Below are 56,190 nucleotides of genomic sequence, written 5' to 3' on the forward strand. Positions count from 1 at the left end.
GACGACAAGCGACATGGACAGAAACGACGGCCATCCTTTTTCCGAGATCTCCGAGACCACGCTGGTCTTGATGACCTCGGACGCGTCCCCGAAGCCCTCGCCTCCGTCGACGATGACTGATCCTTCCGTGTCCGGCCAACGCCCGGCGCCGGGTGAGCCCTTCGTGCTGCTGGTCGAGGACAACCCGATCAACCAGGTCGTCGCGCTGGAGTTCCTGGCGCTGATGGGACTGAAGACGCAGCTCGCGCGCAACGGCCAGGAAGCGCTGGACCTGTGCGAGCAGGCGGCGCCCAGCCTGGTGCTGATGGACATCCAGATGCCGGGCATGGACGGCCTGGAATGCGCGCGCCGGCTGCGGGAGCAGCAGGCGCAGGGACGGCTTCCCCGTTTCCCGATCCTGGCGCTCACGGCGCATGCGCTGGACAGCGACGTCGCCGACAGCCTGAAGGCCGGCATGGACGAGCACCTGACCAAGCCGCTCGACTTCCTGACGCTGCGCCGCCGGCTGGCGCGCTGGCTGGATCTGCCGCAACTCAACGACTGACCCCCGAGGGCACCCCGACGAGGGATGAGGCGTCCCCACAACGGGTGGACGCTCCTTATTTCGAGGGTCGTTGACCGCGCGCAAAGCTTCCAGGAATCCCCCATCGCAACACTGGCGTTGAGCGCAGGACGCGTGCTCCACTTTCGATCCGCGCCCGATGTCCGGGTGCGCCGTCAGGAGTTGCGCATGTATCCGATTCCCTCCTATCACCCATCCGAGATCCTTCAGGCAAAGATCCGCCTCGCGGCGCTTGAAGATCGCCAGACCGACGCCGAAATCCTGTCCAAGGCCGCTCAGCTGTATTTCCGGATCCGCCAGGAGTTGCGATCGGGTCGGGTCATCGGTTTCGTCGAACCGGATCGCAAGGATCAACTGGCCGAAGAGATCGTGGGGATCTGAATGGACTCGCGGGACAGCAAGCTCGCGGAGCCCATTTTCAGGGCGTCGATAGAGCCGCCAGAACCCCTGGCAGATGGCAAGGTCCGGCGTATCAAAGACCTCACCCTCTTCTTCGTCAGCACATTCATTCTTCTGACCTTGGTCGGCTTCAGTGTGTTTGTGCTGACCGACGCCTGCGTGACAGAGGAAGAGCGAAAGTGGGCCACGTCAACACTGACGATGGCTTTCGGTGGCGTGCTGGGCTGGCTCATCAAGCGATGAGTCCTCGCATGTCGCACGCTCACCCGTTCTCAAGAAATCGCTGCACGACGGCGAAGTGCTCAGGCACGTTCAGTGCGGGCGCGTGGCCGCAGCCCGGGATCGTCACGACCTCCGCTCGGGGGCCGCGCACACGCATCGCGTCGGCCGTCTCGGGCAGCAGAAGATCGGACGACTCCCCACGCAGGCAGAGCACCGGCAGGCTCAGCGAGTCCCACTCGGTCCAGCGCTTGTAGTCGTCCGGATGGACGAAGAACTGACGCACCATCGCCGGGTCGTAGTGGGGCGTCACGCGGCCGTCGGGCAAGCGCCGCACCGAGCTCTCCGTCAAGCGCCGCCATTGCGCGTCGCTCATCCAGCCGTAGGGCTGGTAGATCTGGCGGAAGTACTGCTCCAGCTCCGACACCGTGTCGAATGCCCACGGCGACCCCGCGTAGCTGCGGATGCGCTGGATCGCAGGCTCCGCGAGCTCCGGCCCGATGTCGTTGAGCACCAGCCGCCGGATGCGACCGCGTAGCGAGGTCGCCGCCGCGAGCAGCCCGATCGCGCCGCCCATCGAGGTGCCGACCCAGTGGAATTCCTTCAGCCCCAACTGATCGACGAGCGCCACCGCCAGCTTCACGTAGAACGCGAGGCAGTACTCGTTGTCGGGATCGGGGCTCCACTGCGACAACCCTCTTCCGAGGGTGTCCGGACACACCACGAAGTAGCGGCCCGTCCCCGCCAGGTGGGTGGCCAACTCGTCCATGTCCCGCCCGGTGCGTGCCAGGCCATGCCACGCGATCACCGGCTCGGCGCCCGGGTCGCCCCAGGCCTGGTAATGGATTTCGCGGCCTTCGCAGCGCAGATAGTTCGACGTCGACTTCACGATCCCCTCCTCGCCTGTCGCAGGCGCCCGACCAGCCCGTTCGGGAAGTGGTACACGGCCAGCACGAACAGCACCCCCAGCCACAACAGCCAGCGTTCCGGCGCGATCAGCTGCGAGAGCACCGGCACGCCTTCGACGGCGGAAGCGCCGACGCGCATCAGGTCCTGCAGGTAGCTCTGCGCCAGCACGAACAGCGCGCTGCCGATCACCGCGCCGTAGATCGTGCCCATGCCGCCGATCACGACGATCAGCAGGATGTCCAGCATGATCTCGAAGGACAGCGAGGTGTCCGGCCCGTTGTAGCGCAGCCAGATCGCCAGCAAGGCACCGGCCAGCGTCGCGAAGACCGCCGCCAGCAGCGTCGACAGCGTGCGGTAGGTCACCAGCCGGTAGCCGATCGCCTCCGCGCGGAAGTCGTTGTCGCGGATGGCCTGCAGCACGCGGCCGAACGGGGAGTTGACGATGCGCAGCAGCGCGAGCACGAGTCCCACGGCGACGACGAACAACAGGTAGTAGCTCAGCAGCCGGCCGTCGATCGAGACGCCGAGCACGGGCTCCTCGAGGAATTCAGTCGACGGCGACAGCAGCTCGGGCAGCCGGAAGTTCAGGCCGTCCTCGCCGCCGGTGAAGTCGGACAGCTGCGAGGCCAGCCCCTGGAACGCCGCCGCGACGGCCAGCGTGATCATGGCGAAGAAGATCGCCTTCACGCGCAGCGAGAACAGCCCGATGACGAGCGCCAGCAGCAGCGACACGCCCAGCGCGCCGACTATGCCGACGGCGAGCGCCGTGAAGCCCGGATCCATGCGCGAACTCGCGATGGCGACCCCGTAGGCGCCGATGCCGAAGAACATCGTGTGCGCGAAGCTGACGATGCCGGTGTAGCCGAGCAGCAGGTCGTAACTGCCCACGAGCACGATGAACACGAGGATCTTGGCCGCGACGTTCAGCGCCTTGGTCCCCGGAAATACGAAGGGCGCGAGCGCCAGTCCGAACACGGTGAGCAGCAGCAGTGCCGTGAGCATGCGGCTGCGAGGGAGGTCGTGCGACAGCAGGGAGCGGATGAGCGTCATGAAGGCATCGCCCCTTTCAACGGCGCCCGACCGCATAGAGGCCTTGCGGCCGCCACAGCAGCACGGCCACCATCAGCCCGATGTTGGAGAACAGCGCCGCCTTCGGCGCGAGGAAACCGCAGTAGTTGGCCATCAGGCCGACCAGCAGCGCGCCCACGAAGCAGCCCAGCGTCGAGCCCAGTCCGCCGATGATGATCACGATGAAGATCAGCGTGTTGACCTGGGCGCCGATCTGCGGGATCACGCTCTGCTGGTAGAGCCCCCACAGCACGCCACCCAGTCCCGCCAGGCCGGAGCCGGCGACGAACACGGCCACGAAGAGGCGCCGGATGCGGTAGCCGAGGCTCTCGACCATCTCGCGGTCCTGAACCCCGGCGCGGATCAGCAGGCCGAGCTTGGTCCGGTTGAGCAGCCACAGCAGTCCCGCGAAGACGATCAGGCCCACGACGACGGCCAGCAGCCGGAATTTCTCCACCGCCACGTCGCCGACCACGAGCGCGCCGCGCAGCGACTCCGGCGGCTGCAGCGGGATCATCTGCGCGCCCCAGACCAGCTTGATCAGTTCCTCGCCGATGATCATCCCGCCCATCGTGATCAGGATCTGCTTCAGGTGCATGCCGTAGACGGGCCGGACCAGCACGCGCTCGAAGACCAGCCCCAGCGCCGCGGCGCTGACGATGCCGGCCAATGCGGCCATGGCGACCGCGAACAGGTTGGCCGCCAACGATGGGCTCGCGACGAATCCGCCGTACGTGTTCATCGCCCCCATCACCGTCGTCGCGACGAAGGCGCCGAGCGCGATGAACACGCCGTGCCCGAAGTTCAGCACGTCCATCAGGCCGAAGATCAGCGTCAGCCCGGAGGCGATGACGAAGACGATCAGGCCCATCGCGAGGCCGGCAATCGTCAGCGTCGCCCAGCTCGACATCGAGCCGATCAGCGGCATCGCCGCCAGCGCCAGCGCGACGACCAGCAGCAGCGGGATCGCGTCGAATCGTGCCTGCGGCACCGGAGAGCTCTCGTTCATTGATGGGCCGCCAGGGACAGTCCGAGCAGCCGCTGCTGCAACGCCTCATCGGCGGCCAGATCGGCCATGCGGCCGGCATGCACGACACGGCCGTCGTCCATCACGGCGACGCCGTCGCCCAGCGCCTGCGCGACCATGAAGTTCTGCTCCACCAGCAGCACCGTCGTGCGCGCGCCGTCGCGTCCGCGCTGGATCTCCCGCAGCGCCTCGATGAGGTTGCGGATGATCGCGGGCGCCAGCCCCTTGGTGGGCTCGTCGATCAGCAGCAGCCGGCGCGGCTCGACCATTGCGCGCGCGATCGCCAGCATCTGCTTCTGCCCACCGCTCAGCTTGCCGGCCGGATACAGCCAGAACTTGCGCAGCGCCGGGAACAGCCCGAACAGCCAGTCCAGCCGCGTGGTGTCGAGATCGTCGAGCGAGCGCGCCTGTCGCGCCGCCAGCAGCAGGTTCTCGCGCACCGTCAGGTCGCCGAAGATCCCCATGTTCTCGGGCACGTAGGCGATGTCCAGCCGCGCGATCTCCGGCGTCGGCGCGGCCTGGATCTCGCGGCCGTCGAGCAGCACTCGACCCGCGCTCGCGCGCCACAGCCCCATCACCGTGCGCAGGGTCGTCGTCTTGCCGGCGCCGTTGCGGCCCAGCAGCATCGTCACTTCGCCTTCGACCACGGCCAGATCGACGCCGTGCAGGATGTGATACGCCCCGATGTGCGTGTGCACGCCGTCGAGCCGCAGGAGCGTCCTGGCCATCGTCGCGTTCATGCGGCCTCCGGTATTGCGAGCCCCAGGTAGGCGTTCTGCACGACCGGCGAAGCGATCACCGCTTCGGGTTCGCCGTCCGCGACCAGTTGCCCGTTGTGCAGCACGACGATGCGATCGGCCAGTTCCCGCACCACGTCCATCTTGTGCTCGACCAGCAGGATCGTGTGCGTGCCCTCCGTCTTCAGCGCACGGATCAGGTCGAGGATCACCGGCACCTCGTCGACGCTCATGCCTGCGGTCGGTTCGTCGAACAGGTAGACCTTGGGCTTGAGCGCCATCAGCATCGCGACCTCCAGCTTGCGCTGATCACCGTGCGGCAGGCTCGCGGCCGGCGCGTCGACGCGATGACCGAGCCGCACGCGCTCGACGATCGCGCGCGCCTCCTCGAGCAGCTCGCGATGGTTCAGCCACACGGAGAGCATCCGCAGCCCCTCCCCCCGCCGCGATTGCACGGCCAGTCGCACGTTCTCCAGCACGCTCAGGCTTGGGAACAGCTGCGTCAGCTGGAAGGCGCGTCCCAGTCCGCGCCGCGTGCGCAGCGGCGCGGCCAGACGCGTCAGGTCTTCGCCGTCGAGCAGCACCCGACCCGCGCTCGCGCCGAGCTGTCCGGAGATCAGGTTGAAGTAGGTCGTCTTGCCGGCGCCGTTGGGCCCGACGATGGCCGTCAGCGTGCCCGGATGGAAGCTGCAGCTGACGCGGTCGACGGCCGTGTGGCCGCCGAACCGGATGGTGAGGTCGCGGGTCTCGAGCATCAGGGACAGGTGCCGATCACGTAGTAGTTGGGCGCGGTCTGCTTCAGCGTCGTGGTGACGAAGATGTTCCACAGTCCCATCGACTGGTTGGAGCCGTTGGCATAGGTGATGCCGTACAGCGCGTAGGCGCGGCCGGAGACCGAGTGGGTGTAGTTGGACGCGGTGAAGCAGGTCGCGGGCGTGCCCGGATCACCAGGGTTGCCGGGGTCGCCCGGGTTGCCCGTCGTTCCGCCGGAAACCTTGTCCACCATCGCCTTGAGCGCCGCGATCTGCGTGCCAGCCTTCTGCGCGAAGTTCGAGCCGTACCAGCCGACCCAGTCCCAGCAGCCGTTCGGGTTGGGGAGCAGGCCGCTGGCCGCGGTCGAGCGCGAGGTGCTGTCGACCTTCGTCTGCGGGAACAGCACGACGATGTTGTTGGTGTCGGCCCAGCGCGAGAAGCCGGTGTTCCGCACGAACTTGTCGCCGATGGTCGCGTAGTTCTGCTGGCAGCCGTGCAGCGCGACATGCAGCTTGCAGACCTGTCCGGCCGCGCAGTTGGCCGGCACGTAGGCCCAGCCGGTCGCCGCGAGTCCGGGGTTGGTGCTGAACGCGGTCTGGTCGAACTCGATGTAGTTGGCCGCGGCGGGGCTGTTGTTGCGCGCGCTCAAGCTGCCGTAGAGCTTGGTGAGCACCGCCTTCGCGCCGTCGTAGCCGCAGTTGGCGATGTAGGGCGACGCGCTGCTGCCGCAGCTGTTGTTGCCGGTGGCGTCGAAGTCGGTGGGCAGCACGTGGGCGGTGCCGCTGCGCTGGACGTATTCCAGGTTGGCGGCCGTGACGCCGTTGTTGAGGTACTGCGTCTGTACCGCGTTCATCGGGTTGGGACCGACGGTCGTATCGCTCAGGCCGACGAACAGGAACACCTTCTGCGACGCGACATTGCTCTTGGCGTCGATCGCCGTGCCGCTCCAGTTGTTGAGGTCGGCCTGCATCGTGTTCAGCGCGGACGACGAGATCGTCGCGTTGTACATGCAGGCGGTGTAGTTGCTGTGGCCGGCGCAGTTGTAAGGCCCAGCGGCGAAGACGCCGACGCCCTTGAACGTCGATGAATGCGCGTATCCGAGCTGGTTGGCCATGAAGCCCCCCGACGACAGGCCCGAGACCGTGATCTGGGTCTTGTCGATGTTGAGCGAGGGCAATGGCACCGCGGCGTGGGCCAAGCCCATCGACAGCAACGACGCCGCAGTCGCGGCGGCGGCAACGAAACGATGGATCGCGGAACTTCTGACAACGGATGACTTCATGGGAAACCTCCTTGATGTCGACGGACCTTCAACGCGTGACGCTCGGCGCTCAGCGCTCAGCGCTCAGCGCTCAGTGCTCAGCGCTTGTTGCGGATCGGAATGTTCATTTCCTCGGGCTTGATCTCGCGCACCAGCTCGGGCACGCCCCAGGCGAAGGCCGGATCCACCTTGATCTTGAAGTGGTACATCGACTGCATCGCCTGGTGGTCCTCGGGCCGGAAGGTCATGCGGCCCTTGGGCGTCTCGAAGCTCATGCCTTCCATGGCCTTGATGAGCTTGTTGGTGTTCGTGTCGCCGCTGGTCTTCTTGAGCGCCTCGACGACCGCGATCGCCGCGCTCATGCCGCCGGCGGTGAAGAAGTCGGGCGGCGCCTTGAACTGCTTGTAGTGGTTGGCGACCAGCCACTCGTTGACCGGATTCTTCGGGATGCCGAAGTAGTAGTAGGTCGCGCCCTCCATGCCGGGCAGCGCCTTGTACGCGGCCATCGCGGGCAGGATGTTCCCGCCGGTGGCGATCTCGATGCCGTAGCGCTTGAGGTCGAGGTCGGCGATCTTGAACGGGTTCCCCGCACCGGCCCAGATGATGAAGATCACCTTTCGGCCAGGTTGGTCCTTGAGCCGGTCGATGAGCCGCTGCGCGCCAGCGGTGAAGTCGGTCGTGGTCGTCGGCAGGTACTCCTCATGCACGACCTTGGCCTTCTTGATCGCGTCCTTGAAGGCCTTCACGCCGTCGCGGCCGAAGGCGTAGTCCTGCGCCAGCGTCGCGATCACCGTGCCCGGCTTGTCGAGCGCCACCGCGTTGGAGATCGCATCCTGCGAGCTGTTGCGCCCGGTCCGGAAGATATACCTGTTCCACTTGTCGCCCGTGATCGAATCAGCGACGGCGGGCTCGACGAGCAGGATCTTCTTGTATTCCTCGGCCACCGGCAGCAACGCGAGCGCGACCCCCGACGAGGACGGGCCCACGGCGATGTCCGCCTTGTCGTCGCCGTAGGCTGCGGCCAGCAGGCTCTTGCCGACGTCGGGCTTGCCCTGGTCGTCCTTCTCGATGACGACGAGCTTGCGGCCCGCCACGGTCATCGTGCCGCCGGTCGCGTAGTCCAGGCCCATCAGGAAACCGGTCTGCGTCTGCTTGCCGTAGGCCTCGAGCGGGCCGGTGCGGCTGTAGACGTGGGCAATGCGGATCTCCTTGCCTTGGGCGAGCGCCGGAGTGCTCGTGCTCAAGACGGCGGACAGCGCCAGCACCGCGCCGGTCGCGGCGCGGAAGAAGCCATGGGTCATGGAACTTGTCTCCTGTGGGCGGACCGGTCGTGTGCCGGCCTCGGCCCGTTCAGTCGCAAGGTCCGTGCCGATGGCGTCCCGCCCTGAAAGCGACAACGCCGCTGTCCGGAATCCGGGCAGCGGCGTGTGATTGCCGAGGAAACAGTGTCTGGAAACCGGTCAGTGTCCGGAGTCCAGACAGCGGCGTCTCAGGTGCGGAAGGTCGCCACGTGTTCGTTGAGCAGGCGGGCCTGCTGCTGCAGCGACTCGGCGGCGGCGGCCGTCTCCTCGACCAGCGCCGCGTTCTGCTGCGTCATGTCGTCCAGATGCTTCACGGCCTGGTTGATCTGCGCGAGTCCGTCGGACTGGCCCGCGCTCGACTGGCTGATCTCCGCGACCGTGCCGCTGACCTGCTGCACCGATTGCAGGATCTGACCCATCGCCTCGCCGGCGCGGCCGACCTGAGCGCCGCCCGCATCCACACGCGTGACCGAGTCGTTGATCAGCGCCTTGATCTCCTTGGCCGCGTTGGCGCTGCGTTGCGCGAGCGCGCGCACCTCCGAGGCGACGACCGCGAAGCCGCGTCCCTGCTCGCCCGCGCGCGCCGCCTCGACGGCCGCATTCAGCGCGAGGATGTTGGTCTGGAAGGCCACGCCGTCGATGACCGAGATGATGTCGGCGATCTTGCGGCTGGCGCCGGCGATGCCGTCCATGGTCTGCACGACCTCGCCCATCACGTCGGCGCCGAGCTTGGCGCGGTCGGCGGCGCCGATGGCCAGCTGATTCGTCTGGTGCGCGGCCTGCGCGGAGTGCGTGACCTGCTGCGTGAGCTCATGCATCGACGCCGCCGTCTGCTGCAGGCTGGAGGCCGCCTGCTCGCTGCGTTGCGACAGGTCCTGGCTGCCCATCGCGACCTCGCGTGACGCATGCTGGATGGAGTCCGTGGCGTCGCGGATCGCGCGCACCAGATCGCTGAGGCGTCCCTGCATCGCGGCGACCTGCGTCAGCACCTGGCCGATCTCGTCGTTGCCCACGCTCTCCGTGCCGAGCGCCTGCGCGCGCAGATCGCCGTTGGCCACGGCCTCGACGACTTCGCGCATCTGGTTCAGGCGGCGCTTCAGGCCGCGCGCGAACCATTCGACCGCGATCAGCGCGGCGATGCCGAAGACGATCACCAGCGCCAGCGCGACGGTCGCGTCGCGGCGGGCGATTCCGGACACGTCATCGATGTAGACCCCCGAGCCGATCACCCAGCCCCACGGCTTGAAGCCGGCGACGTAGGAACGCTTCGGCTCCGGATCCTTGGCGCCGGGCTTGGGCCACAGGTAGTCGACGAAACCGCTGCCCTGCGCCTTGACCGTGTCGACGAAGGCGACGAACAGCTTCAGGCCGTTCGGATCCTTGTTGCCGGACAGGTCCTTGTCGTTGAGCTCCGGCTTGATCGGGTGCATGACCATCTTGGGCGTCATGTCGTTGATCCAGATGTACTCGTTGCCCGAGTACCGGATCTTGCCGATCTCGGCGGCGGCCTGCTTCTTCGCGTCGGCCTCGGTGAGACCACCCGCGCCGATGCGGTCGAAATGGCGCTTGGCGATCTGCTCGGCGTTCTTCACCTGCTCGACCGTCGTGATCATCTTGACGTCCAGCAGGCTCGTCGCGGAGCGGTGGCTCAGCCACATCACCAGCACGACGAAACCGACCACCGCGGCCAGCACCGCGACGCGCAGCTTGGTGGCCAGTGTCCAGGCGCGAGGGGCCGCGCCCTTCGCTGTCGTCCTGGCGCCGGAAGGCGCGTCCGCGTGAAAGCCGGTCGCAGTCGTGGTGAGCGTGTTCATGAAGTCTCCTGGGCGGGCCGGTCCATCCGGTCCTCGTCGTCTGCCCTTGACCTCGAATATGCGCATGTCGCACGGGGCACGACAAGCCCCCCGAACCCTCGAAGAAGCCCATGAACACGGGCCAAACGTGACGATGTGGTGTCACCCCCGCTGCCGTACGCGTCAGGCAGAGGCCAGCTCCGGGTACTTCGCCAGCTTCTCGTAGAGCGTCGCGCGGGAGATCGCCAGCAAACGCGCCGCCGCGACGCGGTTGCCGTTGGTGCTGTGCAGCGCCTGCGCGATGGCGGAGCGCTCCAGCTCGGCCTTGCGGGCGGGCAGGGTCTCCACCGGACCGGACACGCCGCTCGTGGTGAGCCTGCCCAATGCACCGATCCCTACCGTCGCCGTCGCTGTCGCCGCTTCATCGAGTCCGAAATGCCTCGGACCCAGCTCGTCGTCGTCGCTCATCAGGAAGGCCTGCTCCAGCGCGTTGCGCAGCTCGCGCACGTTGCCGGGCCAGGTCTTGCCTTCGAGCGCCCGCAGCGCCTCGGCGCTCAGCGTCTTGGGCGCGAGGCCGCTGCGCCGCGCGATGTCCTCGAGCAGCACCTCGACCAGCGTCTCGATGTCCTCGCTCCGCTCCCGCAGCGCGGGCAGACGGATCGGCAGGACGTTGAGCCGGTAGAAGAGGTCGGCGCGGAACTCGCCGCGCTGGACCATGGCCGCCAGATCGCGGCTCGTCGCCGCGATCACGCGCACGTCGACCTTCACGACGGCGTTGCTGCCCAGCGGTTCGAGCTCCTGCTCCTGCAGCACCCGCAGCAGCTTGGCCTGCAGCGCCGGCGGCATGTCGCCGATCTCGTCGAGGAAGAGCGTGCCGCCGTCGGCCAGCTTGAACTTCCCGTCGCGCGCCTTGCGGTCGGCGCCGGTGTAGGCGCCGGGCGCGACGCCGAAGAACTCCGCCTCCAGCAGCGTCTCGGGCACGGCCGCGATGTTCACCGAGACGAGCGGCTTCGCCGCGCGTCGCGAGGCCGCGTGGATCGCATGCGCGAGCAGCTCCTTGCCGGTGCCGGTCTCCCCCAGCAGCAGCACGGTCGCACCGGTCTGCGCGACGCGGCGCGCATGGCGCTTGACCTCGACCGCGGCCGGGCTGGATCCGATGAAGTCCACGATCCGATGCTTGGCGCAGCGGTTGCGGGACTGCTCCGCGGCGAGCTGCCGGCGCGTCTCGTCGAGCTCCGCCTGCAGGCACGCGAACTTGTTCATCAGCGGTTGCATCGTCGTCTCGGGATGGTCCAGCAGGACCATGCCCATCGCGCCGATGACGTCGCCGCCGGGACCGCGCAGCGGCAGCCGGCTGACGAGGAAGGTCCCCGCCTTGTTGGTGAGCAGGTCCACGAGGATGGGCTGCCCGGTGTCGATGACCTGCGCCATCAAGGTGTTGGGGACCACCTCCTCGACGCGGCGTCCGACGAACTCGGACTCGTCGCGGAAGCCGAGCGCGGGCAGGAAGCGCTTGTAGCCCTCGCTGATCCAGACGACGCGATGCTCGCGGTTCACCACCATCGCGCCCTGCGCGGTGCTGGCCAGCACGTCGAACATCGACTGCGCCGCCAGCCGCAGCACCGCCTCGGCATCCTGGGGAATGTCGTTCATGGCTTGTCTCCTGGGCAGTCATCCCGGGCCTGCCCATCGCGGCCCGGACGGGTGTCCGAGGTCGGGCTGCCGCCGCGCGGCGCCGCCCCGGATCTGGTGCGGACCAATGTAGCAGCCGGTCCGCCGGTGCGAGGGCCGTCCCGGGAGGCGGACGCCCTGGGGAATCCCCGAGGCGACCATCGAGCCGCGCGCGAGGCTATCCAGCTATAAACCGCCGCACGACTCCGTTTTTTCCCCACCTTGCCCACCGACACCGCGGCCCGCAGAGGCCCACAGGAGACACGCATGACGCAGAGTTCCCCGATCCGTCGCCGCCTGCTGGGCGCCGCCGCCCTGGCTTCCCTGTCCGCCGTCGGCGCCGGGATCGCGCCTTCGGCGTTCGCGCAGGCCGCCTGGCCGAGCCGGCCGGTGGTCATCGTCGTGCCCTTCCCCGCCGGCGGCGGCACCGACGCCTTCGCCCGCCCGCTGACGGCCGTGCTGACCAAGCAGACCGGCAAGCAGTTCATCATCGACAACAAGGGCGGCGCCGGCGGCACCGTGGGCGCGACGATCGCATCCAAGGCCGCGCCGGACGGCTACACCTTCTTCATGGGCGCGGTGCACCACGCGATCGCGCCGGCGATGTACCCGAAGCTGGACTACAAGCTCGAGGAGGACTTCATCCCCGTGGCCATGGTCTCCAACGTGCCGCAGGTGATCGTGATCAATCCGCAGAAGGTGCCGGTCACCGACGTCAAGGGCCTGCTGGACGTGCTCAAGAAGAACCCGGGCAAGCTGAACTACGGCTCGGCGGGCAACGGCACCTCGCACCACCTGGCGGGTGAGCTCTTCAAGCTGCAGACGCAGACCTTCATCACCCACATCCCCTACCGCGGCGCGGGACCGGCGCTGCAGGACCTGATGGCGGGCCAGGTGGACCTGATGTTCGACGGCCTGGGCTCATCGGCGGCGCACATCCGCGGCGGTCGCATCAAGGCACTGGCGGTGGCCTCGTCCAAGCGCGCGCCGGGCTTCCCGGACATCCCGAGCGCGGTGGAGGCCGGCATCCCGCAGTACCAGGTATCGACCTGGTACGGCCTGTGGGCGCCCAAGGGCACGCCCAAGGAAGTGATCGCCGCGATGCAGGCCGAGCTGCGCAAGGCCTACGCGACGGAAGAACTGAAGAACATCTGGACGGGGCTGGGCACCGACATGCCGACGCTCTACGGCGACGCCTTCGGCAAGTTCGTGCACGGCGAGGTCGTGCGCTGGGCCGACGTGGTCAAGCGCAGCGGTGCGAAACTGGATTGATGAACACCGCCAACGCCAACCTGTTCGCCGCGCTGCGCGCGAATTTCTCCGACGACCTGGACGCCTGCGCGATCGAGCTGGCGGACGGCCCCGAGGCCGGCCAGCGCTACAGCTGGCGCGACATCGACCGCGCCACGGCGATGATCGCGAACCTGCTGGACTCGCTGGACCTGCCCCCGGGCAGCCGCGTCGCGGTGCAGACGGAGAAGAGCGTCGAGGCGCTGCTGCTGTACCTCGCCGTGCTGCGCGCCGGCTACGTCTATCTGCCGCTGAACACGGCCTACCAGGCCGCGGAGCTCGACTACTTCATCGGCAACGCGGAGCCGGCCGTGGTCGTCTGCGCGGGCAGGAACTTCGGCTGGATCAGCAAGCTGGCGTTCCAGGCCAAGGTGCCCTGGGTGTTCACGCTGAACGAGGACCGCAGCGGCACGCTGCTGGACCGCGCGGTGCAGATGCCCGACACGCACCAGGTGGCCGCGAAGACCGCCGATGAGCTGGCCGCGATCCTCTACACGAGCGGCACGACCGGTCGCAGCAAGGGCGCGATGCTGAGCCACGGCAACCTGCTGTCCAACGCGGAGGTGCTCAAGCACGCCTGGGGCTGGAAGGCGGACGACGTGCTGATCCACGCGCTGCCGATCTTCCATGTGCACGGGCTGTTCGTCGCGTCGCACGGGGCGCTGCTGGCCGGGGCGAAGATGCTGTGGTTCAACCGCTTCGATCCGCGCGGCGTGATCGCGCGGCTGCCGGACGCGACGCTGTTCATGGGCGTGCCGACGCTGTATGTGCGGCTGCTCGAGCAGGCGACGCTGACGAAGGACGTGTGCGCGCGGATGCGGCTGTTCATCAGCGGTTCCGCGCCGCTGCTGATCGAGACCTTCCACGAATGGCAGCGCCGCACCGGGTTCACGATCCTGGAGCGCTACGGCATGAGCGAGACGGTCATGCTGACCTCGAATCCCTACAAGGCCGAGGACGGCGAACGCCGAGGCGGCACGGTCGGATATCCGCTGCCGGGCGTGGGCCTGCGCGTCGTCGACGACGCGGGCGCGCCCTGCCCGAGCACGGGCGACGGCGAGATCGGCCACCTCCAGGTGAGCGGGCCCAACGTCTTCTCCGGCTACTGGCGCATGCCGGAGAAGACGAAGGAGGAGTTCACCGCCGACGGCTGGTTCAAGACCGGCGACGTGGGCCGTCGCGACGACCGCGGCTACGTGACCATCGTGGGGCGGAGCAAGGACCTGATCATCACGGGCGGCTACAACGTGTACCCGGCGGAGATCGAGGGCTGGCTCAACGAGCTGCCCGGGGTGGCGGAGTCGGCCGTGGTCGGCGTGCCGCATCCGGACTTCGGCGAGGGCGTGATCGCCGTGGTGGTGCCGCGATCCGGCGCCGCGCTGGAAGGCGCGACGCTGGTCGCGGCGCTGAAGGACCGCATCGCGGGATTCAAGGTGCCCAAGCGGGTCTTCGTCGAGACCGAACTGCCGCGCAACGCGATGGGCAAGGTGCAGAAGAACCTGCTGCGCGAGCGGCATCAGGGACTGTTCGGCTGAGCATCGCCGACAATCGTCGTCATGAGCACGCCGACGCCGCTCCCTCCCAGCACGGCCGACACGACCGGCAGGAGCTCCCCCCTCGACACCGCCTGCCCCCGCTGCGGCGGCGGTTTCCATTGCGGTGTGAACGACGGCTGGTGCGCCTGCTTCGGCACGCGGCTGGGCGAGGGCCTCAAGCGCGATCTCGCCGCGCGCTGGCCCGACCGGTGCCTGTGCCTGCGCTGCCTCGGCGAGCTCGCCCGCGACGATCCGGACAGCCACGTGCCGGACCCGCCGAATAACCCGCCCGGGCCCCCGCTGTTGGGCGTTTGAAGGCGTACGCGGCACGGCCACAATCGGATCGATGCCCGCCTCCCCCTTCAGCCAGTCCGTCGCGGAGCGCCTCCAGGTGAGGCGCCTGGTGGTCTTCGGCCCGTTCCTCGCGCTGGGGCTGGTGCTGGTCGTGCTGTGGGCGCTGGTGCTGTGGTTCGCGCTGCTTTATCCGAAGTCGCTCGTCGAGGACCTGCAGGACGATCTCCACAGCATCGCGCTGAACGCCGCGCAGGATACCGAACAGCTCTTGCGCGAGACGGAAGGCAGCCTGCGCACGCTCGACCTGCTGCTGCTCACGCGCAGGACCGAGCGCCAGGACCTCGACGCCACCGTGTCGCTGCTGGCCGACTCGCTGCGCGACAACTCGCGCGGGATCACCGACGTGATGCTCGCCAGCGCCGACGGCCGCCTGTGGCGCATCCCGTCCGTCACCGGCGAACCTTACGTCGACCTCGGCCCTAAGAGCTTCCTGTCCGAACTCGGCCGGCCCGGCGGACCGAGCGTCGTCCTCGGCACGCCGATCCGGCTGCGACCCGGCGCCCACTTCGTCCTGCCGATCGCCACGCGCCTGAGCGCACCGACCGGGGCCTTCACCGCGACGGTGGGCTTCATCGACCTCGACACCCTGCTGCGCATCTACCGCACGCGCTCGATGCGCTCGGGCATGGCCGTGCTTCTGGAACGCGACGACGGCGTCGCCATGGCGCGCTGGCCCGAAGTCCCGGGCCTGGTCGGCACCAACATGCGCCAGGTCCCCGGCGGCGAAGTGCTGCCGCCCAGCCCGCCGGCCAGCGGTCAGTTCATGGTGTCGCGGAGCCCCGCCGACGGGCGTGACCGCATCGTCTCGTACCGGGTGCTGCAGGACTACCCGCTGCGCCTGTTCGTGTCCTTCGAGCGCGACCGCATCCTCGCCGGCTACCTGCAGCAGCGGCGCGCGGTGCTGGGTTTCTCGCTGGTGGTCACCGCGATCGCCGTCGGCCTGATGGCCTGGTTCACGCGGCTGCAGCAGCGCACCCGGCTGCGCGAGGCCGAGCGCGAAGCCACGGCCGACGCCTCGCCGATGGGCCTGTTCCGCTGCGACCTCCAGGGTCGCACCGTGTATGCCAACGAGACCTACCTGCGACTGATGGAGGTCGACCGCAAGGACCTGGCCTGGGGCTGGCTGGACCGCTTGCCCGCATCGGAGCGCGAGCTGACGCGCGAGCAGTGGGCCGCGCTGGTCGCCGTGGGCGAGCCCGTCGACCGCGTGCGGCAACTGGCGCGGCGCGACGGCTCCGAACTGCTGGTGCGTCTGCGGATGCGACCGATGCGGCTGGGCGGGCGCATCGTGGCGCACGCGGGGACCATCGCCGATATCACGCCCGAGCTTGCAGCCCGCCGCGAGCGCGAGCGCAACCAGGCCGTCATGAGCGCCATGGCGCAGAGCGTCAACGTGATGATGCTGGCCGTGGACACCGATGAACGCGTGCTGTTCTGCAACAAGGCCTTCGAGCGCCGCTTCGACATCCCGGAAAAGTCCTGGCAGGGACGCCACGCGGCGGACGTGTTCGACGACCTGTACCCGGCCGTGCATCCGCTGATCCAGCGCGCCTTCGCGGGCGAGACCAGCGTCGTCGAGATGCGCGACGACGACGGCATCAGCCGCCCGATGCCGCTGGACGGCGACGACCGCGGCGAGACGCGCTATGTCGAGCTCACCTACGCGCCGCTGGTCACCGACGACGGCACCATCATCGGCGCCTACGGCGTCGCGCGCGACGTCACCGACGTCAAGCAGGAACAGATGCGGCTGCTGCGGGCCTCCAACACGGACCCGCTCACCGAACTGCTCAACCGCGCCGGCTTCGCGTCGCAGGTCAACGCCGCGCTCGGCCGCGCGACCGACCGCGATGAGTTGGTGGCGCTGCTGTACCTCGACCTCGACCGCTTCAAGCCGGTCAACGACGAGTACGGCCATCCCGTCGGCGACGCGCTGCTGAAGGCCGTGTCAGGCCGGCTGCGGCATGCGCTGCGGCCCCAGGACCTGGTCGCCCGCGTCGGCGGCGACGAGTTCGCCGTGTTCCTCACCCACGTCGCGAAACCGGTCGACGCGCAGGTCGTCGCCGACAAGCTGGTGCACGCGTTGACGATGCCGTTCCGCATCGGTGCGCTCGAACTCCACATCGGCACCAGCGTCGGGTTCTGCGTCCAGTGGGCGAGAAAGGCCGACATCGACGATCTCGTCACGCAGGCGGATGAGCAGCTCTATCGGGCGAAGCGGGCGGGTCGGGGGCGGTCGAGCGGGAGCCTCTGCGCGGAGCGCTGAGTCAGCCGCAGTTGCCGAAGTCGCCAGGGCTTCGGCCGTCCAACGAGGCCGTCGGCGTCAAGGGGCCATGCTTCAGGCGCATCAAGGTCATCTGCAGGACCTTGGCGTCGGCGCTGGCGCGGTGACGCCGCAGCTTCGCCTCGGCTCGGACCTCCTGCTGCACCGCGTTCCAGCGCAGGGCTTCGTCTTCGCTGAGAAGGCGACGCAGGTCCTCGATCCGGAAACGCGGCAGGCGGCCGACGCTGTCGAAGAGCTTGCTCATCCACGGGTAGTCGTGACCCCAGCTGTCCGAGTAGACCGTCTGGCCCGCCAGTCGATGGTTGAGCTCGTCGACGACCCATTCACGCGGACGGCCGTGACGCAGCAGGAGCTCGCGCGTGATGCCGTGCAAGGCCTCCGCGCCTTCATCCCAATGCTCCCATTCGGGCGCGGGCTGGATCAGCGAGCAGAACGGCAGGCCGCCGGCTTCGACGAAGCCGATCTCGATCGGGTAGCTGCCGCGCCCGAAACCGGACGCCTCCAGGTCGAGGATGGTCGGCGCAAGGACCGGCGAGGCGGCGGGCAGGACGGCAACGCTCATGGCCGCGAGTATGCAAGCGCCGGGCCAGCCGCGGGAGCCACCCCTCCTCAGATCAGGGGACGGCAGGCGTGGCCGACTGCAGGTCCACCGGCGCCGCGGGCGCGACCGCCGGCACGGTCGTCGGCTTGGGCGCTTGTCCCGCCGCATCGCCGTCGCCGCTGTCGCCCCGGTCCCGCCCCTGGCGGCGCTGCAGTTCGTGCCAGCCGTCCAGGCCGCCGTCCAGCGCCAGCACGCGCGCGTGACCGCGCTTCATGAGCTCGTGCGCGCCCTGGATGGCGGAGACCTCGTTCGGGCAGTTGCAGTAGAGGACGAGCAGGCGGTCGTCGGGCAACTGCTCGGCGTATTCCGGGAGACGCGTCAACGGGATGTTGAGCGCGCCCGGCAGGGTGCGCGGGTCGGCGGCGCGGCCCGGATCGCTGCGGACGTCGATGAAGAGCGGCGCCATGTCCTGCTCGCAGAGCGCGGCGGCGTCCTCGACGCTGATGCGCTCGACCTCGCCCTGCAGCTTCGCCATCTGGCGGCGACGGCGCCAGCGGTTGCCGATCAGCAGGGCCAGCACCGCGACGATCGCGGCCACGGCGAAGATGCCGGCGTTGGAGAGGAAGTCCAGCACGTCCTGGATCTGGTCGCTGAAGATCAGGCCGAGACCGAGGAAACAGGCCGTCCAGACCAGCCCGGCGACGGCGTCATAGGCGATGAAGCGGCGCCAGCCCATGCCGAGCGCGCCGGCCATCGGCGCCGCGACGACGGAGATGCCGGGCAGGAACTTCGCCGCCAGCAGCGAGCTGCCGCCCCAGCGCGCGATGAGGCTTTCGCTCTGGCGGACGCAGACGTCGGGCGACAGGGAGACGCGGCACAGCAGCCGCAGCACGCGGTGGCCGTAACTGCGGCCGGCAATGAACCAGATGGCGTCGCCGAGGACATTGGCCAGCACGGCGGCCACGACCAGCGACAGCGCCGACAGGCGCCCCGCCGCGGCCAGTCCGCCCGCCACCACCAGCAGGGGCGCCGCAGGCACCGGCGCACCGATGCGCGCGGCCAGCGTCACGAGGAAGACGAGCAGGAAGTCGTGTTGGATCAGCAGGTCGATCAGGGCGCGCATGCGACATATTGTCGCGGCTGCGGAGGACGCCCGTCGCCGGTGGGGCGATTCTCCGGCCCCGTCAGGACACCAGCCGGGGCGCCTTGGGCCGGGCGACGAAGGCGAACTGCACCCACTTCGTCTCCTCGAGCTGCCGCCCGAAAAGGCGGAAGGCCAGCCGGCGCTTGAGCGAGGAGGTGTACCACTGCTCGTTGATGCCCTGGACGCTGAGCACCTCGTAGCCGCACTCGTCGAACATGCGCTGCGCGCTGGTGCGGGTGAAGAAGCGCAGGTGCGTGCGGTCGCGGACCCCGCAGGGCTCGTAGCGGAAGTCGCGGTCGTGGACCAGCGGCCAGATCGTGTCCAGATGCAGCAGGTTGGGCAGCGAGGCGAGCACGACGCCGCCCGGCGCGAGCAGCGGCGCGGCCAGGTTGAGCGCGGCCCAGGGATCGGGCATGTGCTCGAGCACGTCGTTGAAGGTGATGGCGTCGAAATGGCCTTCGGGCAGCGGCAGGGACGGGTCGAAGAATCCCTGCATCACCCGGTCCAGGTGGACGGCGGCGCGTTCCGCGGAACCGGCGTCGGGCTCGACGCCCCAGACCTCGGTACCGGGACGCGCCTGCTTGACCGCCTCTCCGAAGGCGCCGGTGTTGCAGCCGACGTCCAGCATGCGCCGGCATTCCTGCGGGAGGAAGGCCAGCATCTCGCGGCGCGCGGCGTGCGGGTAGTCGAATCGGGCCAGGGGACTGGCGGAACGGAGAGCCGGCATGGATACCTCCTCGGCACCCGCCGCGAGCACCGCGGCGGTGCGCGAAGCATAGTCAGGACCGGTCCCTGTCGACATCCTCCTCTTACGGGACAGGGAAGTCCCGACCGCCGGCCTCAGGAAGGGGCATGCGCGACGCGGAACGCCGCCACCGCGCCCACCATGTCGGCGGCCTGCTGTCTCATGCTGTCGGCCGCGGCGGCGCTTTCCTCGACCAGGGCCGCGTTCTGCTGCGTGGCGCGGTCCATCTGGGTGATGGCCTCGCCGACCTGCGTCACGCCCGCGCTCTGCTCGGCGCTGGCCACGCTGATCTCGCCGACGATGTCGGAGACGCGGCGGATGGCGCCCACGACCTCGGTCATCGTGGCGCCGGCCTGGTCGACCAGCCCGGTGCCCTGCTCGACGCGGGCGACGCTGTCGTCGATGAGCTGCTTGATCTCCTTGGCGGCTCCGGCGGACCGGCTGGCCAGGCTGCGCACTTCGGAGGCCACGACCGCGAAGCCGCGGCCCTGCTCGCCGGCGCGGGCCGCCTCGACCGCCGCGTTCAGCGCCAGGATGTTGGTCTGGAACGCGATGCTGTCGATGACGCCGATGATGTCGGCGATGCGACGGCTGCTGTCATTGATGCCGCGCATCGTCTCGACGACCTGGCCGACCACCTCGCCGCCGCGCGTGGCCACCTCGCTGGCATTGCGCGCCAGTTGATTGGCATGCTGGGCGTTGTCCGCGTTCTGGCGTACGGTGGCGCTCAGCTGTTCCATCGAGGCGGCGGTCTCCTCGATCGCGGAGGCCTGCGCCTCCGTGCGCGCCGAAAGGTCGTTGTTGCCTTGCGCGATCTGGGTGCTGGCGATCGCGATCTCGTCGGCGGAGCCGCGCACCTGGCCGATCAGCGTGACCAACTGCGACTGCATCGCCCCCATCGACGCGAGCACGCTGTCGGGCGGCGCCGACACGGCGCCTTCGACCGGTCGCAGGTCGCCGCCGGAGATGCGGTTGGCGGCGGCGGCCAGTTGCGCCGGCTCGGTGCCGAGCGCCGTCGTCAGGCGACGCGTGATCAGCCAGCCCAGGCCTGCGGCGATCCCGACGACGCCCAGGCTGATCAGCGCCAGCCACCGACGTTGCGCTTCGTATTGGGCGGTGGAGGCGGTCGCCACCTCGCCACCGGCCTTGCCCGCGTAGTCGGTGTATTCCCGCACCGCCGTCAGCAGCTTCGCCAGCAAGGGTCGGCAATCCCGGCTCATGGCCTCCATGGCCTCTTCGCGCTTTCCGGCGGCGGCCAGTTCGACAATGCGCGCAGCCACCGGTCCGTAGCGTTCTTCGACCTCGACGATGCGACCGAGCAGTTCACGCTCGCGCGGCATGGCGTCAGGCGCCGCGGCGACCGCATCGCGCAGCTCCCGCAGGTGCAGACCGATCGCGACATGCGCGTCGAGCGCCATCTTTTTCGATGCTTCGAGGTCGATCGAGTCCTTCACGATGACCATGTCGCGCACCCCGATGGCGCGACGGTTGGCGTCGATGCGGATACCCACCGCCATCGATTCGCGGGTATCAATGCCGTGGAAGAAACCGTTGAAGCGCGCATCCGCGGCGGCCAGGTTGTGCAAAGAGAAGACGCTGACCAGCACGACCGCTGCCACGAGGGTGGCAAAGGCGAGCATCAATTGCTTCTTGATCGAAAGACCCTTCATGGTCTGCCCCAGGAGTAGTTGGAAAGGAAAGGAAATGCCTGCCCTTGAGAGCAGCGCATGGCCTTCCTCAGTCATCGACTCCAGCAGACCGGTGCGGGAACAATTACCGGAATACCGCATCGGGTGACTCGTGCAAGTCACTCCGAGCCCAGGCGTTTTCCTCCATGTCAGGAGGAGGTCGCCGCCGCGGGTGGGACGACGTCAGCCGCCGTCCCGCCGATTCAGAACGAGGTCCAGTCGTCGTCGCCGGCCAGGACGGGCTCAGCCGCCGCCCTGGCAGGCATGGCTGCCGCCTTGGCGGGGGCGGTGGAAGGCCGGACCACGTGCAGCTCCGGCGTCGGCGCCGAACGCCGCCGCGGGGCCGGCGTGGCCGCGACGACGTGGACCTTCGGACGCGAGGTGCCCGGTGCGGACACAGGCGCCGCCCGCGATGTCGATGTCGACGCCGGGACGGCGCGGAGTGGCGCAGACCGCGGAGGTGTCGACACCCGCGCCATGGCCAGGCCGTCGGCACGAGCTCTGGATCCTCCCGCATCCATCGCCGGTGTCCGGACGTCGTCGCCGATGCGGAAGACCGCCACCGCACCGACCATGTCGTTGGCCTGCTGCTTCATGCTGTCGGCCGCGGCGGCGCTCTCTTCGACCAGGGCCGCGTTCTGCTGCGTGGCACGGTCCATCTGCGTGATGGCCTCGCCGACCTGCGTGACACCGGCACTCTGTTCGACGCTGGCGGCGCTGATCTCGCCGACGATGTCGGAGACCCTGCGGATGGCGCCGACAACCTCGGTCATCGTCGCGCCGGCCTGGTCGACCAGCCCGGTGCCCTGCTCGACGCGGGCGACACTGTCCCCGATGAGCTGCTTGATCTCCTTGGCCGCGCCGGCGGACCGGCTGGCCAGGCTGCGCACCTCGGAGGCCACGACCGCGAAGCCGCGGCCCTGCTCGCCGGCGCGGGCGGCCTCGACCGCCGCATTCAGCGCCAGGATATTGGTCTGGAACGCGATGCCGTCGATGACGCCGATGATGTCGGCGATGCGGCGGCTGCTGTCATTGATGCCGCGCATCGTCTCGACGACCTGGCCGACCACCTCTCCGCCGCGCAGGGCCACCTCGCTGGCGTTGCGCGCCAACTGGTTGGCCTGCTGGGCGTTGTCGGCGTTCTGGCGCACGGTGGCGCTGAGCTGCTCCATCGAGGCGGCGGTCTCCTCGATCGCGGACGCCTGCTCCTCGGTGCGCGCGGACAGGTCGTTGTTGCCCTGGGCGATCTGGGTGCTGGCCATCGCGATCTGGTCGGCGGAACCGCGCACCTGGCTGATCAGCGTGACCAACTGCGACTGCATCACGCCCATCGAGGCGAGCACGCTGTCGGCCGGCGCCGACGCGGCGCCTTCGACCGGACGCAGATCGCCGTCGGCGATGCGATGCGCGGCGTCGGCCAGCTGCGCGGGCTCGGTGCCGAGCGCGGTCATGAGGCGACGCGTGATCAGCCAGCCCAGGCCCACGGCGATGCCGACGGCGGCCAGGCTGATCAGGCTCATCCACCAGCGCTGCGCCTGGTACTGGGCGGTCGATGCGGCGGCGACCTCGTCGCCGCCCTTGGAGGTGTATTCCATGTACTCCCGTGCCGACTGGAGCAAGGCCGCCAGCAGCGGCCGGCAATCCTTGGTCATGGCCTCCATCGCCTCGTCGCGCTTGCCGGCGGCGGCCAGGTCGACGATGTGCGCGGCCACCGGGCCGTACTTGGCCTCGACCTGGACGATGTGCGCCAGAAGTTCCCGCTCACGCGGCGTGGCATCCGGCGCCGCGGCCACGGCGTCGGTCAGTCGCTTCAGATGGGCGCCGATCGCGGCGTGCGCATCGAGCGCCATCTTCTTCGCGGACTCGATGTCCGCCGCCTCCTTCACGATGACCATGTCGCGCACACCGATGGCGCGGCGATTGGCGTCGATGCGGACGTCGACGGCCATCGATTCGCGTTCGTTGATGCCGTGGACGAAGCCGCTGAAGCGGGCATCCGCGCCGGCGAGGTTGCGCAAGGCGACCACGCTGACCAGCACCACCGCCGCGACCAGCGCGGCGAAGGCGAACATCAGCTGCTTCTTGACCGAAAGAGCATTCATGACCTGTTCCTGAAGAGGCGTCGACACAGGCGAAATGCTACTTTTGAAACCAGCGTCATGAATCTGTCACTCCCCCCTCGGCGTGACGCAGTGAGGGATCGGTTTTCCGGCCCCCCGCATTCGCGGGGAGGACCGCCGTGATGCGCATCACGGACCGCGTGCTTCCCCCATGGAATCGCGGAGATTCCGGAGCCAGTGCTCCATGACAGGCGTGTGTCAGAAGTGCCTCCGCAGGCACCCTGCTCGGGCGGTGCCGCGCAGCGCCAGGGCCTCCTAGCATCGCGTGAATTTTTCACACGAGACACATCGCGCCATGGCCCATCTTCTGTCCCGCCGCCCCGCCTCCGATCTGCGCCGTGCGCCGGTGTTCCGCCTGAGCGGTCTGGCGCTCGCCGCCCTGCTGCTGCAGACGGGCGCGGCCAGCGCCGCGTCGTTCGACCTCTGCGGCGCGGTCACCGCGGCCCAGACCCTGGGCAGCGGCAGCGGACAGACCGGCGCACTGTGCGCGACGGGCACGCTGACGGTGGGCGGCTCGACCGTCGCGGTGACGGTCAGCGGCAACAACGCGACGCTCAACAACCTCGGCAGCATCGTGCAGACGGGCACCGGCCGCGTGATCCGCGACAACACCGGCGTGCAGAACCTGGTCATCGTCAACGGCAGCGCGAGCAACAGCACGGCGTCCATGCGCGCGCAGGACGCCGACCTGATCCAGATGAACAAGTCCCCGGCCAGCGTCACGCTGACCAACTGGGGCAGCATGATCTCGACGAACGCGTCGGGCGGCGGCAACCAGGTCGTCGACTTCAACGCCATCGGCTCGGGCAGCAACATCGTCAACAACCAGGCCGGCGCGCTGATGCTGGCCTACGAGGCGGACGCGATCCGTCCCGGCGTCAACGGCATCGTCAACAACGCCGGCACCATCCGCTCGGTCACGACGACGGGTTCGAGCAGCGACGGCATCGATTTCCAGGGCAACAGCGGCATCACCTTCAACAACCTGTCGGGCGGCCTGCTCGAAGGCGGCCGTCACGGCGTCACCGGCGGACCGGACACGGCGATCGCCTGGACCGGCACGATCAACAACGCCGCCGGCGCGACGATCCGCGGCATGAACGGCGCCGGGCTGAACTTCGACGGCTTCAACGCGCTGCAGGTGATCACGGTCCGCAATGCGGGGCTGATCACCGGCAACGGCCTGACCGGCGACGGGGACGGCGTGGATGTCGACGGTCCGCTGGACCTGGTCAACAGCGGCACGATCCGCTCGATCAACGCGTTCTCGCCGCTGGGCAGCGGACTGGCCTTCAGCGAGGGCATCTCGGCGGGTGGCGGCACGATCCGCAACACCGGCCTGATTGAAGGCCTGGTCGCGGCCGGCAACACGAACGCGATGGGCCGCGGGATCTCGCTGGTCGGCAACGACATCACCAGCGGCCCGAACACCGGACTGCGTGAGGCGCTCTACGCAAACGCGACGGTGATCAACGGCGCCGGCGGCGTGATCCGCGGATCCAGTGATTCGGCGATCTACATCGGCGGACTGGGCGGCAGCGGCAAGCTGGTCCGCATCGACAACCAGGTCGGCGGCACCCTCATCGGCGGCGGAACCGCGGCGGCAATCCGGTCGGCTTCGGACTACGACACGACGATCGTCAACGCCGGCCGCATCGACGGCAGCGCGAGCGGCGTGGCCATCGACCTGGGCGCGGGCCGCAGCACGCTGGTGGTCAGCGGCGGCCAAGCGGTGATCCTCGGCGACGTGCGCGGCGCCAGCGGCGCGGGCTCGGCGACGGTGCGCTTCGAGGTCGGCAATGGCAACCAGTTCAGCTACGCGGGCGCGTTCAGCAACGTCAACCAGATGCAGGTCGAGAGCGGCCGCGTCGTGCTCACAGGCGAGAGCCGGAACATCGGCACGGTGACGCTGGACGGCGGCGTGCTCGAACTGCAGGGCGACCAGCGGCTGGGGGCCGCCGGCGCGCTGGAAGTGAACGGCGGCACGCTGAAGGTGAGCGGCGGCAATCAGAGCTTCGCGAGCCTGGCGCTGCTGGGCAGCGGCGCGTTCGAGCTCGACGGCGGCGGACTGAACTTCGCTTCCCTGGGAAGCGTCGTGGCGGGCGGCGTGCTGCAGGTGACGCAGGTCGGCGCGGGCTACGCGCTGCGCTTCGCGGGCGACCTCTCGCATGACGCGAGCTTCCTCAGCCTCGTCGCCGCGACGAAGATCAACGGCCTGGCCGCCACCTACCGCTTCAGCAACGGCTTCACGACGCTGGGCGCGGTCCCGGAACCGTCGACCTACGCGATGCTGCTCGCCGGGATCGCAGTGCTGGGATGGCGCCTGCGCAAGCGCGGCGCAGCGGTCTGACTGCGCTCACGCTGACGCGCTCTTGCGCGTCCCTTCCTCAGCGCATCGCCACCGGCGCCCAGAAGATGTAGTCGGCCTGGTAGTCGACGACCTGCTTCTGGCCGACGCCCGTGGCATCGCACGGGACCTGCGGCGCGACGCCGCCCTTGGTGGCCACGCGCTGGATGTAGCTCACGCCCTGCATCGCGCCCATGCCGACAGCCGGATTGGCCTTCACCAGCTGCAGCGGGATGCTGCCCGCCGAGGCCGGCGCCACCGCCACCTGGGTGCCGGTGACCTTGGAGCCGTCGCGGGCTTCCCAGGTCGCGGGCGGACCGTAGTACTTGCCGACCATGGTGCTGCGCCTGTCGTTCAAGGCGGCGTCCGGGCCGACGAAGACCCATTCGAACTGCCCCGCCATGTCCTTCTTCGCGCGGCATTCGTAGGTGATCTTGCCCACGCCCACGGTCTCCATCGACACCTTGTGCCCGTCCGGCACCTGGACCGCGGCCGGCAACCCGGCCTGGGAGAACGTCGGCGCGTTCGAGCCCGACGGGCCGGACATGGCGCAGGCGCCGAGCAGCGCGACCGGCGCCAGCAGGACAAGGACGGACGTCGCGGACTTCGGGCGGGTGGACAAGGGGGTCATCGCAGCTCCTGGGGGTTGGGGGCAAGGCCGGAATGCCTCACCGGAACGCTGTACGCAAACGCCGTCTTAACGGATTCGTTTTCCGCGAAAAAGGTTCGCGCGCGGGTCTGCGCTACGATCAGCCGATAGACCGTGAGCCTGTCATCCGAAGTCTTCGCTTCGTCTCTCCTGCCGGAAGCCGTGCAAGTCCTCGCCTTGATTGCCTGGCGAATCTGTCCGCTCCGCATGTCGCGGGGCGGGATCGGAGGAGGAGCACCATGCCTGTCCCACAAACCCTCGACGAGCTCCGTGCTTCGTTGCGGCAGAGTGTCGATGCGCTCCAGCGCCGCCAGGCCAACGAGATTCCGGAAAAGCTGATCGACCGGCTGGTCGACCTGGACTGGCTGGAATGGCACGGCGGCGGACTTCGATTGACCACCACCGGGACCAACGTCCACCGCCAGGAGCTGGCCCGGATTCGCGCAATGGCGGAAACGTCAGGCTCATCGATTACCCCCAACCTATCGGAGGCCGATATCGCTACCCCCAACTACTCATACGAAAAACGCCAACGCGAGCTGGCCAAGAAAAAGAAGAAGGAAGAGAAGGCTTACCGCAAGTCCACCGGTGCCGGTTCGGACGCTCCGGCGGATGAACCCGGCGCCCAGGGCGCACCGGCCGGAGGCGATGCCCCGGCGGCGGACGACAAGCCGCAAGGCCAGGCCTGAGTTCCAGCGTCAGGTCCGGCGCCAGCCCCGGTGTCAGACCCGGGCTGAGACTAGGCCGGGGCAGTCACCCGCACTGCCCCACGAACCCGCACGCGGTGCAGAACTCGCACCCGTCGCGGTGGATGAGCGTGGCGTTGCCGCACTCGGGACACTTCTTGCCGGCCATCGCGATGATGCCGCCGGCTTCCGAGGCGGCGCGCACCGTCCCCAGTCCCGCGCCCTTGGCCGGCGCCTGCTGCATCAGCCCCATGTCGACGAGCGGATAGCCGTTCTCGTCCAGCACCCCCAGCATCGCGTAGCGGTGGATGACCAGGCGCGCGACATACGCGACCGTCGACGGCCACACCTGCTGCCGTCGCTCCCCCGACAGCGTCGGCACCGGGGCCATGAAATGGCCCAGGGGCTCGCCCACGTTGAGCAGCTTGCGCAGCTTCATGCCGATCCAGCCCGGGTCGAGCACCCGCATGTCCAGCGACAGCAGGCGCGCCAGCCCGTCCAGCGCCTTCGGATAGTTTCCTGAGAACCCCATCGCGCAAGGCCGCGTGACGCTGCCGCCGTCGGGCGTGGGCAGGCTCACCTCCTTGAGCGTCAGCGTGAACAGCTCGCTGGTCGCGGGGTTGTCCACGTCGACCGCCCAGGCGAGCGTCCCGGCCGTGCCGGTGCGCGGTTCCTCGCGCGAGAACATCGCGTCGAGCACCGGTGTCGGACCGCCTTCCTGCAACGCGCCGAGCTGCTCGCAGCGCCAGCGGATCACCGCCGCGGTCGCGGCGACGACGCCCGGGAAGAGCCGCGCTTCGCCGAGCGGCGGCATCGGCATCTCGAACGCGCGTTCTTCGGCGACGGTCGCCAGCGCATCGAGCTTCAGGCGCAGCCAGGCCGCGTCATTGGCGCGCAGGTCCATCGACAGCGTCTTGGCCAGCGCGCCGAGGCCGCGCGGCTGCTCCGCGCCGTTGACCCAGACCTCGAACGGCAGCGTGCGGCCGAAGAGGCCCGCATCCGGCCCCTCCGCCGGCAGCTCACCGACGAAGAGGGCGAAGTCGCCATGCGGGTGGCGGATCATGGTCGACCACGCCGGATTGCCGCCGGGCATCTCGGGCCGGCTCGGCCAGCGCAGCGAGGCGAGCACCGGCTTGGGCAGGCGCTCGACGCGCAGCCGCTGGTTGGGGCCGATGTCGGGCTTCAGCGGCTCGGGCCTGGCGATCGGCTCGACGCTGAGCACCGCGCCGAGCACGCTGTTCGGCCGATAGGTGGCGAGACCCTTCAACCCGCTCTTCCAGGCCAACCGGTAGAGGTCCTGGAAGTCGGCATACGGATAGTCGGCCGGGACGTTGACGGTCTTGGAGATCGAGGTATCGACGTAGGGCGCGACAGCCGCGACCATCGCCTCATGGTCCGACGCTTGCAGCTCGAGCGCGGTGACGAAAGCATCGGTCAGCGGCGCGTCGGCGCCGAACAGATGCCGGTAGAGCCGCCAGGCGTGGTCCTCGACGGCGTACTCCTTGAACGAGTTGTCGGGCATGCGCTTCCTGCGCGTGTAGCTCCACGAGAAAGCGGGCTCGATGCCGTTGCTGGCGTTGTCGGCGAAGGCCAGCGAGATCGTGCCCGTCGGCGCGATCGACAACAGGTGCGAGTTGCGCAGCCCCTGCGCGCGGATCTTGTCCTTCAGCCACGGTGGCAGCCGCGAGGCGAAGTTGCCGCCGGACAGGTAGAGATCGGCGTTGAAGAGCGGGAACGCGCCGCGCTCGACGGCGAGATCGGCGGAGGCTTCATAGGCGGCGTCGCGCATGATCTCGCTGATGCGCCGCGCCATCGCGCGGGCGGCCTCGCCGTCGTAGCGCAGGCCGAGCATCACCAGCGTGTCGCCCAGGCCCGTGAAGCCGAGCCCGACGCGCCGCTTGTTGGCGGCCTCACGCGCCTGCTGCGGCAGCGGCCACGATGTCACGTCGAGCACGTTGTCGAGCATGCGGGTGGCGGTCTTGCAGATGTCGGCGAACTCGGCCTCGTCGAACGACGCCTTCGCCACGAACGCGTCCTTCACGAAGACCGTCAGGTCGATCGAGCCGAGACAGCAGCAGCCGTAGGAGGGGAGCGGCTGCTCCGCGCAGTTGTGGACCATGAGCCCGTTGGCGTCGAACGCATGCACGTGCTCGACCGTCACGTCGTAGACGGGCTCGACGCCATCGAGTTCGACCGAAGCGACTGTCGCCACGAAGCGCTCGCGATTTGGCGCGCGCTTCTGTGAAGCCAGGCGCTGCGCCAGTCGTTCTGCCTTTGCCGAGTCCGCAAAGCCGATGCGCTCCGCAAAGACCTGCAGGTTGTCGCATGCGACGACCAGATCATGGACAGGCTGGTGGGGATACTCCCGTTGTCCGCCTTTGCCGTCCGGCAGGACACGCATCCCCGCGAGCCTCCGGTTGGCGTAGATCGTGCTCACGATGCCGAGCCGCTGCAGCATTCGCTGCACGGCTTGAAGCGTGCCCAGGTTGGACTGGGTCAGACGCACGCTAACGCCCTTCTCCTGCGTTCCTTGCACTGAACCATCAGCGTCAAACAGGCCGCGCAGGAATGCAGCCTGAAACGCCGACGACGCCCGCTCCATGACGGGCGTGATCTGCTTGCCCTCAGGGCCACATCGCATGCCAAGCTCAAAAGCCAGATCGCGCAGGGGTGCAGACGCCATCCGCATCTGACCTTGCGCGACGATCGGGCGTTGCCAGCCGCGGAAATCTGCGCGATGAGGCAAGGTCGCGATCGCCTCCGAGATTGCAGCGGCAATCCCTTCCGCCGAATGGGGCGGCGTCACGCCGTTGACCGCCTGATGCAGTTCTGGTGCCCACACGGAAAGCACTGCCTTGGAATCCCTCAGCCATCCGTCGCCCAGCAGCGCCCCGATCAGGTATCCCTGTGCGGCCGTGTAGTCGCCGCCCCACCCTTCGAACGAACGATGCTCGTGGAGGACGACCTCATCCCCCGGCTGCAACGCACCTGCCGCTACCCAATCGGTCTCGGTCAAATAGCGGGAACGCTTGAGGACTCTCCTCACCAGGTGATTCGCGGTCAGCCGCAGCGAATGTCCTTCCTTCGTCTTCAGATTCAACACGGGTTTCGTCCCCGTCGGGAAGAACCCGGCCGACTCCGTCCGGTAGGCCTTGCCGTCGACCATCGCCAGGAACGGCGTCCCGATCAGGTCGCCGACCTGTCGCGGGCCGTCCCCGGTCAACACCCAGGTGTCGGCCGTCACGCACGGATTCGTCGCGCTGATCGACTCGCAGTAATGCAGGTTGTTGTCCGCATTGATCCGGTCCAGGAACAGCACGCCCGGCTCCGCGTGGTCGTAGGTGGAGCGCATGACCTGGTCCCACAGCTTGCGGGCCCGCATCCGGCGGTAGACCCACAGCCCGTCCGCCCGCTGCGTCGCGCCGGCGGCGCGCTGCTTGTCGCCCGGCGCCGCCTTATGCACTAGCTCGATGTCCGCGTCCGCCTCCACCGCCTCCATGAACGCGTCCGTCACGCCCACCGAGATGTTGAAGTTCTTCAGGTCGCCCTGGTCCTTGGCATGGATGAACTCCTCGATGTCCGGGTGGTCGCAGCGCAGCACGCCCATCTGCGCGCCGCGCCGCGAGCCGGCGGATTCCACCGTCTCGCAGCTGCGGTCGAACACCCGCATGTAGCTCACCGGTCCCGACGCGCTCGACTGCGTCGACTTCACGTACGCGCCCTTCGGCCGGATCCGGGAGAAGTCATAACCGACGCCGCCCCCGCGCCGCATCGTTTCCGCCGCCTCGGTCAGCGCCGTGTAGATGCCGGGATGGCCGTCCTCTTCCTCCGCGATCGCGTCGCCCACCGGCTGCACGAAGCAATTGATCAAGGTGGCCGACAGCCCCGTCCCCGCCGCCGAGGCGATGCGGCCGGCCGGCACGAAGCCGCGCCGCTGCGCTTCGAGGAACTTGGCCTCCCAGTGCGCGCGCTGCTCCGGCGACTCCGCCGCGGCCAAGGCCCGCGCCACCCGCGCCCGGACCTCCTCGAGGCTGCGTTCGCCGCCCTTCGCGTATTTCTCCAGCAGCACCTCGGCGCTGATGTCCTGAGGCGGCAGCGTCTCGGCGGTGGCCTGCAAAGGCAGTTGCGACGAGGTCGCGGGCACGGTCGGGAGAGCAGTCGGGGGAAGGGTCGGCTGGGTCATTCGAGGGGGCTCCATCAACATCGGCATCCACGGGCTCGGACCATCCTAGTCCTGCCCCGCCACGAGCCCTGTCCCCCATCCACGAAAGCGTCATGGAGGCGAGGGGCGATGCTCATCCGCTCCACCTGTCGCACCGGTCGTCCCGCCATCGCGGGCCCCTCATCGGCTCGTCACCAAGCAGTGGTCCAGGTGTCCACCGGTAAGCACGCACTTGCGGCCCGCACACCATTTGATGCGAGTGCAACGGCGTTTCCCCGGGTTCGTCCCATAGTTTGGTCGGATAGCGGACGCTATTCTTTTCAGTTATGACTCCCGACAAGGTCCTGCGGTCCAGCCCCAATACGTTGGGCGATCTGGAACAAGGTTGCGCCGAAGCCCGTCGTCTGATCCTGGACGGCCAACTCGACGCCGCCCGCTCCCGTCTGGACGAGTTGCGCAAGATCCACGGCGACAACCACGCGCCGGTGCAGGAGACCTTCAGCGCCCTGGCGGAAGCCCATGGCGACTTCAGCGTCGCCCTCGCCCACTTCAAGCGTTTCCATCTGCTGGCCATCGAATCGGGAGCGTCTTCGCCGCTGGCCTCGCGCGATCAGTTGCTTGCGCGGCTCGTCGAACGCCAGCAGCAGAACTCCCCGGACATGGCCTGGTGCCTGGTCGCGCTGGGTGCGGCGCGTGCGCCCGCCGGCGCGCTGCCGCACATGCTGCGTCAGCAATGCCGTGCGCAGGACGTCCTCGCGCTCGGACAGGGCGAGGCGATGCTCATGCTGCTGCACGACGTCGACCTGCCCACGGGCCGCAAGGTCTGCGAACGCTTCCGCGCGGTGTGGATGCAGCAGCAGCCGACGGCCGGCCCGCTCAGCATGGGCCTCACGGCCTGGCGCGGTCCCGGCGACACCGGCAGCGGCCTGCTCGGTCGTGCCGAACAGGCGCTCGCGCGCAGCCAGCGCGAAGGCGCGCCGCTGCGCACCGGTTGAACGCCGGCTGAACCCCGGCATGGCGCCCGCGAACGGGCCCTCGGAGAGGGCCCTCGGCCTCAGAACGCCTCAGAACGGATTGATCGACTTCTCGCGCCGGTAGTGCACGTAGCCGACGCTCGCTCCCGCGCGCAGCCCCACGCCCAGCCGGATCGGCGCCAGCGTGATGCCGTCGGCGCGCTGGTAGTTCACGCCCGCGCCGCCGATGTAGTACAGGCTGCCGTCCACGCCGGGGAAGCGGCGGTAGATCGCGCTGGCCTTCGGCAGCTTGTAGACCAGGGTGAACACCTTGGACGCATTGCCGCCGACGTCGAATCCCACCGACGGGCCGGCCCAGTAGACCTTGCCGCCGCCGCCGCGCTTCATGATCAGTTCGCCATCGCCGTAGCGCAGGCCCACGGTCACGGCGCCGCTGGCCTCCTGGCCCTTGATGTACGCGTTCGGGCGGCCCTGGTCCTTGAAGGCCTTCTCGATCACCTTGGCCAGGCCTTCGGTCGTTTCGCCGAAGAAGTCGGTCGCCTCTTTCAGCACCGAATCCTCGTCGTAGGTATCGTCCGCGTTGTCGGCGGCCAACGCTGGCAGCACGGCCAGTCCGGGCGGCAGCACCAGCCCGGCGGCGGCATAGCGGCCCAGCCGTCCCAGCGCGTCTCGTCGCGCGCGCATCGTCGGCGCCTCGCTGAGATCGATCAGTCCCTCGGTCGGCATGTCTTGACGGTCCATGTGAATCTCCGGGTAAATCTGGATGGCGTGGGGTTCTGGCAATGTCCGCGCCGGGCCAGGTGGGACGGCAAAAAGAGTGCCCGCCCTGCGAACCGATGGATGCTACCCGCCGTCGTGACAAACGGTGTGCGCAGCGCCGCAGCGCGCCGATACACTCCTCTTTCTCGCCGTCCGGAGGGACTGGTTTCCAGGACGAGGAACGGCGATGCATGCAAACAGCAGTCGTGAAAAGAGTGCATCAAGGAGGACATGCAGTGAGTGATCTGCCCCGTCTGGCGCGAGCGCTGGAATACCTGGACATGGCGTCGGCCCTCTACGTGGGCGGCGGCGCGGACCATTCCGCCCAACTGCTGGCCGCCGCCGGCGAGCGCCTGCTGGGCGACCTCGCGCGGCTGATCCAGTCCCCCGAGCACGGCCATGAAGTCCAGCAGCTGCTGGGCCGCCTCACCCAGGCCCATGTGCCGTCGCAGGTGCCGGAGGTGGGCGGCCACAACCAGTCGCGCCAGCTCCAGGCGATGCTGTCGCGCGCCGAGACGCCCGAATCGACCGAACTCCGCCAGGCCACCTCCGCGCTGCTGCGCGCCTCGTGGTACCTGCTGGAGACGATGGGACTGGAACCGCTGGCGCCCTCGCGCCTGCACCAGGCCATCGAGAAGAGCACGATCTACGCCGAGCTCTGACCGCCGGCCCACCCGGAAGACACCATGAGCGCCGAACGTCGCCATTTCTCCCGCATCGCGTTCGCCGGTCCGGCGCAACTGGTGACGGTCGATGAACGCCTGCCGGTGCAGGTGCTGGACCTGTCGCTGAAGGGCGCGCTGCTGCTGCTGCCGCCCGGCTCCGCCGTCGAGCCCGGCGCGCTGTGCCTGCTGGACCTGCCGCTGGCGCCGCATGACGGCCGCATCACGATGGCGGCGCAGCTCGCGCACGTGGAAGGCGATCGCGCCGGGCTGCTCAGCCTGGGCATCGACATCGAGAGCATCACCCACCTGCGCCGCGTCATCGAGCTCAACCTCGGCGACGCGACGCTGGCCGAGCGCGATCTCAAGGCGCTGGTGGCGTCCTGAGTCAGACGGCCCTGGGGCAGGTCGTACTTCGACGGCCGCTGGCCCTCACCCCCACCCTCTCCCGCAAGCGGGAGAGGGAGCAAGACCGGCTCACCCGGCGATGAATTTCCTCAGCACCGCGAAGGCCGCGACCGGATCGTCGCGCCATGCGCCGTGCCCGACACCCGGGAAGCGCGCCAGCTGACGCCACTGTGCCGGCAGCGCATCGTGGATCTCCAGCGCATCCTCGAGCGGGCACACCGGGTCGTCCTCGCCCACCATCACCAGCACCGGGCACTGCGCCTTCTCCAGTCCCTTCAGGAGCCCGAGGTCCTGCTTCTCGCCGCTGACGAAGTGCAGCAGGATGTCCAGGTTCACCAGCGTGCGGCCGCCCGCCTCGGGGTCGGCGGCCGGCTGCGTGTTGTAGAGGTGGCGCACGCCGGCCCAGTAGGCCTCGAAGGTCTCGCGCGTCGGACGGCTCCAGAAGGCCTCGGCCAGCGCGCGCGCCTCGGGTCCGCCGCGCCGCTCGAAGGCGTCGAGCTTGCGCGCCAGTCCCATGTGGTGCGAGGTGCTGGACAGGATCACCTTCGAGGCGTGCCCCGGATGCCGCGCGATGTAGCGCTGCGCGACGAAGCCGCCGAAGGACTGGCCCAGCACGATCGGCTTCTCGATGCCCAGCGCGTCGCTGAGGCGGACGATGTCGTCGGCCCACATGTCCAGCGTCCACTCGGACGACGGACGCGGATCGCTGCGGCCATGGCCGCGATGATCGTAGTAGACGATCTGCGCGAGGTCCGCCAGCTGGCTGAACGCCGGCTTGAACGCCGCATGGTCGAAGCCCGGTCCGCCATGCATGCAGATCAGCGTCGGCTTCTCCCGCATCCGTGCCCCGTCCGGCACCAGGCCGGGTCCCTCGACGTCCACGAACAGGCGGGCGCCGTTACCGATGTTGATCTTCATGGGCGACGAGTATGCCGTGTCCTTGCGCGGTCCTCGCCGCGTCCTCCGCCCCATGGATGCCGGACTCGTCCGACCCTGGGCCGCTTCGTCGCACGCCCGCTGGCGGGCCCCGCGCACGACGGCCAGAATGCCGTCCATGTCCGACGCGTCCCCCGCCCCGTCCGCAGGCGATCCCGCCGAGCCCCGCCGCTCGGCGCGGGACGCCGCGCTGCAGCTCTTCAACCTGCGCATGATCGCGGCCGCCTTCTACTTCTGCCTTGCGATGGCCGGCGCGCGGTCGCTCACCTGGCTGACGCAGGACGACAGCCTCTCCGGCTGGCTCGCTGAATGGCTGCGCTTCACACGGCAGACCTTGCTGACCGCGCTCAGCGTGCTGATCGCACTGGCCCTGGCCGAGGCCCTGCTCACCCGCTGGCGGATCCGATGGCCGCTCGCCGTTCGCGCCGTCGCGATCGCCGTCGGCGCCACGCTCGGCACCCTGCTGCGCTACAAGGTCGCCAATCTCGGCGATCCGGACGCGCCGCTGCATTGGGACTGGTTGTTGTCCACCCTGCTGCTGTGGCTGGTGCTGGGCGGCTTCTTCGCCGCGCTGCTGCACGGCGTGCGCGAGGAACGCAGCGCACAGGCCCGGCTCGCCGAACTGGCGCGCCAGCATGACCGGCTCCAGGCGCAGCAGATGGAGGCCCAGTTCTCCGCGCTGAATGCGCAGATCGAGCCGCACTTCCTGTTCAACACGCTGGCCAACGTGAAGCGCCTCTACGAGACCGCGCCCGAGCGCGGCCGCGACATGATGGGCAGCCTGATCGCGTATCTGCGCGCGGCGCTGCCGAGCATGCGCCAGGGCACGTCGACGCTGGGGCAGGAACTGGAACTGGCGCGCAGCTACCTCACCATCCTGCAGATGCGCATGGGCGAGCGCCTGCGCTTCGACATCGAGGCCGACGCCGCGCTCTTCGCCACACCGCTGCCGCCGATGGTGCTGCCGACGCTGGTGGAGAACGCGATCAAGCACGGCCTGTCCCCGCTGCCCGAGGGCGGCCGCATCGACATCTCCGCGCGGCGCGAGCCGGGCGGCCAGGGATTGGTCCTGGAGGTGCGCGACACCGGTCAGGGGTTCGCCGCCAGCGGCGGCAGCGGCGTGGGCCTGGCCAACACCCGTGCGCGGCTGACGGCGATGTTCGGCCGCGACGCCTGCCTGGAACTGGAGGCGGCGGCGCCGCGCGGCGTCGTCGCGCGGGTCCGCGTGCCGCTGGGCGGCGGAGCGCGTGGCGATTCCGCCGATCCAGCCACGGCGGCCACGACGGCTGCGGCCACCGCAGCGACCGCCGGAGCCTCCTCGTGAGCGTGCGAGAACCGGCGGCCCACGTCTGGCACTCGTGGCGCTCGCTGCGCCGCGAGGAGTTGTCCTGGTTCCTGCTGATCGGCGTGTTCTACGGGCTGATCGATGCGTCGTCGATCTTCTACGTGATGGAGGACGCGCGCTGGCCGTCGGCGCTCGCCAACCAGATGCTGACGCCGCTGCTGGTGGCGCTGATCATCCTGCTCACCTGGCTGCCGGCGTCGCGCAGCGCGCCGGAGAGTCGCTGGCGGATCGCGCGGCTGGGCGCGGCGGTGCTGATCGGCGCGGTGCTCGCGAAGCTGCTCTACGACCAGCTGATGCCCCTGCTCCAGCTGCCCTCCATCGCCGAACTCGCGCGGGCGCGCAAGTGCGATGCGCCCTGCCAGCCGATCGGCTGGCTCAACTTCATCGGCGAATGCCTGTCGATCTGCGTCACCGCCAGCCTGTCGGTGGCCTGGTACGAGATGGCGATGCGCCGCCGCCGCACCCGGGCGAAGGTGGAAGCGCTGCTGCGCGAGCAGAGCGCGATGCAGCGCGACGCGGTCGCCGCGCGGCTCGCCGCGCTGCAGGCGCAGGTGGAGCCGCAGTTCCTGTTCGACACGCTGGTCGACATCGAGCGCGCCTACGACCGCGCCGACCGCGAGGCGCCCGAGCAGATGGAACGCCTGATCCGCCACCTGCGCGTGGCCCTGCCCCGGCTGCGCGAGCGCGGCGTGACGCTGGCCTCCGAGGCGGCGCTGCTGGACAGCTACCTCGCCGTGGTCGCGGGGCGGCATCGCCGGCTGCTGAGCCTGTCGACGGACTGGTCGGCCTGGCTCGCCACGCGGCCGTTGCCGCCCATGCTGCTGCTGCCGCTGGCGCAGCTGATGCTGCGCGACACGACGCGGCTGCCGTCGCAGGCCCGTCTGAGCGCGCAGGAGTCGCCCGGCGGCGGCCTGCGGCTGAAGCTGTCGTTCGACCGCGGCGGGCTGGGCGGCGAGGAGGCGTCGCTGCACGCGCTCGGCGAGCGGCTGGAGCGTCTGGAACGCGCGCCCGGCACGCCGCCGCCGCGGCTGCAGTGCCGCAGCAATGCCGAGGACACCGAATTCACGCTGGAGCTGCCCGCATGACCCCGCACCCGACCGCCGTCGTCGCCGAAGACGAGGCCACCCTGCGCCATGAACTCGTCGAGCGGCTCTCGCAGCTGTGGCCGGAACTGGACATCCTCGGGGAGGCCGCCGACGGCGTGCAGGCGCTGCGGCTGCTGCACGAGGTCAAGCCCGACGTGCTCTTCCTCGACATCGAGATGCCGGGCGCCACCGGCCTGGACGTGGCGCGCCAGGTGCAGGGCCGCTCGCACGTCGTGTTCGTCACCGCGTACGACCAGTACGCCGTCGCCGCGTTCGACGAGGGCGCGGTGGACTATCTGCTCAAGCCGCTCGAACCCGCGCGCCTCTTCACCGCGATCCAGCGCATCAAGCAGCGGCTGGCGGGTCCGCCCGCCGACCTCAGCGCGGTGCTGAGCCAGCTCGGCGCGCAGGCCGGCGCGACCACGAAGCGGCAGTACCTGCGCTGGATCAACGCGTCGGTCGGGCAGACGCTGAAGCTGATCACCGTGGACGAGGTGCTGTACTTCCAGTCCGACAGCAAGTACACCCGCGTCGCCACGCGCCAGGGCGAGGCGCTGATCCGCAAGCCGCTGAAGGAACTGGTCGACGAGCTCGATCCGCAGCAGTTCTGGCAGATCCACCGCTCGACGCTGGTCAACGCGGCGGCGGTCGCCGGCGTGTCGCGCGACTTCCGCGGTCGCATGCAGGTCAAGCTCAAGGAGAGCGAGGACGCGCTGATCGTCGCGGAGAGCTATACGCACCTGTTCCGGCAGATGTAGCCTGCGACGGCCGCTGGCCCTCACCCCCACCCTCTCCCGCAAGCGGGCGAGGGAGTCACCCCAGCGCGCAGTTGTCGCGTACATGACCTCGCGGGCGTTGAGCGACTCCCACAATCGTCGGCAAACGACGGGAGACAGCCATGGCCATCGACGCCGCCGCCACCGAACACACGCACACCCGCATCTGCCCGCTCTGCGAGGCCTGCTGCGGACTCGAGATCCGCACCCGCACGTCCGCCGAGGGCACGGCCATCGTGTCCATACGCGGCAATGACGCGGACCCGTTCAGCCGCGGCTACCTCTGCCCCAAGGGCGTCGCGCTGAAGGACCTGCACGAGGATCCCGACCGCCTTCGCCAGCCGATGCGCCGCCGCGCGGACCGCTCGGGCTTCGACCCGATCAGCTGGGACGACGCCTTCGAGGAGATCGCGCAGCGCCTGCCACCCTTGCGCACGCAGTTCGGCGCCGACACCGTCGCATTGACGATCGGCAATCCGGCCTCGCACAAGATCGGCCTGTTCAGCTACTTCCCGCACCTGGCGCGCGCGCTGGGGACGCGCAACCTGTTCTCGGCCTCGACGCTGGACCAGATGCCCAAGCAGCTCGCCTGCGGGCTGATGTACGGCCACTGGCTCAGCGTCCCGGTGCCGGACCTGCCGCGCACCGACCTGTTCATCTGCCTCGGCGCCAATCCGATGGTCAGCAACGGCAGCCTGTGGACCAGCCCCGACTACCGCGGCAAGGCCAAGGCGATGCGCGCACGAGGCGGTCGGATCATCGTCATCGATCCGCGCCGGACCGAGACCGCGCAGGCCGCCGACGAGCACCTCGCGATCCGCCCCGGCGGCGACGTCTTCCTGCTGCTGGGCCTGCTGCACACGGTGTTCGAGGAGAAGCTCGAGAAGCTCGGCAAGATGGCGGATCACGTCGACGGCCTGGACGCGCTGCGCGCCGCCGTCGCCGACTTCCCGCCCGAACGCTGCGCCGCGCACTGCGGCATCGCCGCGGACGCGCAACGGCGGCTCGCGCGCGAGTTCGCGACGACGCCCAAGGCCGTCCTCTACGGCCGCTTCGGCACCTGCACGCAGCGCTTCGGCTCGCTGAACAGCTGGCTGATCGACGCGCTCAACATCGTCACCGGCCACTTCGACACCGAGGGCGGCCTGATGTTCCCCAAGGCCGCCGCGTTCGCGGCCAACACGATGGGCCGGCCGGGCCAGGGCAAGGGCGTCGCGACCGGCCGCCGCCAGAGCCGCGTCGGCAGGGCCCCCGAGGTGATGGGCGAGTTCCCCATCAGCTGCCTGGCCGAGGAGATCGAGACGCCCGGCGACGGCCAGGTCCACGCGCTGATCACCGTGGCCTGCAACCCGGTGCTCTCCTCGCCGAACGGTGCCCGGCTCGCGCGCGCGCTCGACGGCCTGGACTTCATGGTCAGCCTGGATCCGTACATCAACGAGACCAGCCGCCATGCCGACCTGGTCCTGCCGCCGCCGTCGCCGCTGGAGGACTGGCACTACGACATGGTGTTCGCGCAGCTGTCCTGGCGGAACCACGCGCGCTGGTCCGGCCCGGTGATGCCCACGGCCACCGATGCGAGTGCCGCCGCTGGCGACGACGTGCCGCGCGCCGAATGGCAGACGCTGCTGCGACTGGCCGCGATCGTCGCCGGACAAGCCGCCGACGCGGATCTGCAAGCCTTCGACGACGCGGCACTCCGGGCCGAGCTCAAGCGCCAGACCGGCGACCACGCCGACACGATCTTCGCGATGCTGGACGGCGGCTCGGGCCCGGCGCGATGGCTCGATCTCGGCCTGCGCTCGGGCCCATACGGCGACGGCTTCGGCACGAAGCCGGACGGCCTCACGCTGAAGCGCGTGCGCGCCGCACCGCACGGCATCGACCTCGGCGAACTGCAGCCGCGGATTCCCGAAGTGCTGCGCACGGCCTCGGGCCGCGTCGAACTGGCGCCGCCCGCGCTGCTGGCGGACCTCGTCCACGCGGATGCCGCCCTGCGCCATCCGACCGGCGACGAGCTGCTGCTGATCGGACGTCGCGAGACCCGCAGCAACAACAGCTGGATGCACAACCTGCCGGTGCTGGCGAAGGGGCGGGACCGCTGCACCCTGCTGGTCCACCCCGACGACGCCGCGCGTGCCGGCCTCGCGGACGGCCAGTCCGCGCGCCTGAGCAACGCACGCGGCAGCCTGATCGCGCCGATCACGCTCAGCGCGGACATGCGACCGGGCGTCGTGAGCCTGCCGCATGGCTGGGGCCATGACCTCACCGGCAGCCGGCTCTCGGTCGCCGCCCGGCATCCGGGCGTGAACATGAACCTGCTGCTGGACGACGAGGCCCGCGACCCGGTCTCGGGGACCTCGGTGCTCAGCGGAATTCCAGTGCGCCTGAGCGCGGCGGCGTCGTGAGCAGGCTGTCCGGCGCGCCTGTCGTCGGCTTCGCCGGGAAGCGTCCCGCCAGCACGCCGCTGACCAGCTCGAGGTGATGCATCACCTCCCACTGCTTGCTCAGCGCCCGCGTCGGCACGATGCCGTCGATGAGCCCGGTGAGGTAACGCCGCACCGCCTCCGTGGGACCGAAGCTGACGTCGGTCCGGTCCAGCGCGGCATGGAAGGAGAGCAGCGCCTGGCGGAAGCGGGCGTCCGCGCCGCCCTCGTCGGGACCGAAGCGTCCGCCCATGAAGTGCTCGATCCAGAACTCGCCGGAGGCGGGCGCCGTGCGCAGGCAACTGAGCCGGAAGGCCGCGAGCCGCGACGGCAGTTCCGGCGCCTCGGGGCGTGACGGCAAGGTCGTGTAGTCCGAGAACCCGGCGAGCCCGTCGGCCAGGAAGGTCAACGCGCGGTCGGTGAACAGGTGCCGTTCGCTGACGCGCAGCTCCGGGTTCTCCGGCAGCCGCCGGTCCTCCACCCAGACGCATCCCGCGGCGCCTATCATCGCGCGCGCCGCCCGCGTGGGCTCGATGTCCTTGAAGAAGACCATCCGCACCTGCGCGCCGCCGAGCAGCGTCATCACCTCATGCAGCGGCGGCGCGTCCGTGCCGACGACGATCCCCAGCGGTCGCGCCCCGAACAGCTGCACGAAGCGCCGGATGACGGCCGGCGTCAGGGAGGGGCCGAGCATCAGCGTCGGATGGATCCATTGCCGCTGGGGCAAGGACGTGAACAGCTGACGGCCCCATTCCAGGGATTGCGCCGGCGGCAGCAGTTCGAAATCCTGCCGCACGGGATTGATCACCAGCCAGACCTGGAGCCGGTGCGCCTCGCAGGCCTCGAGCGTGTGACGCACCGAGGTCGTCGCCTGGCGCACCGGCTCCAGCACCGGCTGCACCTGGCCGTCCGACCCGAGCACCGGCGCGAGGTGCCGCAGGGCCAGCACCTCCTTCTGTTTGCCATGGAGATAGGGAAAGTACATCGACGCGTCCTCCGCTTTGCTTATTGAGGGAGGCGCGATGATGAGGAGCACTGACCGATCCGTCAGCAGCGATTGCCTTCATGTGTGAGGCAAGTCAAAGGACTCGCAAAAAAGATCAAAAGCGACGAGTCGAGATCGCACCGCCCACGAGGGTCGCGACACTGATGCGCCCCTTTTTTCCGGGCAGTCCTTTCGCCGACCGTCCGCGCAAGAAAAAGGGACCGCGTCTGCGGTCCCTTCGAGGAGAAATCGGGTGGGCGGCCAGTGCCGACCAGCCCGTTCAAGGCATGCTTTTCAAGACGTGCTTTTCAAGACGTGCTTTTCAAGGCGAGCCTTTCAGGCGTGCCGTTCAAGGATTGCTCTTGGGCTTGGCCTGCTGCGACTGGCCCATCGCGGCCAGGTCGGCCTCGCTGATGATCTCCATCGCGCGCACGACCTTCTGCACGCCGCGCACGCCGCGCGCGATGTCGGTCACGCGGGTCGCTTCGCGTTCGGTCACGCGGCCCATGATGTACACGTTGCCGCGTTCGACCACCACATAGAACGCGTTCGAGATCAGATCTTTCGCATCGACCAGGCTGGCCTTCACCTTGGCCGCGATCGCCACGTCGTTCGCGCGGCTGGACAGCGAACTCAGCATGCCGACACCGACTTCGTTGAGCACGCTGCTGACGTTCTCGACGCCCTGCGCGATGCGTTCGACGGCGGCCTTGTCCTCGTCATTGCGGGTCTCGCCGGTCAGCAGCACCATGCGGTTGTAGCTGTTGACGCTGATGTGCACGCGGTCGCCGAGCTGCTCGCGGATGCGGTTGGAGGTCTTGAGCTCGATGCCCTGGTCCTCGAGCTGCGTGCCGGAGGTGCGGCGGTCGGTCGCCACGAACGCCCCGCTCACCGCGGCGCCGCCGACGATCAGCGGCACGCACGCGGTCTGCAGCAAGGCGCCGCCGAGTGCGGCGGCAAGGATCAGGCGGCGGTTCCAACGGGTCTGGGTCATCGGGAGGTCCTTGGAGAGGTCGGGGAGATCGGAGCGGTCGGGGTCACGGGGAGGGCCAGGTCTTGACCGGCGTCATTCGCCGGCGCCCAGGAGCTGCAGGTCGATCGCGTCGCTGAGGCAGTGGGAGAGCAGGCGGTGCGCCTCCGCCACCCGCGCGAAGCGGCTGTGCGGCACGCGCAGCTGCACGTCGGTGTCCAGCAGCGTGCCGCGCCACTCGTCGTCCTGCGTGCCGCTGAGCACGATCACGCTCATCTCCTGGCCGTGCGCCACCTGCAGCAGCGCCGCCGCCGCGCCGCTGGCCTGCGCCTCGTACAGCAGCAGCAGATCGCCCGGATGGCCGAAGGTCTGGATCTGCCGCATCAGCGCGGACGCCGGGTCGGCGTAGCCCTGCGCCTGCGCGTCCAGCGCGATCGCGGCCAGGCCGGGCCGTTCCTGTTCGAAGCGGCCGGACAGCAGCGAGGCCATGTAGGTCGCGTCCGCGGCCGAGATGCCCAGGCCCGCGCTCAGCACGCGACCGCCGCCCGTCAGCGCGTCCACCATCATCTGCGCCGCGACCGCCAGCGGGCGCGACAGGCCCTCGGCGATCTGGTACAGCAGGTCCGCGCTTTCGAAGAATTGTTGTTGTATGCGTTGTTCCAACATAGATGCGGGGATGATAAAGGCTGCATCGGGCGGGGATGCGGGTCGTCTCAATGCTCCGCCGGCACATCGAACGCGCCCTTCAACCACTCGATGCTGTCGCCGTCGATGGCCACGACATCGAAGCGGCAAGGCGGCACGATCCGCTGGGTGCGCAGGAAACATTCCGCCGCGAAGATCACACGCCGTTGCTTGGCCCGCGTCACGCTGGCCGCCGCGCCGCCGTGCGCGTCGCCCTCGCGGGCGCGGACCTCGACGAAGACCAGCGTCCCGTCGCGCTCCCGCATGATCAGGTCTACCTCGCCCCCGCGCGCGGACGGTCCGCGCGCCACCCGATAATTGCGCGCCACCAGCCGCAGCCCCTGCCGTCGCAGATGATCGAGGGCGCGCTGTTCGGCCTCGGCGCCGCGCGCCTGCTTGTCCACGGCCTCGGTGGTGCCCGTGCTTCCCCTGGAGAACTTCTTGAACATGTCGACGTCCCCGTCCGCTTCGCTGATCGCCGCCGCTTCCGCCGCGGCCGGTCATCAGCAACACCCGGGCGGCACGCTCTACGTCGTCGCGACCCCGATCGGCAACCTCGCCGACCTCAGCCTGCGCGCGATCCACGTGCTGGGCCTGGTCGACGCGGTCGCCTGCGAGGACACGCGCGTCAGCGCTCAGTTGCTGCGCTGGCTCGGTCTGCACAAGCCGCTGGTGGCCCTGCATCAGCACAACGAACAGCAGGCGGCCGAAGGCCTGGTCGCACGGCTGCTGGCGGGCGAGCGCATCGCCTACGTCAGCGACGCGGGCACGCCGGCGATCTCGGACCCGGGCGCGGTGCTCGTCGCCGCCGCGGCGAAGGCCGGCGTGCGCGTCATGCCGCTGCCCGGCGCCAGCAGCGCGGCGGCGGCGCTCAGCGTGGCCGGCGACGCGCGGGCGCAGGGCTTCCGCTTCGTGGGTTTCCTGCCGACCAAGGCTGCGGAGCGCCGCAGCGCGCTGCAGGCGCTGACCGGCGCGCCGCACAGCCAGGTGCTGTTCGAGGCGCCGCATCGCATCCAGGAGCTGATCGCGCTGCTGGCCGAGCTCGCGCCCGAGCAGACGCTGACGGTATGCCGCGAGGTCACCAAGCAGTTCGAAACCATCCACACCGCGCCCTGCGCGACGCTGCCCGCCTGGATGGCCGAGGACAAGCAGCGCGAGCGCGGCGAGTTCGTGCTGGTGCTGCATGCGGCGCCGGTGGTCGCCGGCAACGACGGCCTGCCCGACGACGCGCTGCGCACGCTGCGCGTGCTCGTGCGCGACCTGCCGCTGAAGCAGGCCGCGGCGCTGGCCGCCGAGCTGACCGGCGAGTCGCGCAAGGCGCTGTACCAGCAGGCGCTTGAGTGGAAGCAGGAAGCTGCGGGCGACGATGAAGAGGACGCCTGAGGGCGACAAGGCCCCTCAGGCGATCACTCCCTGATCACTTCCCGGCGGTCTTGTTGTTGTGCTTCGCGCGGCGGATGTCGGCGCTGGCGACGTCCTGCTTGCGCTGCAGCTGGCGGCGTTCCTTCGCGGTGACGACGCCGTCCGACTTGGCCTTGGCCTCGGCGTTGTCGACACGGGCCTGCTCCTTCTCCAGATGCTGCGTCTCCTTCGCCGTCAGTTGGCCGGACGCGGCACCGTTGGCGATGCGCTGCTGCTGGTTCGCTTCACGCTGGTCGACGCGCGGCGTCGCGGTCGCGGGCGTCTGGGCAAAAGCCGAGACGGCCATCAGGCTGGACACGAGGGCGATCGAGAGGGAAATGCGCTTCATCGAGGGGCTCCTTGGGAGGGTTGGCTGCGGTGTTCGTTGCCGCTGAGGAGACAACGAGCGCCTCTTCCGAAACGGCGACCGGGTCACCGTAAAGATCGGTGAAGCGATTGCTACGGGAGGTCACCATCCCTCCCGGAGGGTCGCCCCCGCCCTCCTGCGGGCGGGCCTCGCGGGCGGTGCCTACAATCGGCCGATGATTTCGCGCGAACCCACCCTCGCCCGCCTGGTCACCGCCCGTGCCCAGCTGCTTGAACCCTTCGGCCTGACCGATGCGTCGCTCTCGCAGGCCTTGCGCCTGATCACCGAGCACCGCGTCGACGACGCCGACCTCTACTTCCAGACCACCCGCGCGGAGGGCTGGAGCCTGGAGGAAGGCATCGTCAAAAGCGGCAGCTTCTCGATCGACCAGGGCGTGGGCGTGCGCGCCGTCGCCGGCGAGAAGACGGCGTTCGCGTATTCCGACGACATCTCCGAAGCCGCGCTGCTCGACGCCGCCCGCACCGTGCGCGCGATCGCGTCGGCCGGCCAGAGCCGCCGCGTGAAGGTGCCGACCGAGCCGGTCGTCTCCGGCAGCCGCGCGCTCTACGGCGACGCCGATCCGATCGCCAGCCTGGACAGCGCGCAGAAGGTCGCCCTGCTGGAGCGCACCGAGCGTCTGGCCCGCGCCAAGGACCCGCGCATCGCGCAGGTGATGGCCGGCCTGGCCGCCGAACACGAGGTCGTGCTGATCGCCCGCGCTGACGGCACGCTGGCCGCCGACGTGAGGCCGCTGGTGCGTCTGTCCGTCACCGTCATCGCCGAGAGCAACGGCCGCCGCGAGGTGGGTTCCGGCGGCGGCGGCGGGCGCTTCGGCCTGGCCTATTTCACCGACGAGATGATCGCCTCCTACGTCGAACAGGCGGTGAGCGCGGCGCTGACCAACCTCGAATCGCGTCCGGCCCCGGCCGGCGAGATGACCGTCGTCGTCGGCCCGGGCTGGCCCGGCGTGCTGCTGCACGAGGCCGTCGGCCACGGCCTGGAAGGCGACTTCAACCGCAAGGGCTCGTCCACCTTCGCCGGCCGCATCGGCGAACGCGTCGCCGCCAAGGGCGTGACGGTGCTGGACGACGGCACCATCCCCGACCGCCGCGGCTCGCTCAACGTCGACGACGAGGGCTGCGCCTCGCAGCGCAACGTGCTGATCGAGGACGGCATCCTCAAGGGCTACATCCAGGACGCGATGAACGCGCGCCTGATGAAGGTCGCCCCGACCGGCAACGGCCGCCGCGAGAGCTACGCCCACGTTCCGATGCCCCGCATGACCAACACCTACATGCTGGGCGGCGACAAGGATCCGAAGGAGATCATCGCCAGCATCGACAAGGGCCTGTACGCGACCAACTTCGGCGGCGGACAGGTGGACATCACCTCGGGCAAGTTCGTGTTCTCCGCCAGCGAGGCCTACTGGGTCGAGAACGGCAAGATCCAGTACCCGGTCAAGGGCGCGACCATCATCGGCAACGGCCCGGACGCGCTGACCCGCGTCACCATGATCGGCAACGACATGCAGCTGGACACCGGCGTGGGCGTGTGCGGCAAGGAAGGCCAGAGCGTGCCGGTGGGCGTCGGCCAGCCGACGCTGCGCATCGACGGCCTGACCGTCGGCGGCACGGCCTGACCCTCCGTCCGATCGCGACGGAACCACAAAACCCCGTTTCCCACGAAGGATGACTTGTCCGATGTCGTCGAGCGGACCGTGCGGCTGTCACCGCACGGCGCTTGACGCGCCACGACAAGCACAGGCACTATCGGTCCCCATGCGTTCCGCACCCAAGTTTTACTTTGCTTATTTTTGGTTCTCGCACCGCCCCGGCGGAGGAGAGGCGAACGCATAAGCAGAGCGCCAAGATTCCTCAAAAACCGCCGGGCCCACAGCCCGGCGGTTTTTTTTCGGCCGGGCGAAGGGACTCCCCAGCAGCAGCCCGTCCACCACGAGAAAGCGTGAATCCCATGAATGCCAAGTCGACCAGTCCTTATCCCAGCGCCACGCAGGCGGAGCGCTGGTATTCGCCGCAGGACAAGACCTCCGAGACCGACGACGAACGCATCCTGGACATCACGCCCTTGCCGCCTCCTGAACACCTCATCCGCTTCTTCCCGATCCGTGGCACGGCCATGGAGCAGCTCGTCGTCGGCACGCGCCAGCGCATCCGCCACATCATGCAGCGCAAGGACGACCGCCTGCTCGTGATCATCGGGCCCTGCTCGATCCACGACCCGGCCGCGGCGCTGGAATACGCCAGGCGCCTGGTGGCGCTGCGCGAGCAGCACGCCGACACGCTGGAGATCGTGATGCGCGTCTACTTCGAGAAGCCGCGCACGACGGTGGGCTGGAAGGGCCTGATCAACGACCCCTACCTCGACGAGAGCTACCGCATCGACGAGGGTCTGCGCATCGCGCGCCAGCTGCTGCTGGAGATCAACCGGCTGGGCATGCCGGCGGGCTCGGAGTTCCTGGACGTGATCTCGCCGCAGTACATCGGCGACCTGATCAGCTGGGGCGCGATCGGCGCGCGCACCACCGAGAGCCAGGTGCACCGCGAACTGGCCTCGGGCTTGTCCGCGCCCATCGGCTTCAAGAACGGCACCGACGGCAACATCAAGATCGCGACCGACGCGATCCAGGCGGCGGCGCGGCCCCACCACTTCCTGTCGGTGCACAAGAACGGCCAGGTCGCGATCGTCGAGACCAAGGGCAACCGCGACTGCCACGTGATCCTGCGCGGCGGCAAGACGCCGAACTACGACGCCGTGAGTGTCGCGGCCGCCTGCGCGGACCTCGCGACCTCCAAGCTCGACACGCGGCTGATGGTCGACTGCTCGCATGCCAACAGCAGCAAGAACCACGAGCGCCAGCTGGACGTCGCGCGCGACATCGCCGCGCAGATCCGCGCCGGCGGCACCAGCATCTTCGGCGTGATGGTCGAGAGCCACCTGAAGGGCGGCGCGCAGAAGTTCAGCCCCGGCAAGGACGATCCGTCCAAGCTGGAATACGGCAAGAGCATCACCGACGCCTGCCTGGCGTGGGACGACTCGATCGAGGTGCTGGACGTGCTCAGCGAAGCGGTCCGCGCCGCGCGCACGGAGACCGTCGCGCGCTGATCCGGGCGACCCGCCTCACCACGACCAGCGCTGGTTGTCGCCGCCGTTGCAGCGATACATGATGACGGCCGTGCCCGGGCGGGCGCGGCCGTTCTCGATGTCGAGGCATTTGCCGGAGTCGACGCTGCGGATCTCCCCGCCGCGCGTGCGCCAGCGCTGGTTGGCGCCGCCGTTGCAGTCGTAGGCCATGACGCGGGCGCCGTCGGACGTGTTGCCGTTGGCGACGTCGAGACACAGGCCGGAGACGCGCAACTCGCCGTTGCGGTTCCACTCGAAGCGCTGGTTCCCGCCGCTGTTGCAGTCGTAGACGATGAGGTTGCGACCGGGACGCGCGCCGCCTTCGATGTCCAGGCACAGGCCGCCCTTGCCGCGGATCTGACGGCTGTTCCAGCTGGCGTCGCCCTGCCAGTCGCTGTCACGGTCGTTGTCTTTGTCCTTGTCCTTGCTGGCGAGCAACGCGATGCCGGCGATCACCGCCGCGGCGGCCACGGCAGCGCCGACGTTGCTCGAGTTGTCCGAGCTGCTCCCGCTGTCGCCCGAGCCGCCTGTGCCGCCTGCTCCGCTCGCTGCGGTCGTGACCTTGAAGCGGCCGCCGCAGCCGCCGTCGACCCACATTTCCTTGTTGGTGAGATCGAAGCCCCAGGTCCGTCCAAAGCGGCAACCGCCGGCGGTCTGCTGCACGAGTTCCACGTCGGTCGTGCCGTCCGGCAGCCGGTGGCTCTGATAGCCGCCGCGGGAGTTCAATTCGATGGTCTGTTCGGCCGCTCGGGCCGGCGCGCCGCCGAGCACCAGCCCGGCCGCGACCGGCGCCGCGATGACGCGCCGCATCCAGCGCGCGCGCCGACCCTGTCGATCCTGTTGGCTCATCGTGCCCTCCCGGCTGTCGTCCGATCCGCGCGCCAGTCGCACACGGTCTCGGCGATGCTAAGGCGGGTCAGGCGGTGACGTCCAGCACGCGCGGCGTGCCGCCCGCGCGGTCGACGTGGCTGACGAGCAGCGGTCCGAGCTCGACCTGCACGCGCAGGTCCGGGAAATTGGCGGCCGTGTAGGTGCCGTGCGAATACGGCGGCGTCTCGACGCGGCTGACCGGCGGCACCGTCTGGCCGAGCGGGTGACGGCCGTAGGTGACGTCGGCGCTGTTCTGCGCGTACATCTCCTTGAGCGGCCCTTCCGTCCCGATGAAGGGGGACAGGCGCAGCACGACGGACGGCGGAGGGCCATCCAGCATCTCCTGCTGGACCTTCGCGCGGTACTGCTGCAGCGGACTGACGTCGAACGGCGACGTCCTGAGCGACGCCGCCTGCATTTCCGGAAACTTCAAATCGCCTCGACGGCCACCGCGCCTCTCGGCCGGTCGCCGCCCTCCCTCATGCTCATCGGTTCATATCAAGGCGACCGTCTGGGGGCGGCGCTTCAATCAGCGCTCAAGTCCGCGGTCGTCCAGGCCGAAATTGTCCGGGTCATGCATGACCGGGGTGGGCGTCTCCGCCCTCGCGCCGACCGTCAATCGCCCCGCAGGCAGGACTTCGTCGCGCCGACGCCGCACTCCTGTTCGAACAACGATTGCAAGCGGCAACACCTGACCCGCTCTTGAAAAGCGTCCGGCTTGCGCGCATCTTCGGAGTCCTGCAGCGAAGCGCCGATGCGCTCCCCGCCATGACCCTGCTGTTGCTCGCGCTGATCGCGGCGCTGATCTGCTTCTGGCTGATGAGCCATTCCTGGCGGCAGGCGCGCCGCCGCGCCGCGCTGCGCGCCAAGGCCTTCCCGGCCGCGTGGCGCGCGATCCTGCGCCGCAACGTGCCGCAGGTCGCGCAGCTGCCGGCGGACCTGCAACTGAAGCTCAAGCGCCAGATGCAGGTCTTCCTCGCGGAGAAATCCTTCATCGGCTGCGCCGGCCAGGTCATCACCGACGAGGTCCGCGTGACCATCGCGGCGCTGGCGACGCTGCCGCTGCTCGGCCGCGCCCGCGGCTACTACCCGAAGCTGCACACGGTGCTGGTCTATCCCGGCGCGTTCATCGTCGATCGCGTGCGGCATCAGGGCCCGTTGCAGATGCAGGACCGGCAGGTCCTGAGCGGCGAATCGTGGGGCGAGGGTCAGGTCGTGCTGTCCTGGGAGGACGTGCTGAGGGACGCCTCGCAGCCCGGGCGCGGCCACAACGTCGCGGTGCACGAATTTGCGCACCAGCTCGATCAGGTCAAGGGTCTGGCCAACGGCGCGCCGTGGCTGGGCAACCGGGCCCGGCAGGCGCGCTGGGCGGTGGTGATGCAGCAGAGCTTCGACCTGCTGCGCGCGCGACTGGCGGCCGGCGAGCCCGATCCGCTGGGCGACTACGCGGCCACGGAACCGGCGGAGTTCTTCGCGGTCGCGAGCGAGCGCTTCTTCGGTCAGCCGTGGGCGCTGGCGCAGGCGCATCCCGCGTTGTACGGAGAGCTGCGCCGGTATTACGAGGTGGATCCGATGCTCTGGTCCTGAACACGGACAGCGGAGCCCTTCATCGACTGGGCCGGGAACGGCCTCAGGGGCTTCTCGGAAGCGCCTTCAGAAGCCCATCTCGGCCAGCATCGCGTCGACGTCGTCCTGCTGCAGCGCCTTGTCCGGCGTCTGCACCCCGGCGAGCTGTTCTTCCGCGGCGGTGGCGGGCGCAGCGTGTTCCTGTCCGGCGAGCAGCTGTTGCAGCGGTTCCTCCGCGGGGCGCAGCATGCCCAGTACCTTGTTGATCACCTGGCCGGACAGGTCCTGGAAGTCCTGGGCCATCATGATCTCGGTCTGCAGACCCTTCACGCGGTCGGCAAAACCGGCGGCACCGGCCGCATAGGCCGCGCACAGCCGCATCATCGCGCGGGCGCGCTCGACGCTCAGATCGGGCGCCGCGGCCAGACGCTGCAAGGACTCCGACAACTCGTGTCCCTGACGCGCCACCGCCTGCGCATCGTCCTGCGCCGACTCGACGATCCCCAGCACCTTGTTGGCGGCCTGGTCGGTCATGCGTTTGACGTAGTCCAGACGCTCGCAGGCATCCGGCAACTCGTGCGACAGCTTCTGCAGCGCCTGATGCGCGGCGGCCGTGAGAGGGGCATCGGCGTGGGACATGGTGTTCGAACTCGCGAAGGTGGACGCAGGGTCGGCGTTTGGGTCCGCGCGGTGTGCGCACTGCGCCACTTCGGGCGCTACAGGGCGCCTGGGAGGCGTCCTTTTGAGGTGCGGAAATCTTAGTTCTGCAACTGCTGTAACCAACGGAAAGGGGCCCAGGCACCCGTGCATTTTTGGTGGGGAGCCCCGCATTTAAGTTATTGACTGGGCCGGTCGCCTGTAGCCTTCATCCCATACGTCCCCGGTCCCGCCCTGCTGGTGTTTGTCTTTGGCAAAGCGATCCGTTTCATGAACATGGCCACCACCCGTCCTTCGTCCGGCTTCAATCGCGCCAACACGCGATCCGGTTCGACGTCCACGTCGCGCTCCCCGTCAAGCGCGTCGCGTGACGACGGCCGCAGCTTCGCCGCCGCGCCTCGTGCGCAGGCGGCGGCGCCGGCACCGCCATCCGCCCTGCGCGACGTCAGCGACATCGTCGTCGGCGTGGCGCTGATGCTGGGCGCGCTGTTCGCGTTGCTCATGCTGACGCTGTACACCCGGGATTCGATGGTCGTCGGCAAGGCGCTGCAGGACCAGGGTCAGGCGCGCGGCACGCTGATCTGCAAGGACGGGAAGGTCGCCCGCGGCGACGGCTCGCTGCCGGACCGCATCGTCGAGGACGGCGTGTTCGTCTGCACCGACTGGCGCACGCTGCAGGCGATCGAGCAGGAAGAAGCCGACCGCGGGATGCGCAAGTACTGACCCCGAGGGGCCGCGGCCTTCAGGACCAGAGGTCCAGCGGCGGTTCGTGCGTCATGCCGCGCAGCAGGTCGCTGCGTGAGAGGAAGCCGATCAGGTGGCCGTTGTCGTCGCCCACCGGCAGACCGGGCAGACCCAGGTCGAGCATCAACTGGGCGGCCTCCCGCAACGGCGTGTCGGGCTGCGCGACCGGCACCGGCGTCCACATCACGTCATCCACCGGAGCAGCGAGCCGCCTCGCGATGACCATGATCTCCGCCATCTCCTCGAGGTCCTCCGCCAGGCCGCGCGTGAGATCGCCGCGCGACACCAGCCCGCGCACCTCACCCTGATCCCCGAGCACCGGCGCCTGCGCGACGCCGGCGCGCGACATCGTCCGCATCGCCTGCCGCAGCGACGAGCCCGACATCACGCTGATCAGCTTGCGGCTCATCAGCTGATGCACCTGCGTCAACGGCACCCGCGTGGTGTCGCCGGCGTAGGCGGCCAAGGCCTCATGCGCCATGTAGGCCGAGGGCCCGAATCCCGGCGTGCCGCCGACGCCGCCGCCAGTCCCCTGCCCCACGCCCGCAAGCACCACCGTCGACGGCGTCAGGTCACCCTGCCGCGCGATCGGCGCCACGGCGCGCGTGCGCGCCACCGCCTGCACCGGAGCCAGGTCGCGGACCTGCTCCAGGCCGCCGGTGATCAGCTTTCCCGAAGTGCCGTAGACGGAGAACATGGCGTCAGGATCTCACGTCGAAAACGCGATGCCCATTGAGGAGAACGCGCAGGCGCCGGCTCATGGGACGGGGTAGGCGGTCTCGTATTTCACCTCGCGCAGCACCACGTTGCTGCGCACGCTCGCGACGCCCGGCACCCGGAACACCTTGCTCTGCAGGAACTGGTCGTACGCCTTCATGTCCGGCGCGACGATCTTGATGACGTAGTCCGCCTCGCCGGTGATGGCCTGGCACTCGACGATCTCCGGACTGCCCGCCACCATCGCCTCGAAGGCATCCACCGCGCCTTCCGTGTGACGCACCAGGCTGACGTTGGCCAGGACACAGATGGACAGCCCCAGCTGCTCCCGGTCCACCAGCGCCACATGACGCTTGATCACGCCGCGCTCCTCCAGCTCCTTGACCCGGCGCCAGACCGGCGTCGCCGACAACCCGACCTTGTCCGCCAGTTGCTGCGTGCTCTGCCGCGCGTCGGCCTGCAACGCCTCGAGGATCAGGCGCGTCGCACGATCGAAACGTTCGTTCTCCATATTGGCGCTTTCTGAGAATGATCTGGTCGATCCAAGGCTCCGTTCTAGTAAACGAAGCAAGAAAGTGCGCATTGTCTCGGAAAGAATCCCTCCATTCATTCTTCAGATAATCCGAGCCGACCGGGTCCGTCCCGGGCGGCTCGTCCCCTTGGGGAGACAAGCCATGACCGAAGCCAGTCTTGCCGCCGCGCCGGCCTTGCGCCCCTACCAGCTCTCCGACAACCTGGCCGCCAGCGCGGGGCCGGTGTTCCTGACCGGCACCCAGGCGCTCGTGCGCCTGCTGCTGATGCAGAAGGCCCAGGACGAGCGCCAGGGCCTGAAGACCGCCGGCTTCGTCAGCGGCTACCGCGGCAGCCCGCTGGGCATGGTCGACCAGCAGCTGTGGAAGGCGAAGAAGTTCCTCGACAAGGCGGAAGTCAACTTCCTGCCGGCGATCAACGAGGACCTCGCCGCCACCGCCTGCCTGGGCGTGCAGCGTGTGGCGCTGGACCCGAAGCGCACCGTCGATGGCGTCTTCGCCATGTGGTACGGCAAGGGGCCGGGCGTGGACCGCTCCGGCGACGCGCTCAAGCACGGCAACGTCTACGGGACCGCGAAGCAGGGCGGCGTGCTCGTCGTCTGCGGCGACGACCACGGCTGCGTGTCCTCGTCGACGCCGCATCAGAGCGACCTCGCGCTGCAGGCCTGGTCGATGCCGCTGGTGCATCCGGGCAACGTCGCGGAATACCTCGAGTTCGGCCTCTACGGCTGGGCGCTGTCGCGATTCTCGGGCGCGTGGGTGGGCTTCAAGGCGATCTCGGAAGTCGTCGAGTCGGGCATGACGGTCGACCTCGACGCGGTGGCTATGGACTTCGAGCTGCCCGTCGACCACACGCCGCCGACCAATCTCCACATCCGCGCCGTCGACCTGCCGTCGCTGGAACTGGAGTCGCGCCTCGCGCACAAGATCGACGCCGTCCTGGCCTTCGCGAAGGTCAACTCGATCGACAAGCACATCGTCGTCAGCCCGCGCGCGTCGCTGGGCATCGTCACGGTCGGCAAGGCGCATTACGACTTCATGGAAGTGCTGCGCCGCCTGGACCTGGACCCCAACGCGCTGGCCGCCGCCGGCGTTCGCGTCTACAAGGTCGGCCTCGTGTACCCGCTGGAGCCCACGCGCATCCGCGAGTTCGCGCAGGGCCTGACCGACATGCTGGTCATCGAGGAGAAGGCGCCCGTCGTCGAGCGCCAGATCAAGGAACTGCTCTACCACCTGCCCGACGCGCAGCGCCCGCGCGTGGTCGGCAAGTCCGATGAACACGGGGCCGCGGTGCTGAGCGCGCTCGGCGAGCTGCGGCCGTCGCGCATCATGCCGACCGTCGCCGACTGGCTGGCGCGGCTCAACCCGGCGCTGGACCGGCGCCATCTGGTCGTCGATTTCCTGACGCCCTGCCTGCTGTCCAACAGCGCCGACGCGGTGCGCCGCCAGCCCTACTTCTGCTCGGGCTGCCCGCACAACACCTCGACCAAGCTGCCCGAGGGCTCGCGCGCGCTGGCCGGCATCGGCTGCCACTTCATGGCGAGCTGGATGGAACGCGGCACCTCGGGCCTGATCCAGATGGGCGCCGAAGGCGTCGACTGGGCGGCGCATTCGCGCTTCACGACCGAGAAGCATGTCTTCCAGAACCTGGGCGACGGCACCTACTACCACTCGGGCTACCTGGCGATCCGGCAGGCCATCGCGGCCAAGGCCAACATCACCTACAAGATCCTCTACAACGACGCGGTCGCGATGACCGGCGGCCAGCCGGTCGACGGCCAGACCTCGGTGCCGCAGATCGCTCGCCAGGTCGAGGCCGAAGGCGTCAAGCGCCTGGTCGTGGTCTCCGACGACATCGAGAAGTACGAGGGCCACCACGGGCTCTTCCCGACGGGCACGACCTTCCACGACCGCGCCGAACTGGACGCCGTGCAGCGCGAGCTGCGCGAGATCGCCGGCGTCACCGTGCTGATCTACGACCAGACCTGCGCCGCCGAGAAGCGCCGCCGCCGCAAGAAGGGCGAGTTCCCCGACCCCGACAAACGCATCTTCATCAACGAGTCCGTGTGCGAAGGCTGCGGCGACTGCGGCCAGGCGAGCAACTGCCTGTCCGTCGTGCCGGTGGAGACCGACTTCGGCCGCAAGCGCGTCATCGAGCAGAGCAGCTGCAACAAGGACTTCAGCTGCGTGAACGGTTTCTGCCCGAGCTTCGTCTCGGTGCACGGCGCCAAGCTGAAGAAGCGCGCCGGCGCGGCCTTCGGTCCGGCGGACCTGGCGCGCGAGATCGCCGCGATCCAGCCCCCCGCGCCCTGGGCGTGGACGGGGCCCTTCGACATGCTGGTCACCGGCGTCGGCGGTACCGGCGTCGTGACGGTGGGCGCGCTGGTCACGATGGCCGCGCACCTGGAAGGCAAGCAGAGCTCGGTGCTGGACTTCATGGGCTTCGCGCAGAAGGGCGGCGCGGTGCTGTCCTTCGTGCGCGTCGCGCCGACGCAGGACCTGCTCAACCAGGTCCGCATCGACACGCAGCAGGCCGACGTGCTGCTGGCCTGCGACATGGTCGTGGGCGCGAGCGCCGACGCGCTGGCCACCATCAAGGCCGGCCGCACGGTGATCCTGGCCAACACGCATGAGCTGCCCACCGCCGCGTTCGTCCGCAACCCGGACGCGAGCCTGCAGGCCGATGCGCTGATCGCGAAGATGCGCCACGCCGTCGGCGAGGGCAAGGACCTGCTCGCCAGCATCGACGCGCAGGACATCGCCAAGCGCCTGATGGGCGACACCATGCCCAGCAACATCATCATGCTGGGCGCGTGCTGGCAGCGCGGCCTGGTGCCCGTGTCCTTCGAGGCGCTGATGCGCGCGATCGAGCTGAACGGCGTCGCGGTCGAGAACAACAAGACCGCCTTCGCGCTGGGCCGCCTCGCGATCGCCGCGCCGGAGGC

General features: G+C 69.3%; 50 protein-coding genes (1 of these 50 cut by a window edge). 22 read left to right on the top strand and 28 right to left on the bottom strand.

Features of this window, described 5'->3' with window-relative positions; translation table 11 throughout:
• Positions 1-127 precede the first annotated feature (127 nt).
• From ABE85_RS18175 to ABE85_RS18185, 3 genes are all read left to right on the top strand, one after another.
• The gene (locus tag ABE85_RS18175) at positions 128-544 is read left to right on the top strand and encodes a response regulator (protein WP_197507065.1); all 417 of its coding nucleotides are present in this window, start codon (positions 128-130) and stop codon (positions 542-544) included.
• A gap of 186 nt (positions 545-730) precedes the next feature.
• Positions 731-943 (top strand): hypothetical protein, encoded by a 213-nt coding sequence (locus ABE85_RS18180; protein ID WP_067277734.1) that lies wholly within the window; start codon positions 731-733, stop codon positions 941-943.
• The gene (locus ABE85_RS18185) at positions 944-1,204 is read left to right on the top strand and encodes a hypothetical protein (RefSeq protein ID WP_067277737.1); all 261 of its coding nucleotides are present in this window, start codon (positions 944-946) and stop codon (positions 1,202-1,204) included. It abuts the gene before it with no gap.
• Positions 1,205-1,223: 19 nt separating this feature from the next.
• Here the strand turns inward: ABE85_RS18185 and ABE85_RS18190 are convergent, their stop codons facing one another.
• The 9 genes from ABE85_RS18190 to ABE85_RS18230 form a co-directional block, all read right to left on the bottom strand.
• Complete coding sequence (locus ABE85_RS18190; RefSeq protein ID WP_157522589.1) at positions 1,224-2,069, bottom strand: alpha/beta fold hydrolase; 846 nt, start codon at positions 2,067-2,069, stop codon at positions 1,224-1,226.
• Positions 2,066-3,139 (bottom strand): branched-chain amino acid ABC transporter permease, encoded by a 1,074-nt coding sequence (locus tag ABE85_RS18195; protein WP_067277739.1) that lies wholly within the window; start codon positions 3,137-3,139, stop codon positions 2,066-2,068. The genes ABE85_RS18190 and ABE85_RS18195 overlap by 4 nt, the downstream gene beginning before the upstream one ends.
• Positions 3,140-3,155: 16 nt before the next feature.
• Entirely contained in the window at positions 3,156-4,166 is a 1,011-nt protein-coding gene (locus ABE85_RS18200; protein ID WP_067277743.1) for a branched-chain amino acid ABC transporter permease, read from the bottom strand.
• Positions 4,163-4,912: an ABC transporter ATP-binding protein gene (locus ABE85_RS18205; RefSeq protein ID WP_067283070.1), complete on the bottom strand. Its 750-nt coding sequence runs from the start codon at positions 4,910-4,912 to the stop codon at positions 4,163-4,165. Before ABE85_RS18205 ends, ABE85_RS18200 begins: the two co-directional genes overlap by 4 nt.
• An 8-nt stretch (positions 4,913-4,920) precedes the next feature.
• Positions 4,921-5,676: an ABC transporter ATP-binding protein gene (locus ABE85_RS18210; RefSeq protein ID WP_197507067.1), complete on the bottom strand. Its 756-nt coding sequence runs from the start codon at positions 5,674-5,676 to the stop codon at positions 4,921-4,923.
• A complete protein-coding gene (locus ABE85_RS18215) occupies positions 5,676-6,956 on the bottom strand; it encodes a PHB depolymerase family esterase (RefSeq protein ID WP_067277746.1) in 1,281 nt (426 codons plus the stop codon). Before ABE85_RS18215 ends, ABE85_RS18210 begins: the two co-directional genes overlap by 1 nt.
• Before the next feature lie 77 nt (positions 6,957-7,033).
• Positions 7,034-8,236, bottom strand: coding sequence for a substrate-binding domain-containing protein (locus tag ABE85_RS18220; protein ID WP_067277750.1), 1,203 nt, complete (start codon positions 8,234-8,236; stop codon positions 7,034-7,036).
• A 188-nt stretch (positions 8,237-8,424) separates the two neighbouring features.
• Positions 8,425-10,050, bottom strand: coding sequence for a methyl-accepting chemotaxis protein (locus ABE85_RS18225; RefSeq protein WP_082938728.1), 1,626 nt, complete (start codon positions 10,048-10,050; stop codon positions 8,425-8,427).
• 162 nt (positions 10,051-10,212) lie between these two features.
• Positions 10,213-11,682: a sigma-54-dependent Fis family transcriptional regulator gene (locus ABE85_RS18230; protein WP_067277753.1), complete on the bottom strand. Its 1,470-nt coding sequence runs from the start codon at positions 11,680-11,682 to the stop codon at positions 10,213-10,215.
• A 285-nt stretch (positions 11,683-11,967) separates the two neighbouring features.
• Here ABE85_RS18230 and ABE85_RS18235 point away from each other — a divergent pair, with 285 nt between their 5' ends.
• Genes ABE85_RS18235 through ABE85_RS18250 form a run of 4 tightly spaced genes read left to right on the top strand, consistent with a single transcriptional unit; the run spans position 11,968 to position 17,145 of the window.
• Complete coding sequence (locus ABE85_RS18235) at positions 11,968-12,972, top strand: tripartite tricarboxylate transporter substrate binding protein (RefSeq protein ID WP_067277756.1); 1,005 nt, start codon at positions 11,968-11,970, stop codon at positions 12,970-12,972.
• Positions 12,972-14,525 carry a malonyl-CoA synthase gene (locus ABE85_RS18240; RefSeq protein ID WP_067277759.1) on the top strand — a complete coding sequence of 518 codons (1,554 nt, stop codon included), beginning with the start codon at positions 12,972-12,974 and terminating at the stop codon, positions 14,523-14,525. Before ABE85_RS18235 ends, ABE85_RS18240 begins: the two co-directional genes overlap by 1 nt.
• A gap of 21 nt (positions 14,526-14,546) precedes the next feature.
• Positions 14,547-14,840, top strand: coding sequence for a cysteine-rich CWC family protein (locus tag ABE85_RS18245; RefSeq protein WP_067277762.1), 294 nt, complete (start codon positions 14,547-14,549; stop codon positions 14,838-14,840).
• Between the two features lie 31 nt (positions 14,841-14,871).
• Complete coding sequence (locus ABE85_RS18250; RefSeq protein WP_067277765.1) at positions 14,872-17,145, top strand: diguanylate cyclase domain-containing protein; 2,274 nt, start codon at positions 14,872-14,874, stop codon at positions 17,143-17,145.
• A gap of 1 nt (position 17,146) precedes the next feature.
• On the opposite strand, the gene ABE85_RS18255 is transcribed toward ABE85_RS18250, so the two are convergent.
• From ABE85_RS18255 to ABE85_RS28795, 5 genes are all read right to left on the bottom strand, one after another.
• A complete protein-coding gene (locus ABE85_RS18255) occupies positions 17,147-17,725 on the bottom strand; it encodes a hypothetical protein (protein WP_067277773.1) in 579 nt (192 codons plus the stop codon).
• A 52-nt stretch (positions 17,726-17,777) separates the two neighbouring features.
• Positions 17,778-18,827 carry a VTT domain-containing protein gene (locus ABE85_RS18260; protein WP_067277774.1) on the bottom strand — a complete coding sequence of 350 codons (1,050 nt, stop codon included), beginning with the start codon at positions 18,825-18,827 and terminating at the stop codon, positions 17,778-17,780.
• Between the two features lie 61 nt (positions 18,828-18,888).
• Positions 18,889-19,575 (bottom strand): bifunctional 2-polyprenyl-6-hydroxyphenol methylase/3-demethylubiquinol 3-O-methyltransferase UbiG, encoded by a 687-nt coding sequence (locus ABE85_RS18265; protein ID WP_067277777.1) that lies wholly within the window; start codon positions 19,573-19,575, stop codon positions 18,889-18,891.
• 113 nt (positions 19,576-19,688) lie between these two features.
• Positions 19,689-21,233, bottom strand: a complete 1,545-nt coding sequence (locus ABE85_RS28790; RefSeq protein WP_157522593.1) for a methyl-accepting chemotaxis protein — start codon at positions 21,231-21,233, stop codon at positions 19,689-19,691.
• 251 nt (positions 21,234-21,484) lie between these two features.
• Positions 21,485-23,383, bottom strand: a complete 1,899-nt coding sequence (locus ABE85_RS28795; RefSeq protein ID WP_067277784.1) for a methyl-accepting chemotaxis protein — start codon at positions 23,381-23,383, stop codon at positions 21,485-21,487.
• Positions 23,384-23,696: 313 nt separating this feature from the next.
• Here ABE85_RS28795 and ABE85_RS18280 point away from each other — a divergent pair, with 313 nt between their 5' ends.
• On the top strand, positions 23,697-25,751 hold the full coding sequence (locus tag ABE85_RS18280; protein WP_067277787.1) for a PEP-CTERM sorting domain-containing protein: 2,055 nt from the start codon (positions 23,697-23,699) through the stop codon (positions 25,749-25,751).
• 37 nt (positions 25,752-25,788) lie between these two features.
• Here ABE85_RS18280 and ABE85_RS18285 read toward each other — a convergent pair whose 3' ends face one another.
• Positions 25,789-26,379, bottom strand: a complete 591-nt coding sequence (locus ABE85_RS18285) for a DUF3455 domain-containing protein (RefSeq protein WP_067277790.1) — start codon at positions 26,377-26,379, stop codon at positions 25,789-25,791.
• A gap of 257 nt (positions 26,380-26,636) precedes the next feature.
• Here ABE85_RS18285 and ABE85_RS28880 point away from each other — a divergent pair, with 257 nt between their 5' ends.
• Entirely contained in the window at positions 26,637-27,086 is a 450-nt protein-coding gene (locus ABE85_RS28880) for a hypothetical protein (RefSeq protein ID WP_409072551.1), read from the top strand.
• A gap of 64 nt (positions 27,087-27,150) precedes the next feature.
• Here ABE85_RS28880 and ABE85_RS18295 read toward each other — a convergent pair whose 3' ends face one another.
• Entirely contained in the window at positions 27,151-31,266 is a 4,116-nt protein-coding gene (locus ABE85_RS18295; RefSeq protein WP_157522596.1) for an LAGLIDADG family homing endonuclease, read from the bottom strand.
• 305 nt (positions 31,267-31,571) lie between these two features.
• On the opposite strand from ABE85_RS18295, the gene ABE85_RS18300 reads away from it, so the two are divergent.
• Entirely contained in the window at positions 31,572-32,240 is a 669-nt protein-coding gene (locus ABE85_RS18300) for a hypothetical protein (RefSeq protein WP_067277793.1), read from the top strand.
• Between the two features lie 69 nt (positions 32,241-32,309).
• Here ABE85_RS18300 and ABE85_RS18305 read toward each other — a convergent pair whose 3' ends face one another.
• Positions 32,310-32,960: a DUF1134 domain-containing protein gene (locus ABE85_RS18305; RefSeq protein WP_082938729.1), complete on the bottom strand. Its 651-nt coding sequence runs from the start codon at positions 32,958-32,960 to the stop codon at positions 32,310-32,312.
• Between the two features lie 254 nt (positions 32,961-33,214).
• Here ABE85_RS18305 and ABE85_RS18310 point away from each other — a divergent pair, with 254 nt between their 5' ends.
• Together ABE85_RS18310 and ABE85_RS18315 are read left to right on the top strand one after the other, a co-directional pair.
• Positions 33,215-33,640, top strand: coding sequence for a hypothetical protein (locus ABE85_RS18310; RefSeq protein ID WP_157522599.1), 426 nt, complete (start codon positions 33,215-33,217; stop codon positions 33,638-33,640).
• 24 nt (positions 33,641-33,664) lie between these two features.
• Positions 33,665-34,027 carry a PilZ domain-containing protein gene (locus ABE85_RS18315; RefSeq protein ID WP_067277802.1) on the top strand — a complete coding sequence of 121 codons (363 nt, stop codon included), beginning with the start codon at positions 33,665-33,667 and terminating at the stop codon, positions 34,025-34,027.
• 90 nt (positions 34,028-34,117) lie between these two features.
• Here ABE85_RS18315 and ABE85_RS18320 read toward each other — a convergent pair whose 3' ends face one another.
• Positions 34,118-34,966, bottom strand: coding sequence for an alpha/beta fold hydrolase (locus ABE85_RS18320; protein WP_067277808.1), 849 nt, complete (start codon positions 34,964-34,966; stop codon positions 34,118-34,120).
• 136 nt (positions 34,967-35,102) lie between these two features.
• On the opposite strand from ABE85_RS18320, the gene ABE85_RS18325 reads away from it, so the two are divergent.
• The 4 genes from ABE85_RS18325 (at position 35,103) to ABE85_RS18340 (ending at position 40,595) form a co-directional block, all read left to right on the top strand.
• On the top strand, positions 35,103-36,308 hold the full coding sequence (locus ABE85_RS18325; protein WP_067277811.1) for a sensor histidine kinase: 1,206 nt from the start codon (positions 35,103-35,105) through the stop codon (positions 36,306-36,308).
• Positions 36,305-37,414: a histidine kinase gene (locus ABE85_RS18330; protein ID WP_067277816.1), complete on the top strand. Its 1,110-nt coding sequence runs from the start codon at positions 36,305-36,307 to the stop codon at positions 37,412-37,414. Before ABE85_RS18325 ends, ABE85_RS18330 begins: the two co-directional genes overlap by 4 nt.
• Positions 37,411-38,172, top strand: a complete 762-nt coding sequence (locus ABE85_RS18335) for a LytTR family DNA-binding domain-containing protein (protein WP_067277820.1) — start codon at positions 37,411-37,413, stop codon at positions 38,170-38,172. The genes ABE85_RS18330 and ABE85_RS18335 overlap by 4 nt, the downstream gene beginning before the upstream one ends.
• Before the next feature lie 140 nt (positions 38,173-38,312).
• Positions 38,313-40,595, top strand: a complete 2,283-nt coding sequence (locus ABE85_RS18340) for a molybdopterin-dependent oxidoreductase (RefSeq protein WP_067277822.1) — start codon at positions 38,313-38,315, stop codon at positions 40,593-40,595.
• Here the strand turns inward: ABE85_RS18340 and ABE85_RS18345 are convergent.
• The 4 genes from ABE85_RS18345 to ABE85_RS18360 all read right to left on the bottom strand — a co-directional run bounded on the left by ABE85_RS18345 (position 40,555) and on the right by ABE85_RS18360 (position 43,701).
• A complete protein-coding gene (locus tag ABE85_RS18345; protein ID WP_067277824.1) occupies positions 40,555-41,598 on the bottom strand; it encodes a sce7725 family protein in 1,044 nt (347 codons plus the stop codon). The two genes, ABE85_RS18340 and ABE85_RS18345, sit on opposite strands and share 41 nt — an antisense overlap.
• Positions 41,599-41,947: 349 nt before the next feature.
• Complete coding sequence (locus tag ABE85_RS18350; RefSeq protein ID WP_067277828.1) at positions 41,948-42,592, bottom strand: BON domain-containing protein; 645 nt, start codon at positions 42,590-42,592, stop codon at positions 41,948-41,950.
• A gap of 72 nt (positions 42,593-42,664) precedes the next feature.
• Positions 42,665-43,234, bottom strand: a complete 570-nt coding sequence (locus ABE85_RS18355; RefSeq protein ID WP_067277832.1) for an SIS domain-containing protein — start codon at positions 43,232-43,234, stop codon at positions 42,665-42,667.
• A 47-nt stretch (positions 43,235-43,281) separates the two neighbouring features.
• A complete protein-coding gene (locus tag ABE85_RS18360) occupies positions 43,282-43,701 on the bottom strand; it encodes a YraN family protein (RefSeq protein WP_067277836.1) in 420 nt (139 codons plus the stop codon).
• Between ABE85_RS18360 and rsmI the strand changes: the two genes are divergently transcribed.
• Positions 43,700-44,635 (top strand): 16S rRNA (cytidine(1402)-2'-O)-methyltransferase, encoded by a 936-nt coding sequence (rsmI, locus tag ABE85_RS18365; RefSeq protein WP_067277840.1) that lies wholly within the window; start codon positions 43,700-43,702, stop codon positions 44,633-44,635. The two genes, ABE85_RS18360 and rsmI, sit on opposite strands and share 2 nt — an antisense overlap.
• A 34-nt stretch (positions 44,636-44,669) precedes the next feature.
• Here the strand turns inward: rsmI and ABE85_RS18370 are convergent, their stop codons facing one another.
• Positions 44,670-45,002: a hypothetical protein gene (locus ABE85_RS18370; RefSeq protein WP_067277843.1), complete on the bottom strand. Its 333-nt coding sequence runs from the start codon at positions 45,000-45,002 to the stop codon at positions 44,670-44,672.
• Positions 45,003-45,195: 193 nt separating this feature from the next.
• Between ABE85_RS18370 and tldD the strand changes: the two genes are divergently transcribed.
• Complete coding sequence (gene tldD / locus ABE85_RS18375) at positions 45,196-46,659, top strand: metalloprotease TldD (RefSeq protein WP_067277846.1); 1,464 nt, start codon at positions 45,196-45,198, stop codon at positions 46,657-46,659.
• Positions 46,660-46,991: 332 nt separating this feature from the next.
• Positions 46,992-48,143, top strand: coding sequence for a 3-deoxy-7-phosphoheptulonate synthase (locus ABE85_RS18380; RefSeq protein WP_067277850.1), 1,152 nt, complete (start codon positions 46,992-46,994; stop codon positions 48,141-48,143).
• A 15-nt stretch (positions 48,144-48,158) separates the two neighbouring features.
• On the opposite strand, the gene ABE85_RS18385 is transcribed toward ABE85_RS18380, so the two are convergent.
• Both ABE85_RS18385 and ABE85_RS18390 read right to left on the bottom strand, forming a co-directional pair.
• Positions 48,159-49,010, bottom strand: coding sequence for a lectin (locus tag ABE85_RS18385; protein ID WP_231993122.1), 852 nt, complete (start codon positions 49,008-49,010; stop codon positions 48,159-48,161).
• Between the two features lie 67 nt (positions 49,011-49,077).
• A complete protein-coding gene (locus ABE85_RS18390) occupies positions 49,078-49,464 on the bottom strand; it encodes a hypothetical protein (protein ID WP_157522602.1) in 387 nt (128 codons plus the stop codon).
• Positions 49,465-49,799: 335 nt separating this feature from the next.
• Between ABE85_RS18390 and ABE85_RS18395 the strand changes: the two genes are divergently transcribed.
• Positions 49,800-50,618, top strand: a complete 819-nt coding sequence (locus ABE85_RS18395) for a zinc-dependent peptidase (protein ID WP_067277857.1) — start codon at positions 49,800-49,802, stop codon at positions 50,616-50,618.
• 66 nt (positions 50,619-50,684) lie between these two features.
• Here ABE85_RS18395 and ABE85_RS18400 read toward each other — a convergent pair whose 3' ends face one another.
• Complete coding sequence (locus ABE85_RS18400; protein WP_067277860.1) at positions 50,685-51,236, bottom strand: protein phosphatase CheZ; 552 nt, start codon at positions 51,234-51,236, stop codon at positions 50,685-50,687.
• A 288-nt stretch (positions 51,237-51,524) separates the two neighbouring features.
• On the opposite strand from ABE85_RS18400, the gene ABE85_RS18405 reads away from it, so the two are divergent.
• A complete protein-coding gene (locus ABE85_RS18405) occupies positions 51,525-51,977 on the top strand; it encodes a hypothetical protein (RefSeq protein WP_067277863.1) in 453 nt (150 codons plus the stop codon).
• A 19-nt stretch (positions 51,978-51,996) separates the two neighbouring features.
• On the opposite strand, the gene ABE85_RS18410 is transcribed toward ABE85_RS18405, so the two are convergent.
• The gene (locus ABE85_RS18410; protein ID WP_067277867.1) at positions 51,997-52,695 is read right to left on the bottom strand and encodes an HPP family protein; all 699 of its coding nucleotides are present in this window, start codon (positions 52,693-52,695) and stop codon (positions 51,997-51,999) included.
• Between the two features lie 60 nt (positions 52,696-52,755).
• Complete coding sequence (locus tag ABE85_RS18415; RefSeq protein ID WP_067277870.1) at positions 52,756-53,226, bottom strand: Lrp/AsnC family transcriptional regulator; 471 nt, start codon at positions 53,224-53,226, stop codon at positions 52,756-52,758.
• A 163-nt stretch (positions 53,227-53,389) separates the two neighbouring features.
• On the opposite strand from ABE85_RS18415, the gene ABE85_RS18420 reads away from it, so the two are divergent.
• Positions 53,390-56,190, top strand: the 5' portion of a protein-coding gene (locus tag ABE85_RS18420; protein ID WP_067277873.1) for an indolepyruvate ferredoxin oxidoreductase family protein. The gene runs 787 nt beyond the window's last position; only the first 2,801 of its 3,588 coding nucleotides appear in the window; its start codon is at positions 53,390-53,392; the stop codon falls past the right edge of the window.

It is taken from the genome of Mitsuaria sp. 7, assembly GCF_001653795.1.
Classification (GTDB): Bacteria; Pseudomonadota; Gammaproteobacteria; order Burkholderiales; family Burkholderiaceae_C; genus Roseateles.

What these genes read in the sequence shown, in the direction of transcription:
- rsmI (WP_067277840.1), top strand. Translation starts at nt 43,700, where the DNA reads ATGTCGACGTCCCCGTCCGCTTCGCTGATCGCCGCCGCTTCCGCCGCG.
- tldD (WP_067277846.1), top strand. Translation starts at nt 45,196, where the DNA reads ATGATTTCGCGCGAACCCACCCTCGCCCGCCTGGTCACCGCCCGTGCC.
- ABE85_RS18355 (WP_067277832.1), bottom strand. Translation starts at nt 43,234, where the DNA reads ATGTTGGAACAACGCATACAACAACAATTCTTCGAAAGCGCGGACCTG.
- ABE85_RS18280 (WP_067277787.1), top strand. Translation starts at nt 23,697, where the DNA reads ATGGCCCATCTTCTGTCCCGCCGCCCCGCCTCCGATCTGCGCCGTGCG.
- ABE85_RS18315 (WP_067277802.1), top strand. Translation starts at nt 33,665, where the DNA reads ATGAGCGCCGAACGTCGCCATTTCTCCCGCATCGCGTTCGCCGGTCCG.
- ABE85_RS18360 (WP_067277836.1), bottom strand. Translation starts at nt 43,701, where the DNA reads ATGTTCAAGAAGTTCTCCAGGGGAAGCACGGGCACCACCGAGGCCGTG.
- ABE85_RS28880 (WP_409072551.1), top strand. Translation starts at nt 26,637, where the DNA reads ATGCCTGTCCCACAAACCCTCGACGAGCTCCGTGCTTCGTTGCGGCAG.
- ABE85_RS18305 (WP_082938729.1), bottom strand. Translation starts at nt 32,960, where the DNA reads ATGGACCGTCAAGACATGCCGACCGAGGGACTGATCGATCTCAGCGAG.
- ABE85_RS18200 (WP_067277743.1), bottom strand. Translation starts at nt 4,166, where the DNA reads ATGAACGAGAGCTCTCCGGTGCCGCAGGCACGATTCGACGCGATCCCG.
- ABE85_RS18405 (WP_067277863.1), top strand. Translation starts at nt 51,525, where the DNA reads ATGAACATGGCCACCACCCGTCCTTCGTCCGGCTTCAATCGCGCCAAC.
- ABE85_RS18205 (WP_067283070.1), bottom strand. Translation starts at nt 4,912, where the DNA reads ATGGCCAGGACGCTCCTGCGGCTCGACGGCGTGCACACGCACATCGGG.
- ABE85_RS18385 (WP_231993122.1), bottom strand. Translation starts at nt 49,010, where the DNA reads ATGAGCCAACAGGATCGACAGGGTCGGCGCGCGCGCTGGATGCGGCGC.
- ABE85_RS18320 (WP_067277808.1), bottom strand. Translation starts at nt 34,966, where the DNA reads ATGAAGATCAACATCGGTAACGGCGCCCGCCTGTTCGTGGACGTCGAG.
- ABE85_RS18235 (WP_067277756.1), top strand. Translation starts at nt 11,968, where the DNA reads ATGACGCAGAGTTCCCCGATCCGTCGCCGCCTGCTGGGCGCCGCCGCC.
- ABE85_RS18245 (WP_067277762.1), top strand. Translation starts at nt 14,547, where the DNA reads ATGAGCACGCCGACGCCGCTCCCTCCCAGCACGGCCGACACGACCGGC.
- ABE85_RS18415 (WP_067277870.1), bottom strand. Translation starts at nt 53,226, where the DNA reads ATGGAGAACGAACGTTTCGATCGTGCGACGCGCCTGATCCTCGAGGCG.
- ABE85_RS18300 (WP_067277793.1), top strand. Translation starts at nt 31,572, where the DNA reads ATGACTCCCGACAAGGTCCTGCGGTCCAGCCCCAATACGTTGGGCGAT.
- ABE85_RS28795 (WP_067277784.1), bottom strand. Translation starts at nt 23,383, where the DNA reads ATGAATGCTCTTTCGGTCAAGAAGCAGCTGATGTTCGCCTTCGCCGCG.
- ABE85_RS18380 (WP_067277850.1), top strand. Translation starts at nt 46,992, where the DNA reads ATGAATGCCAAGTCGACCAGTCCTTATCCCAGCGCCACGCAGGCGGAG.
- ABE85_RS18410 (WP_067277867.1), bottom strand. Translation starts at nt 52,695, where the DNA reads ATGTTCTCCGTCTACGGCACTTCGGGAAAGCTGATCACCGGCGGCCTG.
- ABE85_RS18240 (WP_067277759.1), top strand. Translation starts at nt 12,972, where the DNA reads ATGAACACCGCCAACGCCAACCTGTTCGCCGCGCTGCGCGCGAATTTC.
- ABE85_RS18345 (WP_067277824.1), bottom strand. Translation starts at nt 41,598, where the DNA reads ATGTACTTTCCCTATCTCCATGGCAAACAGAAGGAGGTGCTGGCCCTG.
- ABE85_RS18255 (WP_067277773.1), bottom strand. Translation starts at nt 17,725, where the DNA reads ATGAGCGTTGCCGTCCTGCCCGCCGCCTCGCCGGTCCTTGCGCCGACC.
- ABE85_RS18185 (WP_067277737.1), top strand. Translation starts at nt 944, where the DNA reads ATGGACTCGCGGGACAGCAAGCTCGCGGAGCCCATTTTCAGGGCGTCG.
- ABE85_RS18210 (WP_197507067.1), bottom strand. Translation starts at nt 5,676, where the DNA reads ATGCTCGAGACCCGCGACCTCACCATCCGGTTCGGCGGCCACACGGCC.
- ABE85_RS18215 (WP_067277746.1), bottom strand. Translation starts at nt 6,956, where the DNA reads ATGAAGTCATCCGTTGTCAGAAGTTCCGCGATCCATCGTTTCGTTGCC.
- ABE85_RS18400 (WP_067277860.1), bottom strand. Translation starts at nt 51,236, where the DNA reads ATGTCCCACGCCGATGCCCCTCTCACGGCCGCCGCGCATCAGGCGCTG.
- ABE85_RS18250 (WP_067277765.1), top strand. Translation starts at nt 14,872, where the DNA reads ATGCCCGCCTCCCCCTTCAGCCAGTCCGTCGCGGAGCGCCTCCAGGTG.
- ABE85_RS18335 (WP_067277820.1), top strand. Translation starts at nt 37,411, where the DNA reads ATGACCCCGCACCCGACCGCCGTCGTCGCCGAAGACGAGGCCACCCTG.
- ABE85_RS18350 (WP_067277828.1), bottom strand. Translation starts at nt 42,592, where the DNA reads ATGACCCAGACCCGTTGGAACCGCCGCCTGATCCTTGCCGCCGCACTC.
- ABE85_RS28790 (WP_157522593.1), bottom strand. Translation starts at nt 21,233, where the DNA reads ATGCTCGCCTTTGCCACCCTCGTGGCAGCGGTCGTGCTGGTCAGCGTC.
- ABE85_RS18370 (WP_067277843.1), bottom strand. Translation starts at nt 45,002, where the DNA reads ATGAAGCGCATTTCCCTCTCGATCGCCCTCGTGTCCAGCCTGATGGCC.
- ABE85_RS18285 (WP_067277790.1), bottom strand. Translation starts at nt 26,379, where the DNA reads ATGACCCCCTTGTCCACCCGCCCGAAGTCCGCGACGTCCGTCCTTGTC.
- ABE85_RS18225 (WP_082938728.1), bottom strand. Translation starts at nt 10,050, where the DNA reads ATGAACACGCTCACCACGACTGCGACCGGCTTTCACGCGGACGCGCCT.
- ABE85_RS18395 (WP_067277857.1), top strand. Translation starts at nt 49,800, where the DNA reads ATGACCCTGCTGTTGCTCGCGCTGATCGCGGCGCTGATCTGCTTCTGG.
- ABE85_RS18340 (WP_067277822.1), top strand. Translation starts at nt 38,313, where the DNA reads ATGGCCATCGACGCCGCCGCCACCGAACACACGCACACCCGCATCTGC.
- ABE85_RS18180 (WP_067277734.1), top strand. Translation starts at nt 731, where the DNA reads ATGTATCCGATTCCCTCCTATCACCCATCCGAGATCCTTCAGGCAAAG.
- ABE85_RS18260 (WP_067277774.1), bottom strand. Translation starts at nt 18,827, where the DNA reads ATGCGCGCCCTGATCGACCTGCTGATCCAACACGACTTCCTGCTCGTC.
- ABE85_RS18325 (WP_067277811.1), top strand. Translation starts at nt 35,103, where the DNA reads ATGTCCGACGCGTCCCCCGCCCCGTCCGCAGGCGATCCCGCCGAGCCC.
- ABE85_RS18230 (WP_067277753.1), bottom strand. Translation starts at nt 11,682, where the DNA reads ATGAACGACATTCCCCAGGATGCCGAGGCGGTGCTGCGGCTGGCGGCG.
- ABE85_RS18195 (WP_067277739.1), bottom strand. Translation starts at nt 3,139, where the DNA reads ATGACGCTCATCCGCTCCCTGCTGTCGCACGACCTCCCTCGCAGCCGC.
- ABE85_RS18295 (WP_157522596.1), bottom strand. Translation starts at nt 31,266, where the DNA reads ATGACCCAGCCGACCCTTCCCCCGACTGCTCTCCCGACCGTGCCCGCG.
- ABE85_RS18220 (WP_067277750.1), bottom strand. Translation starts at nt 8,236, where the DNA reads ATGACCCATGGCTTCTTCCGCGCCGCGACCGGCGCGGTGCTGGCGCTG.
- ABE85_RS18265 (WP_067277777.1), bottom strand. Translation starts at nt 19,575, where the DNA reads ATGCCGGCTCTCCGTTCCGCCAGTCCCCTGGCCCGATTCGACTACCCG.